The following is a 56,576-nucleotide window of genomic DNA, read 5'->3' as shown; positions in this document are numbered from 1 at the left end:
AGAGCTGGTTCAGCGCGTTCATCTGCATGGCCGCGTCCTCGGCCGCGCCAATGGCATCGGCTAGCAGTTGGGTGTAGCGCCGGGCCTTTTGGTCAGCTTTGGCCCGCAGGCGAATGACGCGTTTCATGCGCCGTTTAAATTGGGTTTGATAAGCCGTAAGTGCCATAATGATGAAAATTTAAATGATGAAAGGGAGGGAAAAGAAAACGGCCAGCCGTTGGTGGCCGGCCGCTTCGTGCTTGCTTGTCGCGGCTTAGGCCACGTACTCAATCGCCAGCGGGTTAGTGCTGTTGTTGTTGAGCGGATAGAACTTGCCGTTTACCTGCTGGTAGAAGTTGATGCCCACCACGCCCACCACCAGGTTGGCCGCGGGCGGTACCACCGGGAAGCTAGCCACCATTGTCTGGTTCACTAGGGCCGCGCCGTTAACCGGCAAAATGCCCAGTGGAGCCGCCACCACCCCGTTGGTGAAGGTCAGCGTTTCCATGTCCAGCGAGGAAGCAGCGAACACCACTTCAAAGTGGGTCGTGCCCTGTGGAGCCGCGATGTCCGAGACCGGGTTCAGCGCCGGAATGGTCATCGTCACGTCCGCGCCGGCACCCGTCACTTCGTAGGGGAAGTACATCGTCTGGCCGATGCCAGCCCCCGCGTTGAAGTTGAAGCCGAGCAGCGGGGCCGAGTTCGAAGAATCGAACACGCGCTGGCCCCGGTCGTTCGTGTCGTCGAGGCCAACGATGGCCCGCATCGTGGCCGTGAGGCGCGAGGCCACGCGGCTATCGCTGGCCGAGGCAATGGCCACGCGCAGCGAGTCGCGCAGCACCTTGCTGTAACTGGCCGCCATGCCAAATTCAGCGGCGTTTTCGCGGGTTCGCGCCCGGCTCGGGGCGCTGGCAAAAGCAGCCTTGTTGCTGGCTGGCTTCTGCGAAATATTGCCGTTTTTGCTGAACACCAGGCCACCCACGGTGCCCTGAATGCCCAAAATACCTGTCTGACGTGCCATAATAAAAGGTCGTTACTAGAAGTAAGAAATTTGTTTTCGTCGTGGCTGCTTGCATTCTGCGGCCTTGCTACCAGGTGCAGCCCACCCCGTAACGCCGCTTATTTTGATAATTGAATTTGCGCCACTGGCGTGGCGTGAGTACGCCCACCGCCCCGCACTTCCAGAGCCCGCGCCGCCCGGACACGGCCGCCGCTTGCTGCGCGCTGCGGCCCGCCACCCGGTGCTTCGGGTCCCAGGCCCACGCCCAGCCGCGCACCACCAGCAGCGAATCCAGCGCCAGCGCCGGCCCCTTGCTCACGGACAGCTGCATCGTGGCCAGCGTCCGCCCGTACAGGTCCACGCCGCGCCGCGTCAGCCGCACCAGCCGTTGAGGCCCCAGCAGCCGCGCTACTGAGTCGCCCGCCTGGTGCCCAAAGGGCTGGTCCGGCTCCGGCGCGTCCACGCCCAGCAGCCGTACCCGGTACACGGTGCCCCCGGCCAGCACGTCGTAGGTGTCGCCGTCCACCACGCGCACCACCCGGCCACTTTCAGTTGCCAGCGCAACCGGAGCCGCCACCTTCACCAGTCCGCTAACCGGCAACTCCCGCACCGGCCCCGCGCAGCTCCGCGGCGCAAACTGCAGCGCCCCGACCGCCGCCGCACCGGTGCCCGCCAAAAGCAGGAGCACCCGGGCAATTATCCGTACCAACTGTAAAAATTTCATGCTGCGAACCTACAGCCCCCTTTTAAGGGTTGTATATTCGCCTAGCCAACTATACCCCGCAGGTACCCAATATGTCCCAGGTTTGCATTTACCCCAAGGATGCAGCCGCCGTCACTGGCAACGGTTACCAGGCCGGCAAGCGCCTCTTGCAGCGCATCCGCGTGCAGCTCGGCAAACCCAGCCGCGCCTTGGTTTCCATCCAAGAATTTTGCGCCTACACCCACTTGCCCGAGCAAGAGGTGCGCGCCGCTCTGAACGCCCGCTAAGTCGACGCCGGAGCGTAGCGCTACCGTACTCGGAGCGTATCGGAAGCGTAGTGACCGTTATCGAAAACGCATAAAAAATGGCCAGTCCCCAAAGGGGCTGGCCATTCATTTTTTAAGGTAAGGTTAGGGAGTAGTTCCCACTGAGCCCGAAGCACAGAAACTCGGTGTTAGCCCCGGAAAGACTATTCAACCGACTGAGCGGGAAGCCTCACCAGCTGCTAAGCAGCGGCTTGTTCCGAACCCGGTACAGTTCCCATTGCTGAGCCGGATTCCGGTACCACGGCGCAAATCTCCTTGGCTTGAATCTCGGAGCCATCGGCTGGCCCCGCAGCACTTCCTTCCCAAATCCGCCGCATGGTCTGGTGCTGCAGGTCTTCCACCACCTTGGCGTAAATCATCGTCGTCTGAATCTTGGAGTGCCCCAGCACCTTCTGCAGCACTTCCACCGGCATCCCGCGCAGCAAACTTTGGGTCGCAAACGTGTGGCGGGCCGTGTGCATGCTCACCAGCTCCCATTTGGAAACCGGCCGCTTCATAATCTGCCCGCCAATCGTTTCCACCACTTCCACCAGGGATTCCACGCCCGCCAGCCGGCAAATGCGTTTCAGATAGCGGTTCATCACTTGGTTAGCCGTCGATGGCATCAGCCGGGTCCGTGTTCCCGCGTACTTGTCCAGCAGCGCCGCCGCCGGCGGCGTGAGGTAAATGCTTACCCCCGTGCGCGTCTTGGTTTGAGTCAGCCGCAGGATGCGCCCGCCGTCCCACTCTTTCACGTTGCCCTCGTGCAGGGCCGCCAGGTCCGAATACCGCAGTCCCGTGTAACAGCAGAACAAAAAGGCATCGCGCACCTGCACCAGGTTGGCCGGCAGCAGCGCCTTTTCCAGGCTGGCTAGCTCCGCCGCCGTCAGCCATACCTTTTCAATGTCCTCCCATTCCACTTTCAGCTTGGCCGGGTCCACCGCCAGGGTCTGCCCCCGGTCGTCCCGGGCCCACGCCAGAAACGGCTTAATTTGCTTCACCACGCCCGCCACGGTGTTCTGGGCTGACCCGCGCACGTCTCGCAGGTGCCCCAACAGACCGTCGTGCATCCCCGGGTCATAGTCCGCCGTCGTGAGCCGTCCCGGCAGCGTCTCCGCAAATTCAAGGAGCGTATTGTGCGCCGTTTTGTAGCCCTTCAGCGTGTGAAACCGGAAGCCCCGCGCCCGCAGCACCTCGATATACGCCCCGAATAAGTCGGTCAGCAGTGGCGCGGGCGGCAGGTCCGCCGCCGCCACCTTCGGGGCCAACGCCTCTTTCAAGACGGCAGCAGTCACAACGACGCCCGCCGCGCGCAGCTCCCGGTGCGCTTTCGTCACCTGCTCGCTCAACGCGTCGAGCACGCCGTTCGCCTCCTGCGACCCGTTCAAAGATTTGCGGAAGCGGCTTTTCTCCTCGTTCCACTCCGAGGCCAGGCACCGCTCTTTCGTGCTGAGCCGCAGCCGCTGCCCCTCAAAAGTGGCTACCAGATACACCTTGCAGCGCCCAGCAGCATCCGGCTGGTCCGTGCGACGTTCAAACTTGATTATCATGACGTGGGAAAAGTAGTGGCAAAAGTAGTGTCACGTACAGTGGCAAGATTCCCGTAGTATGTCGGTTTATACCGGGTAGCGTATCAAACGCAAAAACCCCCGAAAAGTGCCTGTACTACGTAGTAGGCGACTATTCGGGGGTTCCCGTAGCTAGTAAATGTACCCGGAGCCGGAGTCGAACCGGCACATCTTGCGATATTGGTGTTTGAGACCAACGCGTCTACCGGTTCCGCCATCCGGGCAGGATGAACTTGCATTAGAACTATTCCGCTCTGCCGGTATCAGGAGCGGGCTGCAAAGGTAGCAACTTGCTGCTGGATGCGCAACAGATACCGCTTTTTTAGGTAGTAGGTGCGGATTTGCTGGAGAGCGGCCGGTCGGTGGTCGCTCGGTAATCCTTCATAGCCAGCTAGTACGGGCTCGATGCCGGCGTCCAGCGTGTCGGCAATGGCCTGCACTTCGCCGCTCACCTGGGCTACTGCGGCGGTGTCCGGGGCAGTTTCCAGGTCCATGAGCTGCTCGTTGAGGTCCATCATGTCCATCAAGAAGTCGGGCGGCAACTGCTCCTGTTTGCCTTCATCCAGCAGGCCGTGCTGGCGCAGGATGTAGGCCATGCGCTTATCAGGGTGGGCCAGGGTGCGGTAGGCATCGGTGTTGAGGGTGGCCAGCCGGAGCATCTCGGCCTGGTTTTCGGCCGAGGTGGTGGCGTGGAAGTCGGGGTGCGTTTCGCGGCTTTTGGCGTAGTACTGGCGCTTGAGGGCGGCTTCGTCGGGGTGGAAGGACTCGGGAAGGCCGTAGAAGGCAAAATATTCAGAAGACATGGGCAGGGGAGAACGGCTGGTTTTACAAAGAGCAATACGACTACAACACCGGCGCAACCGAAAAGGCGAGGGGTGGGGCCGCAAAAAGCCGCTTTGTAGGCGGCCACACCTCCCCGAATAGCGGTGATTTGCGGTAGGCATCCAACGCTTGGGCACTGTCCCAATGGCTGTAGGTGCAGTACACGTTGGGCTGGTTGGCGTCTTGCCACAGCTCGAGATGGCGGCATCCCGGCTGCTGCCGGATGCGGTTTTCGGAACCGTGAAACAGGGCCAGAAACGCCGGCACTTGGTCGGGAGCGAAGGTCATGCGCACTACGCGAATTAGCATAAGCAAAGGGGTGAGGCTCAAATAAACGGACGGCAGCGCCAGCCAAACTCGGTTTAACTCAAAAGCTAAACCGGCCGTAAAGGTCAGGCAATAACTCTCCACATTTTTACCAATCATCTTATGAAAATGCCTTCAATTCGCCCCCTGGCTTTGGCCTGCGTTGTTGCATCAGCCTTGGCCGGCAGCCTGCTCCTGAGCGGCTGCAGCAGCGAGCCCACTGCCACTGAGGTAGACAAAACCGCCACCGTGGTATCCAGCGAAACCAACCAAGTGTCGGATAGTGCTGCCACGGTAGTTGATGCTGATACTGTTGTCAATCAATAGTTTAGTAATGCTGTGTAGTAGGCACACACGCGACATGCCGTATTGCTATTGGTTCAAGTAAGCAATGTCCCAGTCTGGTAGGTGACCTTACAAAGCGAAACATTCCAACTTCAAAAGCCAAGCTTCGCCATGCGGGGCTTGGCTTTTTTGGGTCTGATGCGAAGCCAATTTTTTGATATGCAGGAGCGGGTGAAAAGTGAAAAAGGGTGGTCAAAGATTCTGTTTTATTACGTCTGTAGATGCTGAGCAGGTAAAAGGAGGCACTGCCTGAGTGCAGGATGATGTTCGGGGCAGATTCGAATCACCATTTATTTCTTGAAATGATAAATGGCAAGTGCTACAAAAAACCACATTAATACCAACTTGAGGAGTCCTTGCTCGTACAGGGGCTACTGTCATGTATTTCACTGGTTTTCAGCCCGACATTTATGAACATTTCATCCTTTCGCCTGGCAGCGTTGTCCTGGCTCTTCGCGCCAGTCCTGTCCGGTGGCTTGCTGCTCAGCAGCTGCAATAGCCAGCCCGCCACCGAAACCGGCCAGTCGGCTACCGACGCCAATGCCCCTGCCAGCGCGGGTAGCGTAATGCCCACCGGTGCCAAGCCCGCCTGGGGTCCTAACCTGGGACCCGAAATGCAGGCTGTAATTGAGCAATTGATGAGCTTCGACAACAAGCCGCTGCCCGAGCTTACCGCTGTGCAGGCCCGCAAGCAGCCTTCTCCCGCCGATGCCGCGATGAAGCAGATGCGCGCCAGTAACATCACGCCCCCACCCATGCAGGTCGACACCGTGAACCGCACCCTTGTGCCCGGCGTTACGGGCCGCATTTACACGCCCAAAGCCGGCACGGCGCCGTATCCGGTTATCGTCTATTACCACGGCGGCGGCTGGGTTATTGCCACCATCGACACTTACCATTCCTCGGCTCAGGCCCTGGCCGAAAAGACCGGCGCAGTGGTGGTGTCGGTGGAATACCGCAAAGGCCCGGAGAATAAATTCCCTACCGCGCACGACGACGCGTTTGCCGCCTACCAGTGGGCGCTGAAGAACGCCGCCGGCATCAAAGGCGACCCCAACCGGGTGGCCGTAGCGGGCGAAAGCGCCGGCGGTGGGTTGGCTGCGGCCGTGAGCATGATGGCCCGCGACCGCAAAGTGGCCCTGCCCAAGTACCAGCTACTGGTGTATCCCATCGCCGGGTCGGACACCAACACGGCGTCCTACCAGTCCAATACGGAGACCGCGCCCCTGAACAAGGCCGGCATGGAGTGGTTCTTCAAGAACTACCTCCGCACCCCGGCCGATGGCAAAGACCCCCGCGTCAACCTCGTAGCAGCCAACCTGAAAGGCTTGCCGCCCACCACCATTATTGCGGCAGAATACGACCCGTTGTTGAGCGAGGGCAAAACCCTGGCCGACAACCTGCAGGCTGCCGGCGTAAAAGTTAACTACAAGCTGTACGAAGGCACCACGCACGAATTCTTCGGCATGGCGGGCGTAGTGCCCCAGGCCGATGCCGCCCAGGCCGTAGCCACTGATGATTTGAAAGGCGCGCTGAAATAGGTGGCTTCAAACAGTTGACGCAGCGAGACCGAGCGTCATGCTGGGCTTGCCAAAGCATCTCTAACACACAAGTAATCAGTTACTGTGCGGTGTAGATGCTTCGGCAAGCTCAGCATGACGTTCTTTTTTTTGCCTTGCCCAATCTCCTTTTATTCCACTGGAAACCGCACGTCTACCTGCGAATCAAAGTGCAAGCCCAGCAGCTCCGAGGCATTGCCCTGGCACACGCCCAGGCACAGGCAATCCTGGCTGTTGAACACGGCCACGGCCTCGCCGGGCGGCACGGCCGAGAAGTGGGGGTGCAAATCCTTGAGGATGTCGCGCCCAAAATGTACAGCAAAGCTGCGGCCGTGGCCCACGGCTTCCACGGCGGTGCGGGAAATGTTGGTAACCAGGTTACCGTAGTGGTCCACGTGGGCCACGTGGCCCGTAATGCGGTGGTCCTGCAGGCGCACCTGCCGGTTGTTGAGCTGATGGAATTCGGTCACGACGGGGCCCAGCGTGTCCAGCGCGGCACCCTGAGCCAGGGCCACGGCGGCGGGGAGCAGCACGTCGCGGGTGGGCGAGGCGGTGACGGCCGCGGGCAAGGCCACCAGCACCTCGGGCGCGCCGTTGGTGAGCAGGGCCAGAATGCCGTTGTCGCCGGCCACAAAATAGTGGCCCTGGTAGCTGGTGGCTTGCCAGGCCGGCTCGGGGCCCGCGCCGTGGTCGCCCACACCAATGACGTGCACCGTGCCCGCCGGAAAATCCCGAAATACCGATTGCAGAACGTGAACGGCGTGCGCGATGTTGAAGGGTTCGACGCCGTGGCTCATGTCCACCACCGGGGTGGCTGGCGCCAGCTGCAGGAGCCGGGCTTTCAGCGCCGCCACGTAGTGGTCGCGGTAGCCAAAATCAGTCAGCAGTGTTATTAACCCCATGCCTGCGTTCGGTAGTTTTTCGTAGTATTGTTCATTCGCCTGAACCGGGGCAAAAGTAGCCGGTTTAGGTGTAAAGCAGGCTGCTTTTTATCATCTTCCTTCTTTCCCCCTCTCTCCCCACTTGGTCGAAAAAATCATCATCCTCGAAAACATGTCCCTGGTCGATTTCCTGGGCCCGGACAATCAGAACATTCGGCAGCTAGCCGCGGCGTTTCCCGGGTCGAAAATAATCAGCCGGGGCAACGAAATAAAAATTCAGGGCCAGACGGAAGTCATTGCCCGCATCAACGACCTGCTGTCTTCGCTCATTGAGCACTACCACCAGTACGGCCAGATTACCGACAAGACTGTGAACCAGTACCTCTCCGCCACCAGCGAGGAGGCCGAGGGCCGCGTGCTGGCCGCCTCGCCCGATGTCATCCTGTTCGGGGCCAAGGGCGGCGTCATCAAAGCCAAAACGCCCAACCAGCAGAAGCTGGTGGACACCGTGATGTCGCACGACCTCACCTTTACGCTGGGCCCCGCAGGTACCGGCAAAACCTATATTTCGGTGGCCTTGGCGGTGCGGGCGCTCAAGAACAAGGAGGTGAAGAAAATCATCATCTCCCGCCCCGTGGTGGAGGCTGGTGAAAGCCTCGGTTTCCTGCCCGGCGACATGAAGGAGAAGGTAGACCCCTACCTGCGCCCTATTTACGATGCCCTGGAAGACATGATTCCGGCCGAGAAGCTGAAGTTCTACCAGGAAAATAAAATCATCGAAATAGCCCCGCTGGCCTACATGCGCGGCCGCACGCTCAACAATGCCTTCGTGCTGCTCGACGAGGCCCAGAACACCACGCCGAGCCAGATTAAGATGTTTCTGACCCGCATGGGCCCCACCGCCAAGGTGATGGTAAACGGCGACCGCAGCCAGATTGACCTGCCCACCCGCCAGAAGTCGGGCCTGATGCAGGCCATGGACATCCTGAAAAACGTGCAGGGCATCGGCTACGTCGAGATGACGTCGGAAGACGTGGTACGCCACCGCCTCGTAAAGGAAATTGTGGAGGCCTACGACAAGTTCGACACTGAGGAAATGACCCAGCAGGCCCAGCAAAGCGGCCAGCGCCGCGACGAGCGCCACGAGCGCCGCCTGCTCGAACTCCAGCAGCAGAGCGCCTCAAGCGGCTTACCAGTGAATCAGGAGCAGCCGTTGTAAGTATTCGTTAGTAAATTACCGTCATCCTGAGCTTGCGAAGGACCTTATCGCGCTTGAACTCGTCGTTCAGCCGAAACAAGGTGCTTCGCAAGCTCAGGATGACAACTTTATACCCCTGAACCCATGCCCGCCACCGCCTACCGCATCACCGACCTGCGCGACCTCGACGCGGCTTTTACTATCCGCGAAAGGGTGTTTCAGGAAGAACAAGGCGTACCCGCCACCAAGGAGCACGACGCGCACGACCGCACCGACGCCCGCCACTACCTGGCCCGCGCCACCGATGGCACGCCCGCCGGCGCCGCCCGCTGGCGCCAAACCGAGAACGGCGCGAAGCTGGAGCGCTTTGCCGTACTGGCCGATTTCCGGAACCAGGAAATTGGCGCCGCGCTGCTCCACGCCGTCCTCGTGGACGTGCAGGCCGAGCTACCCGACGCGGAAGTTTATCTCAATGCGCAACTGCGCGCCATCCCGTTTTACGAGCGGCACGGGTTTCTGAAAGAAGGCGACATGTTTGAGGAGGCTAATATTCAGCACTATAAAATGGTGCTGGGGTAGTTGCTGGCTTTGTCGCCCTCCGCGTGCACCTCACCCCCTGACCCCCTCTCCAAAAAAGAGGGGGCACCGGTTCGTGAGGAAGACTCCACTATCCGATTCATTACTTAAGAGCAAGTCCGGTGCCCCCTCTTTTTTGGAGAGGGGGTCAGGGGGTGAGGTGCACGCGGAGGGCAACTACCCCAGCAGCGCCGGCCGCTGCGTGATTTCGTGGTAGCAGATATGCGCCCGGCTGAAGTAATGAAACACCATGCTCAGGCGGGTTTGCGCGGGGTCGCGGTGGGGTTCGCCGCCGTGCATCAGGTTGGCGTGCCAGATGAAAACATCGCCTTTACGGGCGAGAAAAATCTGCTTTTCGATGCCGGCCTCATTGATTTTTTGGGCAATGGTGGCTTCGTATTCGGTGTATTCTTTGTCGCCGGTGAGCCAGGTGGTGCCTTCGTTGGCGTAGTCGGCGTTGAGGTAATAGGGCAGCTTGTGGCTACCGGGGTAGTAGTGCAATGGGCCGTTGTCGGGCGTAATGTCCTCCAGGGCCACCCAGGCGGCGGCCATGCCCCCCAGCGGAAAGGTGCTCATGTGAATGCTGTCGGAGTGGGTGCGCTGCTGGCTGCCGGTGAGGAAATTGATGCTTTGAAACAGCGTGGTCTCGTGGCCCAGCAGGGCGGCTACAACCGAGCGCAGCGCGCCCTCGCCGGCCTGCCGGATGCGTTCGGACTGCCGAAAGGCGAACATGAACTTGTTGCGGTAGCGCAAATCAACCTTTTTGGCAGCAATGAGGTGGGCCAGCTCGGTGTTGATGGCATCTACCGTGTCAGCAGCCAGAAAACCGGGCAAAATGGCAAATCCTTGGTCTTCAAATGCCAGCAAACTGACTTGGCTGGCGGCGGGCAATGCCCGAAACGCCGGACTGGCCGCGAGCCGCTCGGCCACCGGCGGCGCGAGAGGCAGGCCGGCATTGGGGGCCAGGTGCGCAAAATCGCGGCTGCTGATGGGGGAGAAGTACTGTTTGTTGAGGCCCAGCCGCTGGTAGAGCGGCAGGTTGTGTGCCAGCCGGCGGCGCTGAAAAGCATTGTAAACCGAATAGCTGAGCTTGAGGCGGCGCAGAAAGGAAAGCATAAGTAGATAGCAGGAATCCGGGCGGCAAGGTAAGGCTGCTTCCGGCTGGCAGCGGCCGGGTGCACTGGCATTGGGGCCGCGCCCCGTACATTGCCAGCCTACTCGCTCCCCTGCTGCTACCGCGCCGTGATATCCTGGGCCACTTTTCCTTTCGTACGGTACACGCCCGTTCTCATTGTTGGCATCGTGGCCTACATGTATTTGGGGGCTGGCTGGCCGGAGCTGTGGCCCTACGCGGCGGGGCTGGCTGCCGTGGCGGTGGCACTGGTGGCCTGGAGTGTGCGCCGCCGCACCCCCGGCGCGCCGATGTGGCCGGCGCAGTGGCGCTGCTGGCCATTGGCCTGCTGGGCGCCACGCTCACCCAGCGGGCCACCGAAAGCCGCCGCGCCGACCACCTGCACCGCTTTGCCGACGCCGTGGAAAGCTACCAAGCCGTGGTGGACGACTACATTGTGGTGCGGGCGGCCACCTATGCCACCACGCTGCGGGTGCAGGCGGTGCGCGTGGCGGGGCAGTGGCGGGTGGCCAGGGGCGGGGTGCGGGTGTCGTTGCCTAGAGTGGCCGGGGTGCCGCAGCCGCGCTACGGCGAGGTGTGGCTCATTCGGGGCCATCCGGATTTGAGCAAAGCTCCGCTCAACCCCGGCGAATTTGACTACCGCCGCTACCTGGAGTACCGGCAAGTGTATCATCAGCAATACATACACCCCGACCAGTACCGGCTGCTGCGCATGGAGCCACCATCGGTGCTGGTGGCCATCAGCATGCAGGCCGCCGAGCAGCTCGACGGCGTGTTTCGGCACTACATCAAGTCCACGCGGGAGTATGCCATTGCCTCGGCCTTGGTGCTGGGCATTAAAGACGATGTGGATTTGGCCACCAAGCAGGCCTATACCAATACCGGCACCACGCACATCATGGCCGTGAGCGGGTTGCAGGTAGGCCTGCTGTTCGCGGCCATGTCGCTGGTGATGAAGGCCCTGTTTGGGCGGGTGCGCGGGTTCCGGCTGTGGTCGGCGCTGGTGGGGCTGGCGGTTATCTGGAGCTACGCGTTTCTCACGGGGCTGTCGGCCTCGGTGCTGCGGGCCACGGTTATGTTCACGCTCATCATCATTGGGCGGGCCGCCGGGCGGCAGGATATGATATTTAACACGCTGGCCGTGGCCGCCTTTGGACTGCTGGTCTACAATCCTTTCATGGTGGCGGATGTCGGGTTTCAGCTCTCGTTTCTGGCGGTGCTCAGCATTGTGTACCTGCAGCCCCGCGTGGCCCGTGTGCTCGATGTGGAAGCCTATTTCTACGCCCGGCGCCGCCCCTGGCAGCCCAACGCGGTGCAGTGGTCCTGGCGCAGCAGCGGCTGGTTTCTGGACAAGGTGTGGCAGGCCACGGCGCTGTCGCTGGCGGCCCAGGTGGCCACGTTTGGACTGGGGTTGTTTTATTTCCACCAGTTTCCGCTCAGCTTTCTGTTTTCCAACCTGGTGGCGGTGCCCATTTCCAGTAGCGCCGTGTACGTGGGGCTCGCCCTGCTGGTGCTCAAGGGCCTGGCGGCCGCGCTGGGCGCGCTGTTGCCGGCCTGGGCCGACTGGTGGCTCGATTTGCTGCCGCGTTTCGTAGCCTGGGTTTTTGAGGGCATGGTGTGGCTATTCAACGAGTATATCTTTTTAATTAGCCGGGTGATGTCGGACTGGGTTATCCGCGAAATCCACGTGTCGGCCCTGCAAACCGTGCTGCTCTTTGGGCTGATTGGGGCCTTGCTGGCGTGGTTCAACACGCGCCGGCTGGGCTGGCTGCGTGGCGCTACGGGCCTGTTGCTGCTCTACGCCGGCACCCGGGTCACGGAGGCGCTGGCCGTGGCGCCCACCGAGGAGTTCATCGTGTACAGCATCCCCCGGCGCTCGGCCGTGGGCTTCTGGCAGGGAGCGGCGGCCGAATTCGTGACGCCCGATTCGGTGGCGCTCAACGAAACCGAGCGCACCTACCGCCTGCTGCCCGGCCTCATACAGCGGCAGGCAAGGCAGCCCAGGTATTCGGTGGGCTGGCGCAACAGCCATATCCCGGTCCGGCGCTTGCCCGACCCCGATAGTGCCAACGAGCAGCTGTTCCTAAAACCCGGCCCCGTGGTAGTGGCCCAGTGGCGGGGCCTGCGCATCGGCTTCGTCTCCAACCGCATTTCCACGGCCACGCAGGCCTCGCCAGTCGATGTGCTGGTGCTGCGCCGCAACGCCCGGGTGACGCCCGAAACCGTGGCGGCCGTCTTTGGCCCGCAAGTGCAGGTCGTGTTCGACTCTTCGTGCAAGACGTGGTACGTGGCCCGGCAGGACTCCAGCCTGCGTGCCCACGGCTTCCGCACCTGGGACGTAACCGCACGCGGCGCCTACCACCGCCAGCCGCCCCAGCCGCCAGCGCAGTAAGACGCCGAACGTGCCCACGTTCAGCTACTTTCGGCCGTGCAGAGCGGGCACTGGCCGAGCCGGGTAATCTCCTCGCACGTTTTTTGCGTTAATTGCCAGCCCGGCCTGCCACCATTTCCCACCGGTGGGCCTCTTTACCTCAACCATTCGCGCGCGCCGCTTTTGCACTTTATGGAAAACCTTCTCACTCCCGAACTCGAAGCCCTTCGCTACATCCGCTACGAAGCGCAGGACCGCATCGGCTACATCACGCTCAACCGCCCCGACAAGCGCAATGCCCTTAACGCCGACGTGGTTACCGAATTAAAGCAGGCCTTCGACTATGCCGAAGACGACGAATCCGTGAAGGTCATTGTGCTGCGGGCCGCTGGCGACGTGTTCTGCGCCGGCGCCGATTTGGCCTACATTCAGGACCTGCAGGGCTTCGGCTACACCGATAACCTGGAAGACAGCACGCACCTCATGCAGCTCTTCCACCAGATTTATACGCTTAAAAAAGTCGTGATTGGCCAGGTGCAGGGTCACGCGCTGGCTGGCGGCTGCGGCCTGGCGGCCATCTGCGACCTCACTTTTGCCGTGCCCGAAGCCAAGTTTGGCTACACTGAAGTAAAAATTGGCTTCATTCCGGCCATTGTGAGCGTGTTTTTACTGCGCAAGATTGGCGAAGCCCGCACCAAGCAGCTGCTACTCAGCGGCGATGTGGTAACGGCGCAGACAGCCCTGGATATGGGCCTGATTACCTTTCTCGCCTCTAAAGAGGAACTGGCTGCCACCGTGCACGCCTACGCCCAGCGCCTGTGCCGCGAAAACTCGGCCCAAAGCATGGAAGTGACTAAGGAAATGCTCGCCCGCTTGCCCGAACTGCCGCTGGAGGAGGGCCTGCGCTACGCCGCCCAGCGCAACGCCGAAGCCCGCGGCTCGGAAGACTGCCGCAAGGGCATCGCTGCGTTTCTCAACAAAGAAAAGATTGGCTGGTAGTAGCAAAATCTGTTTCTTAGTGGTTCAGTTACCGGAACGCCGTTCCGCTCCCGTAAATTTTAGGGGGCTGAGCGGCGTTTCCGCGTCGTTTCCAAACAACCTTTTCCCCGCTCCGGTTATTTCTACATGACAGCATTGGCCGCTTTTGGCATCACCCTTGCCACCTTCGGATTCATGGAATTCTGGGCCTGGTTTATGCACAAATTTGTGCAGCACGGCCCCTTGTGGTTTCTGCACCGCTCGCACCACGTCCGGCACCCGCATCCGGTGGAGCGCAACGACTTGTTTTTTTTGATTTATGGCGGTATTTCCGCTGCCTTGTTCATCACCGGGGACAATGGCGGACGCTGGTGGTTCTGGGTAGGCGTGGGCATTGCGGCCTACGGCACGGTGTATTTTTTCGTGCACGACGTGCTGATTCACGGCCGGTTGCGCTTCTGGAAAAAGTCGCAGAACACCTACCTCCGGGCCCTTAACATGGCCCACAAAACCCATCACAAAACCACTGGCCGCGACGGCTCGGCCGAATTTGGCCTGCTGTGGGTATCGCCCAAGTACCTGCAGCTGGCCCGGCAACAGGCGCAAAAAAAGAAGGCAGCCGCGCCCGACTTATCCCGGTAAGCCAGGTCCGCACCGCTTTCAACTTCTCAAGCGCACCGCCTGATTCGACCACTTTTACCTGTACAATGGGCCACTTTTCCATCAGCGACTTAGAGCAGCTTTCGGGCATCAAGGCGCATACTATCCGGATGTGGGAGCAGCGCTACAACTTGCTGCAGCCGGTGCGCACGGTTACCAACATCCGCACCTATTGCGAAGAGGACCTGCGCCGCTTGCTCAACGTGAGCACCTTATGCGCGCGGGGCTTGCGCATTTCGCAGGTAGCGCGCCTTTCCGATGCCGAAATCAGCGAAGCCGTGCTGGCGTGCTGCGACGACGCCCACGACTACCACCGCCAGGTAAACGGCCTGCTGGCCGCCATGCTCAGCCTCGACGAGGAGCGCATCAACCAGCTCCTGACCGAAGGTGCCGCCAAGCTCGGGTTTGAGAGCATGATGCTTTTTGTGGCCTACCCGCTGCTGCAACGCATTGGCCTGATGTGGCTGGCGGGCACCGTGAGCCCCGCGCAGGAACACATGCTGGCCAACCTGCTGCGTCAAAAGCTGCTGGCTGCTACCGATGCGCTGCCCCCTGTGCCGGCCACCGCCCGCCGGTGGGTGCTGTTCCTGCCCGCCGATGAGCTCCACGAGCTGGCGCTGCTGTTTATGAACTACGCCGTGCGCCTACGCGGGCAGCACACTCTGTACCTCGGCCAGAACCTGCCCACCGAACAGCTGGGCGCCGTGTGCCAGGCCTACCGCCCCGACGTGGTGGTGAGCGTGCTGACCCTGCAGCCTGACCGCAGCCGGGTGGGCGAATTTGCCGCCGAGGTATCGGCCCATTGCGAGGGGCGGCCGGTGGTGCTATATGGCCCCTTGGCGCGCCAGGAAGGGTTGGTCCTGCCCCACAACTGCGTTTCGCCCCCTCTGATGACCGACTTTCTGGCGATGATAACGCAGGAGGGCCTCGCAACCGCCACGGCTTAGTACCAATCCATCCACCGGCTGGCACCGTAGCTATGGGATGCGCCTGTTGGCATCTGGTAATTTGTAGCGAAGGATTAAAGGCCGTGCTGCCACCAGCCAGCCTGTTTTTTGCTGCCGTTGGCTTGGGGAATGGGCGTGTTCAGCAAGTATTTTCGATTAGAGCCGTCTGAATTTCCGACTTTCTCGTATATTTGTTTAACAATCGGCCACGAAAAGCTAAACAGCATGACTTCGATAGAATTCACTTCGCAAGTGCAGAAAATCTCGCTCACCCTCCGGCCCGCCGCCATGAACTTGACGCGAGACGCTGATGATGCTAAGGATTTGGTGCAGGAAACCCTCCTCAAAGCCCTCCTCAATAAAGACAAGTTTAAAGCCGGTACCAACCTGAAGGCGTGGTTGTATACCATCATGCGCAACACCTTCATCAACAACTACAACAAGATTACCAAGCGCAGCTCCAACATCGATTCGACGGAGTATTTCCAGTATTTCAACACCGACCAGAACTACATCACCTACAACGGCGCCACGTCCGACTTTGTGGTGCGCGATATCAACGAGGCCATTGCTGGTCTGGGCACCGACTATCGCACGCCGTTCATGATGTACTACATCGGCTACAAGTATATGGAGATTGCCGATAAGCTGCAAATCCCTATTGGCACTGTCAAAAACCGCATTCACATTGCCCGTAAGGAGTTGAAATCGGCGCTGCAGGTGTATGCGCCGGTGGGGGCTTCGGCCGGTGACGTGAGCGAGGCCGTGGAAGACTAACCCGCCTGCCTGAATACCTTTGGCCGCCGGCCTTGCAGCTGCAACTTGCGGCGCGGGGCCGGCGGCTCTTTTATTGGGCGTGCCGCGCCTTTCCACTCACTCTGATAATTTAGTTTCTGCCTTTGTCCGCATCCGCCGCTACCTCTGCCGCTACTGCTGTTACCACGGCTGCTAATGCCGCCATTCAGGCCGCTACCAATCCGCCGACGGGCTCGCCTAAGCACGCGGTTGTTATCGGGGCCGGCTTTGCGGGGCTGGCCGCCGCTACCACGCTGGCCCAGGCCGGCTGGCGCGTCACGCTGCTGGAGAAAAACGAAGGCCCCGGCGGCCGGGCCCGCGTGTTCCGCGCCCAGGGCTTCACCTTCGACATGGGCCCCAGCTGGTACTGGATGCCCGATGTGTTCGAGAAGTACTTTGCCCGCTTTGGCAAAAAAGTAGCCGACTACTACGACCTGCAGCGGCTTGACCCGTCTTATCAGGTAATATTCAAAGGGCCCGAAGCGGTGGATATTCCGGCCAAAATGAGCGAGCTGCGGGCCCTGTTTGAGCGCTACGAGCCCGGCAGCGCCGCGCGCCTCGACGAGTTTCTGAAGCAGGCGGCTTACAAGTACGAGGTAGGCATCAACCGCTTGGTGTACGCGCCCAGTCGCTCCATTTTTGAGTTTGCCGACCCCCGGCTGCTCGTGGATATGGTGCGCATGGACGTGCTGCAAAGCATGCACAAGCACGTGCGGCGCTTTTTTAAGGACCCACGCCTGCTGGAATTGGTCGAGTTTCCCATCCTGTTTCTGGGCGCTACGTCGCAAAACACCCCGGCCCTGTATTCCCTGATGAACTACGCCGACCTGGCGCTGGGCACGTGGTACCCCAAAGGTGGCATGCACAAGATTGTGGAAGGCATGGTGCGCCTCGCCGAAGAGCAGGGCGTGGAAGTGCGCTGCAACGAAGATGTGCTGGAAATAGTGGTGGAAAACGGGCGCAGCACCGGCGTGCGCACGGCTTCCGGCTTTTTTGCCGCCGATGCGGTAGTGGCCGGTGCCGACTACCACCACATTGAACAGCAGATACTGAAACCCGAGCATCGGCACTACGACGAGAAGTACTGGGACTCGCGCACCATGGCGCCGTCTTCGCTGCTGTTCTACCTGGGCGTAAACCGCAAGCTCGATAAGCTGCGCCACCACAACCTGTTTTTTGACGAGGACCTGAACCAGCACGCCCGCGAGATATACGAGCAGCCGCAGTGGCCCACCAAGCCGCTGTACTACGCCTCTGTGCCCAGCAAAACCGACTCCACGGTAGCACCCGAAGGCCAGGAGAACCTGTTCTTACTCATTCCCGTGGCCCCCGACCTGACCGACGACGAGGCCACCCGCGAGCGGTACTACAACCTGCTGATGGACCGCCTGGAAAAGCATTGCGGCCACTCCATACGCGACGCGGTGGTGTTCAAGCGCAGCTACGCCCACCGCGACTTCATGGCCGACTACCACAGCTACAAAGGCAACGCCTACGGCCTAGCCAATACCCTCCGGCAAACGGCCATTCTCAAGCCCACGCTGAAGAGCAAAAAAGTCAGTAATTTGTATTTTACCGGCCAACTCACCGTGCCCGGCCCCGGCGTGCCGCCCTCGCTCATTTCGGGCCAGGTAGTAGCAGGGGAAGTGTTGAAAGAGAATAAATAGAACGTCATGCTGAGCGCAGCCGAAGCATCTCGCGTGCAGTAGTAAATATGCCGTCCTGCGAAGTTGATTACTTCTACGAGCGAGATGCTTCGGCTGCGCTCAGCATGACGTTTTTGAATATTCATCGAATGGACCACGTCAAACTCTTCACCGATACCAGCCTGGCTTGCAGCAAGCTCATCACAGGGCGCTACAGCACTTCGTTCACGCTGGGCATTCGCACGCTCGACGAGAAGCTGCACCTGCCCGTGTACGCCGTGTATGGGTTTGTGCGCTGGGCTGATGAGATTGTGGACACGTTTCACGACCACGACAAAACCGCGCTACTCGCCGACTTCCGGCGCCAGACCCACGAGGCGCTGGAAACGGGCCTCAGCTTCAACCCGGTGCTGCACGCGTTTCAGCACGTGGTGCGCCAGTACGGCATCGACCACGAGTTCATTGAGGCCTTCCTACACAGCATGGCCCTGGATTTGGAGGACCAGAACTACCACCCCGGCCTGTATAAAGAGTACATCTACGGCTCGGCCGAAGTGGTGGGGCTCATGTGCCTGCGCATTTTCTGCAACGGCGACGCGGCCATGTTTGAGCGGCTGCGCGAGCCGGCCCGGCGGCTGGGCTCGGCGTTTCAAAAGGTGAATTTCCTGCGCGATATCCGGTCTGACTACGAAGACCGGGGCCGCGTGTACTTCCCCGGCGTGGTGTACCAGCATTTCAACGACACCACCAAGAGCGAGATTGAAGCCGACATCAAAGCCGACTTTGAGGCCGCTTACGAGGGAATTCAGCAGCTGCCGCGCTCAGCCAAGCTCGGTGTGTACCTGGCGTATGTCTATTACCTCAAGCTTTTTTATAAAATAAAGAAGCTGTCAGCGGCACGCATTCTGGGCGAGCGGGTGCGGGTACCGGACAATACAAAACTGCTGCTGCTGCTGGGCTCGTACTTCCGCTACCGGTTGTCGCGCATTTAGGCAGGCAAGGCCAATTTTGAGCACGGGTTTTGCCATAGGCAAGGCAAATTGTTGTTGTGCTCTGTAGTTTTGCCTATATGAAGATTCGTAGTGTCCTGGTCTTTGCTGCTATTATAAGTGCTGGTTCCGCGTCGTCGGGCGCGCATTTGCGTACTAACGCATGGCCGCCCAATGCCGCTGTTCGTTCCCGGCCCGGCAACGCAGCATTAGCTCCCAAGGCCATATTTTCCACCGCCAAACCTGCCCTTAAGAACGTGTCGTCTCCTTACCACCCCACCAACCTGCGCCGCCACTACGAACAGGCCGCCGCCGATAAAACGGCCGGTGAAAAATTCTACAAGCTGCTGGCTGACTACAAAGAGCACAACGCGCTGGTGCTGGGCTACAAAGCTGCCGCCGAGGCCATTCGGGCCCGCGATGCGTCTATGTTCAACAAGATGACCTACGTGCAGGACGCCGCCCGCACCTTTGAGCAAGCCGTGAGCCTCGACCCACAGAACCCGGAGATTCGCTTCCTGCGCTTTTCCGTGGAAAGCAACCTGCCCGCCTTCCTGGGCCTGAGCAAACACGTGGACGAGGACAAGGAACTGCTGCTCGACGCTGCCCTTAAGCACCCCAAATCCGGACTGGACCCCGAAGCTTTTCGCACCATGCGCGACTTCTTGGTGAACCGTGGCCACGTGAGCGACGAGCAAGCCCAGCGGCTAACCAAAGTAGGGGAGTAGCAATCGAACACGCCGAAAGATTGGTGCCGTCCCGAATGCTGGCGCAACAACCCCGTAAGCCGAATTAACTCCGTTGAGGATTTAGTAGTGGGAGATTTTAAGAGAAAATAGCATTTGGGAATCTGAGTTAAGGGCCATCTGCGTATTTTCGGCCGGCCAGTCTGCCTTTCGCAACCTTGCGGGCGGGTTGCTGGTTACCCTGGCCTATGCCTAATCTGTCGCTCAGCGTCCGTATCGACCCCAACTCCGGCTTTTGCTTTGGCGTGATTTACGCCATTCAAATGGCCGAAGACCTCCTCGACGAGCAGGGCTACCTCTATTGCCTGGGCGATATTGTGCACAACGACGAAGAAGTGCAGCGCCTCGAAGCCCGCGGCCTGCGCATCATCTGCCACGAAAAACTGGCCGAACTGCGCGACGAGGCGGTGCTCATCCGAGCCCACGGCGAGCCCCCAGCCACCTACCAGATGGCCATGGAAAACAACCTGACCCTGATTGATGCCAGTTGCCCGGTGGTGCTCAAGCTCCAGAACCGCATCAAAACCAGCTACGACAAGAAGGAGAAGATTTTTATCTACGGCAAGCACGGCCACGCCGAAGTGCTGGGCCTGCTGGGCCAGACCAGTGGCAACGCCGTGGTATTTGAAAGCCTCGAAGAACTGCTGCGCCACGAGCTGCCCGAAAATATTACCCTCTACAGCCAGACTACCAAAAGCACCAACAGCTTCTACAACATCAAAAACCAGTTGGAAGGGCGTGGCTACCAGGTGAATGCCAACGACACCATTTGCCGGCAGGTGAGCAACCGCGACAAAGACCTGCGCCGCTTCGCGGCTCAGTTCGACCAGATTGTGTTTGTGTCGGGCACCAAAAGCTCCAACGGCAAGGTTCTCTACCAAGTGTGTCTCGAAACCAATCCGCAAACCCACTTTATTTCCAACGTGGGCGAAATCCAGAGCGAGTGGTTCGCGCCCGGGCAGTCAGTGGGCATCTGCGGGGCCACCAGCACGCCCATGTGGCTGATGGAGCAGGTGCGCGAGCGGCTGCTGAATTTATAGAGCCTACCGAAGCGTGACTCCGCGCGCATTGCATTGTTGACTGATGACCATTGCCACCCATACTTCTGCTGCCACCCTGCCGCGCCGCGTGGCACCCGCGCCGCTGGGGTGCAAAGGAGTGGCCGTAGCCGCGGCCGTGTTTGCCGGATGGGCCGGCCTGCTCACCTTTTTGCTGGCTTTCTACGAGCCCAACTGGCGTAGTCCGGTGCCCTACCTGTTGGTGCTGGTGCAGGCCCACCTCTATACCGGCCTTTTCATCACGGCGCACGATGCCATGCACGGCCTGGTGAGCGCCAACAAGCGCCTCAACAACACAATTGGAACCATTGCCGCCGGCCTGTTTGCCTACAACTGGTTTCCGGGGCAGCTGCCCATGCACCACGCCCACCACCGCCACGTGGGTACCCATGACGACCCCGATTTTCACGATGGCAAGCACCCGGGGTTCCTGCCTTGGTTCCTGCGCTTCGCCTGGAACTACGTGACGTGGTGGCAGATTGCCCTGATGGCCATTACCTACAACGTGCTGAAAATCTGGTTTCCGCAGGCCAATGTTATCGCCTTTTGGATGGTACCGGCTTTGCTGGCAACTTTTCAGCTGTTCTTTTTCGGGACTTACCTTCCGCATCGCGGCGAGCACGCCCCCGACAACCTGCACCGGTCGCGCAGCCAGTTCCGGCACCACCTGTGGGCCTTTGTGAGCTGCTACTTTTTCGGCTACCACTACGAGCACCACGACCAGCCGTATCTGCCGTGGTGGCGGCTCTGGCAGGCCAAGTAGCTGTGGCTACGCGTCGGCCATGGGTGGGGGAGGAGTAAAGGGCAAGGTTTTCGAACTTTGCGGCCAGTTTAACTAACGTCATAAATTGGAGAAACAAAAGAGCTCCGACACATTGAAGTGTCGGAGCTCTTTTATTGAAGGTGGGGCAGGCGAGCAAGCAGGAAAAACTACCGTGTTTCGCTGTTCCTAACCCGTACTACATGCCGAGCGCTGCCGGCCAAGGCAAGCCGCATGCAGCGCGGCCGTCAGTGCAAACGCCTACGGTGTAGCCGGTCGACAGAACCAGCAACTGTCCAAAAGCTCTGCGAAAACATCCATACAATGCAAATAAAGGCATGTTCTGTTTTGTGGTAGGAAATGGTAAATTGTGGTTGCTTTCCGAACCGCTTCCCGTACATTTGCTAATACCGTCTCCTTTCCACTGGACGGTCACTGCCCATGAACCTGCTGTCCGGCGAATACGAATGCAAGCTTGACCCCAAGGGGCGGCTCGTGCTGCCGGCCAAGGTGAAAGGCAACCTGCCCGAGCAATCCGGCAACCAGCTTGTTCTGGTTCGCGGCTTTGAGCCGTGCCTGGTGCTTTACCCGCGGGCTGCCTGGCAAGTCATTCACGAGAAGGTGATGGCCTTGGATGAGTTCAACGAAGAATACCGCCAGTTCCAGCGGAACTTCTTCCGGGGTATGACTGAAGTAGAGCTTGATGCCATCAATCGTTTCATGCTGCCCCGTAGCATGTTGCGTTATGCTGGTATCGAGAAAGAAGCCATAATCGTGGGCCTTGGCAACCGCTGCGAAATATGGGACCCCAGCCGCTACGATGAGTTTCTCATTAAAGACCAGCAGAGTTTTAGTAAGTTGGCGCAGAAGTTTTTATCGGTTGAAACGCCACCGCTTGGTGGCCCCCTTGCGTGAGCGACTACACCAACGATACCGCCTACCACCGCCCGGTGATGCTGGCCCAGTGCCTGGCCGCCCTCGACCTCAAGCCCAATGGCCGCTACGTGGACGTCACCTTTGGTGGGGGAGGGCACTCTGCCCGCATCCTCGAAACGCTCACCACCGGCCACCTCTACAGCTTTGACCAGGACGCCGACGCGGAAGTTGAGGCAGAAAAGTTACGCAGGCCTCAATTCACATTTGTAAAGGCAAACTTTCGTGATTTAGTATCTGAGCTTCAAAGTATTAACGCCTTGCCCGTTGATGGTCTGCTGGCTGACTTAGGCGTTAGCTCCCACCAGTTTGATACGCCTGAGCGGGGCTTTTCCACCCGTTTCGACGGCCCCTTGGACATGCGCATGGACCCCGACGGCCCCCTGACCGCCGCCGACATTCTCAACGATTACAAGGAGGCTGACCTGCACCGCATCTTCGGCATGTACGGCGAAGTAACCAACGCCCGCACCCTGGCCCAGACCGTGGCCGCCGCCCGTCGGGGCCGCCGTCTCGAAACCATTGCCGAACTCAAGCAAGCCATTCAGCCCTGCACGCCCCGCGGCAAGGAAAACAAGTACCTGGCCCAGGTATTCCAGGCCCTGCGCATAGAGGTGAACCAGGAAATGCAGGCCCTGCAGGAAATGCTGCTGCAAACGGCCGACGTGCTGCGGCCCGGCGGCCGACTGGTGGTGCTCAGCTACCACTCCCTGGAAGACCGGTTGGTGAAGAATTTTATTGGAAAGGGCAAGTTTTTTGGAAACGTTGAAAAAGACTTCTTTGGCAATGAAAGCAAGCCTTTTGAGGCCGTGAACCGCAAGCCCGAAGAAGCCCACCCCGACGAAGTCGCCTTGAATAGCCGGGCCCGAAGTGCTAAATTGCGTGTTGCGATTCGAAACGAGTGAACATCTTCTGAAGGCGCTTGGGCTGGTTTACGCCCGTGCTTCAACCGTTGATTTTTTTGCGTCCAATTTCGCCAAACGCTTTCCTAAGTACGTGTAACAGCCTTTTCTGAGCAGCAGCCCGTGGCCACCAATACCATAAGACCTTCTGACAGCCCCCGCCGGGCCAACGTGCCCCGCGAGATGCCCGCGCCGGCACCCGAGGTGCTGCCCCAGGCCGTGGCAACAGAAGCGCCCGAGCCGGAGCCAGCGCCGGTGCCAGTTGCCGAAAAGCGCCCGCGTCGGCCCAAGGCCGAGCCCCGGGCCGACGCCCGGCCCAGGAGCTCCTGGAGCCTGTTCTCGCTGCTGGACCGGGTTACTAGCGTCGACGGCCTGTTCCGCGAAGGTTTGCCGGTGCGCTACCTGCCGCACCTGTTGTTCGTGATGCTGCTCACGCTGCTCTACATTGGCAATACCCACTACGGCAACCGGATGAACCGCAACATTCAGCGCCTGAAACAGGAAACCGAGGACCTGCGGGCCGACTACACCACGCTGAAATCGGACTACATGGAGGCCAGCAAGCAGAGCGAAGTGGCCCGCAAAGTGGCCGCATTTGGACTGGTAGAGAGCTCCTCGCCGCCTTTCCGTATTTCGGTTCCGGCCGGCCGGCTCGATGCCGCCGAGCTCGAGCTGATGCCCGTTCTCACCGCCGACACCCTGTCTGCCCGGGCCGCCCGCGACTCGGCCGCAGCCCAGCAAAAAGCCTCGCTCTCAGGACGCAAGCGGCCTGGTACAGCCGGCGCCGACGACAACGATACCGTGGAGCCGGAAATAATCGCGCCTCCCCAAGGCATCGATAGCGCCTCGGTTGGGGGCGTTGCTCCAGCGGTTCGGCAGTTGGATAAGCCCAACAATAGAATGAAGGTACAAAAAAGCACAAGCCAGTCTAAGGCAAAGTCCGCAAACAGGCAGGCAGTTAGAACCGATAATCGATGAAAGGCAGCGTTAAGAAGTCCATAGTGACGCGGGTTCGGCTGGCCTTTTTGGGGGTAGCCGTTTTCTCGTGCGCCATTTTTTGGAAGGCCACCAAGATTCAATACCAGGAGGGTAGCCGCTGGCGGGCTTTGGAGCAGGAGCGGCGCATCAGCTACCAGGCGGTGCCCGCCACGCGCGGCAATATTTATTCTGACAACGAAAGTATTATGGCTACGTCGCTGCCCTTTTACCGGGTAGCCTGGGACCCTGGGGTGGTGGAGGATGCTGTGTTTAAAGCGGGCGTGGATTCACTGGCGTGGCACTTGTCGCACTTTTTCCAGGACCGCAGCGTGCAGGAGTACCGCCGCCGCCTGGTGAATGCGCGCAGTGCACGGGAGCCTGTCCTGCGGTACATTCGCCTCAACTCCCGGCAAATCAACTTCCAGGAGAAAAAGCTGCTGGCCAGATGGCCCATTTTCCGGGCCAAGCGCAACCGCGGCGGCGCTATTTTTGAGAAAGTCGACAAACGGTTCCGGCCTTTTGGGGGCCTGGCGCAGCGCACCATCGGCTTCATAAATGAAGACAAGAACGGCGCCGGCCTGGAGTACACGTTTCAGCAAAGCCTGGCTGGCAAGGCCGGGGAAGCCCTTTTTGAGCGCGTGCCCGGTGGTGTGAAGCCCGTGTACGACGGCACTGAAATCAAGCCCCAGCCCGGCTACGACGTGAAAACCACCTTGGACATCAACCTCCAGGACGTGGCGGAAAACGCCCTTTACAAATCCCTGGTAGACAACAATGCCCAGTACGGCTGCGTGATTCTGATGGAAGTGGCAACCGGCGAAATAAAGGCCGTGGCCAACTTGGGAAAGGCCTCTGATGGCACCTACAAAGAGGACTACAACTACGCCTTTGCCGACCAGGGGCGGACGGAGCCGGGTTCTACCTTTAAGCTGGCGTCGATGATGGCCCTGTTTGAGGCGCGGCCCGACCTCACGCTCGATGACATGGTGGACACCGGCAACGGCCGGATGTACGTGGGCGGGGCCGTGAAGTCGGACTCGCACGGCTACGGCCGCATCACGGTGCAACAGGTATTCGAGAAGTCGAGCAACATCGGCGTAGCCAAGCTGGTGGACAAGTACTTTGCTGCCAACCCCAGCGAATACACCGACCAGCTCAAGAAGTTTGGCCTTGATAAGCCGCTGGGCTTCCAGATGACCGGCGAAGCCCGGCCCTATGTAAAGGACCCCAACGACCGCAGCTGGAGCCGGACTTCGCTCACTACCATGAGCATTGGCTACGAGTTGAAGCTGGCCCCGCTGCAAACCCTGGCGCTTTACAATGCCATTGCCAACAACGGCGTGAAAGTGCAGCCGCTCATCGTGAAGGAAATAAAGCAGGCCGATAAAGTGCTGCAGCGCAACGAAACCGTGGTCCTCAACCCGCAGATTTGCTCGGAGTCCACCCTGGCCAAGGTGAAGTCCATGATGGAGGGCGTGGTGTCGCAGGGCACGGCCCGCGGCATCAAGCCCAAGGACTACACCATTGCCGGCAAGACGGGCACGGCCTGGAAATTCAAAAACGGACAATACACCAAAACCTATTCCACCAGCTTCTGCGGGTATTTCCCCGCCGATAAGCCCAAGTACAGCTGCATTGTGGTGGTGGACTCGCCCCGCAACGGCCGCATCTACGGCGCCGACGTGGCCGCGCCCGTTTTCCGCGAAGTAGCCGACAAGTGCATGGCCCGGGACCTGCTCAGCCAGCGCCCGCTGCTGGCCAAGGCCCGCCTGAACAAGAGCCGTGTGCCGCTGGTGCGCGCCGGCATGCAGGACGAGCTGGCCCTGCTGTGCCAGAAGCTGGGCCTGCCCGGCCAGACCCAGGCCACCGGCGGCGAAGAGTGGGTGCGGGCTGCTTCCGACACCGCCTTCCACGCCCGCACCGTGGCGCTGGTGGTGAACCCCATGCGCCCCGGGCACGTGCCCCAGGTGCGCGGCCTAACCCTACGTGACGCCTTGTTTCTGCTGGAAAACCGCGGCCTGCACGTGCGCGCCGTGGGTACGGGCCGGGTGCGCGAGCAGTCGCTGCCCGTGGGCGCGCGCTACAAGCGCGGCGACATCATTAGCCTGAACCTGGTGGACTCCGGTCCGCGCCTGGCGACCCCGCAAGCCCTCCCCGAGCCCGAACACACCGACCTGGCCGAGAATAAGTTGCTCACCCCGGCCGACCCGGAGCCGTTGGCCCGGCCCCGCACCACCAGGCCCACAGCGACCAACCCCCGGAAACCAGCTGCGAAGACGGCTGCAGCCGCTAAAAAAGCGCCGGTTAAAAAAGGTGCTTCCAAAGACTCTAAAAAGCCGGAGACTACTGCCAAGCCCACCATTCGCCGCGCCTGATACTCTTAGAAGGCGACGCCCGTAGGCTGGCTCTTATTGCCCCGACTATTGCCCCATGATTTCCCTGCCGCTCTTTTCCTTACTTACTGATGTGACTGTGCTGGCCCAGCACGGCCCCACGGATGTGCCCATCACGGCCCTCACCCTCGACTCGCGGGAGGCGGGACCAGGGGTAGCTTTTTGCGCCCTGCGCGGCACCGCTACCGACGGCCACAAGTTTATTGCAGGCGCTGTGGAAAAAGGGCTGGCGGCGGTAATCTGCGAAGTATTGCCGGCCACGCGCAACCCCGCCACGGCCTATGTGGTGGTTAAGGACAGCGCCGAGGCCCTGGCGCACATGGCCGCGGCTTTTCACGGGCACCCCTCGCGGCAGCTGCAGCTTATCGGAATTACCGGTACCAACGGCAAAACCACCTGCGCCACGCTACTGCACAAGCTGTTGCGCGAGTTGGGCTACCACGCCGGCTTGCTGAGCACGGTGCAGAACCAGATTGACGAGGAAGTGATTCCCTCCACCCACACCACGCCCGACGCCATCCGGCTGAATGCGCTGCTGGCCCGCATGGTGGCGGCCGGCTGCACCCACGCCTGCATGGAAGTGAGCAGCCACGCCGTGGCGCAGCACCGCGTGACGGGGCTGCGCTTTGTGGGCGGCGTGTTCACCAACCTCACCCACGACCACCTTGACTACCACGGCACGTTCGATAACTACTTGAAAGCCAAGAAGGGCTTTTTCGACGCGCTGCCGAAAACGGCTTTTGCGCTGACCAACGCCGACGACAAGCGCGGCCCGGTGATGCTGCAGAACACGGCCGCCCGCCGCGAAACGTATTCCCTGCGCGCGGCCGGCACCTTCCGCGCCCGGCTCATTGCCAATGAGGTGCACGGCCTGCACCTGGAGATAGAGGGCCGCGAAATCCTGTTCCGCCTCATTGGTGTGTTCAACGCCTACAACCTGCTGGCCGTGTACGGCGCCGCGGTGCTGCTGGGGGAAGACCCCACGGAGGTGCTCACCATTCTCTCGGGGCTGACCACGGCGCCCGGCCGCTTCGAGCCGGTGGTATCGGCCAGGCAGCTCGTGACGGGCATCGTGGACTACGCTCACACGCCCGACGCGCTTGAAAACGTGCTGCAAACCCTGCACGAAATCCGGCAGCCGAGCCAGCAGATTATCACGGTGGTGGGCTGCGGCGGCAACCGCGACGCCGCCAAGCGGCCCATCATGGCCAACCTGGCCGCCCGCTTGTCCAACCGGGTCATTCTTACTTCCGACAACCCGCGCTTTGAAGACCCCAACGCCATTCTGGCGCAGATGCAGGCCGGCGTGACCGCACCCGATTCGGCCAAAGTCCTCACCGTAGCCGACCGTCGCGAAGCCATCAAGCAGGCGGTGCAGCTGGCCGGGGCCGACGACATTGTGCTGGTGGCGGGCAAAGGCCACGAGAATTACCAGGAAATTAACGGCGTGAAAGCGCCTTTTAACGACAAGCTGATATTAATCGAAATTTTTGCTGCTTTGGGCAAGTAATGGCCCGCTGCTAATTGTACCTGAATGCTTTATTACCTCTTTCGTTACCTCAACGAGCATTACCATATTCCCGGATTGGGGGTATTTCAATACACCACGTTCCGTGCGGGGCTGGCGGTAGTCATCTCTCTGCTCATTGCCCTCACCTTTGGCCACCGCCTCATCAAGTTGCTGCAAAAAAAGCAGGTGGGCGAGAGCATCCGCGACCTGGGCCTCCAAGGTCAAATCGAGAAAAAAGGCACTCCTACCATGGGCGGCCTTATCATCATTCTGGCCATTCTGGTGCCGGTGATTCTGCTCTGCCGGCTCCGCAATATCTACATCATCCTCATGATTCTGAGTACGGTGTGGCTGGGCCTGATTGGCTTTCTGGACGACTACATCAAGGTGTTTCGCAAGAACAAGGAGGGGCTGAGCGGCCGCTTTAAGGTGCTGGGCCAGGTTGGGCTGGGCATCACGGTGGGCTGGGTGCTGTTCTACAGCAACGAAATCACGGTGCGCGAATACTTGCAGCCCAACGGCCAGTATTCCGCCATCTCGGCCACCAAAGTGTTCAAAGACGTGCACCTGATGATAACCACGGTGCCCTTTATGAAGAATAACGAGCTGAACTACGGCGACTTATTCGCCACGGCCGGCACGTTTTTCAACGGCCTGTACGGCTTACTGTACATTCCCATTGTCATCTTTCTGATAACGGCCGTGAGCAACGGCGCCAACATCACCGACGGCCTCGACGGTTTGGCGGCGGGCACGTCGGCAATCATAGGCATCACGCTGGCCATTTTCGCCTTCGTGAGCGGCAACGCGCTGCTGGCTGATTACCTGGATGTTATGTTTATTCCGGATTCCGGGGAACTGGTCATTTTCTGTACGGCCTTTGTGGGGGCGTGCATCGGGTTTTTGTGGTACAATAGCTACCCGGCGCAGGTTTTCATGGGCGACACGGGCTCGCTGGCGCTGGGCGGCATCATTGCCGTGCTGGCCCTCATCGTGCGCAAAGAGCTGCTCATTCCCGTGCTGTGCGGCATTTTCCTTATCGAGAACCTCTCCGTGATTGTGCAGGTGAGCTACTTCAAGTACACGCGCCGCAAGTACGGGGAGGGCCGCCGCCTGCTGCGCATGTCGCCGCTGCACCACCACTACCAGAAGCTGGGCTACCACGAGTCTAAAATTGTGTCGCGCTTCTGGATTGTGGGTATTATGTTGGCGGTCATTACATTGGTTACCTTAAAATTGCGCTAAGCAATGCCTGTCATCCTGAGCGGCAACGAAGGACCTTATCACGGTCGCGCCGCTGGATTTTCTACTTTAAACGTGATAAGATGCTTCGTGCCTCAGCATGACAGATAAACCCATGAACATTGTCATCCTCGGAGCCGCCGAAAGTGGGGTAGGGGCCGCGCTGCTGGCGCAGGCCAAAGGCCACGCCGTGTTCGTCTCAGACCGCGGCACCATTCAGGACTCCTACAAAGCCAAGCTCACGCGGGCCAGTATTGAGTTCGAGGAAAACCAGCACACTGAGGTCCGCATACTGCAGGCCGATGAGGTAGTGAAGAGCCCCGGTATTCCGGAAAAGGCGCCCATCGTGCAGGCGCTGCACGAGAAGAACATTCCGATTATCTCGGAAATTGAGTTTGCCGGCCGCTACACCAAGGCCCGGTGCGTCTGCATCACGGGCACCAATGGCAAAACCACCACCACGCTGCTCACCTACCATCTGTTGAAGGAGGCCGGCCTGAACGTGGGCCTGGCCGGTAACGTGGGCTACAGCTTGGCTGAGCAAATAATTGCCGACGCCCACGACTACTACGTGGTGGAGCTGAGCAGCTTCCAGCTGGACGATACCATCGATTTCCAGCCGTGGATTGCCGTGCTGCTCAACATCACGCCCGACCACCTGGACCGCTACGGCTATTCCTTGGAGAGCTACGCCCGCGCCAAGCTGCGCATTGCCCGCAACCTCGACAGCGAAGGCACCTTCATCTACAATGCCGACGACGAAGTGACCGGCAGGTATTTTCAGTCGGCGTTTATGGAAACGAGCTTGCTGCCATTTGCCCTGCACCCGCGGCCCGACGTGTGGCTGGCGGGCTATTACACCGCCGATGACCGGCTCTGCACCAATTTGGCTCCGGGCCTCGCCGACGACGGCATGGAGGTGAGCACCGCCACCTCGCCGCTCATTGGCCAGCACAACCGGCAAAACACGCTGGCGGCCGCCCTGGTGGCCCGCGTAGCCGGCCTGAGCGCCGAGCAGATTGAAGCCGGCCTGGCCACCTTCCAAAACGCCGACCACCGCCTGCAGCCGGTAGGCGAAATCGACGGTGCCCGGTATGTCAACGACAGCAAGGCCACCAACGTGGAAGCCGCCTGGTACGCCCTGGACGGCATTAAGCAGCCCATTGTGTGGATTGCGGGCGGCACCGACAAAGGCAACGACTACAGCAGCCTGCTGGGCCCCGTGCAAAACCGGGTGAAGGCCCTAATTTGCCTGGGTGTGGACAACGCCAAGCTCCGGGCTGCCTTCGACGGCGTGGTGCCCCACGTGGAAGAAACCCAAAGCATGGCCGACGCCGTGGCCCGTGCCACGGCCCTGGCCGCCCCCGGCGACGTGGTGCTGCTCTCGCCCTGCTGCGCCAGCTTCGATTTATTTAAGAACTACGAGGACCGCGGCCGGCAATTCATGGCCGCCGTGCAATCCACGATATCCCGGCGCATCAGCTAATAATCCGCTCGTACAGGCCTTTTCATCCCCCGCCCATGGCTCTTACTTCTAACAACTGGCTGCAGCGCAACCTCAAAGGCGACCCTATTTTGTGGGCCATTGTGCTGCTGTTTTCCTTCATCAGCATCGCTGTGGTGTACTCGGCCACGGGTACACTGGCTTATAAGAAAATGGACGGCAACACCGAGCATTTTCTGTTCAAGCACACCGCCCTGATTCTGGTGGGGCTGGGCTTTATGTGGGCCGCGCACCGCATCGATTACCGCTACTATTCGCGCCTGGCGCTGTATGCGCTGCTCATCTCGGTGCCGCTGCTGCTGTTTACCTACCTCATGGGTTCCAACATCAACGAGGCCTCGCGCTGGCTCACCATCCCGGTGGTCAACCAAACCTTTCAGCCCTCCGACCTGGCCAAGCTGGCCCTGATTTCGCACCTGGCCAGCATGCTCAGCCGCCGGCAGCAGCACCTCGACGACTTCTGGACCACGCTGTTTCCCGTAATGCTGTGGGTGGGCATTATCTGCGGCCTCATCATTCTGAGTAATGCTTCCACGGCGCTGCTGCTATTTGCTACCTGCCTGCTGCTCATGTTTATAGGCCGCGTTCCGCTTCGGCAAATGGCGGTGATGATTGCCATTGGCGTGGTGGTGGGCGGCGCGGGCCTGGCCACCGGCCAGCGCGGCAAAACCGTAATGTCGCGCGTTACCAACCACTTTGCCAGCGCCCAGGACCCCACCAAAAAAGTGCCTTTTCAGCTCGAGCACAGCTACATAGCCATTGCCACGGGCGGCATAACTGGCAAGGGCCCTGGCAAAAGCACCGAGCGCAACATCCTGCCCCACCCATATTCCGACTTTATCTACGCCATCATTATTGAGGAATACGGCCTGCTGGGCGGCGGCGTGGTGCTGTTTCTCTACCTCGCCTTTCTCTACCGGGGCCTCAAAACGGTGATGAACAGCTACGGCGCTTTCGGGGGGCTGCTCTCGGCGGGCCTAAGCTTCAGCCTGGTGCTGCAGGCGCTGGTGAATATGGGTGTGGCCGTGGGCCTGGGGCCCATCACGGGCCTGCCGCTGCCCCTGCTGAGCATGGGCGGCACCTCGCTCATTTTCACGGGCATCAGCATCGGCATCATCCTGGCCGTGAGCCGGGGCGAGCGCGAAGTGCGCCCCATGACCGGCGAGCCCGACGACACCGCGCGCATTCCCAGCAAGCGCGCGGCGTATGCGTGAGGGCTGTTGTCAGTTATTGGTTGCCAGTTGTCAGGTTGTTCTGAAAATTGGTACCAGCATCTGACAACTGGCAACCAATAACTGACAACTAAGCCATGAGAATCATTATCAGCGGTGGTGGCACCGGCGGGCACATTTTCCCGGCCGTGGCCATTGCCAACGAGCTGCGCCGCCGCCTGCCCGACACCGAAATCCTCTTCGTGGGGGCCAACGGGCGCATGGAAATGACGCGCGTGCCCGAAGCCGGCTACAAAATAGTAGGCCTCGACATCAGCGGCCTGCAGCGCCGCCTAACGCCCCAGAACCTGCTGTTTCCGGTGCGGGTGTTGCGGGCGGTGCGCAAGGCCGGCAAGCTCCTGGAGCAGTTCCGACCTGATGCCGTGGTGGGGGTGGGGGGCTACGCATCAGCGCCGGTGCTGCTGGCGGCCACGTCGCGCGCCATCCCAGCGCTCATTCAGGAGCAGAATTCCTACGCGGGCCTGGTAAACAAGCTGCTGGGCCGCCGGGTGGGCCGCATTTGCGTGGCCTATGAGGGCATGGAGAAGTTCTTCCCCAAGGAGAGAATTGTGGTAACGGGCAACCCCGTGCGCACCGAAATAGCCAGCGGCAACCGCGCCGAAGCCCTGCGGTTTTTCGGCCTCGACCCCAATAAAAAAACGCTCCTCGTGATAGGCGGCAGCCTGGGGGCGCGCACCCTCAACCTGGCCACCGCGGCCGCTCTGGCTCGCCTGCGCGAAGCCGGTGTGCAGCTACTCTGGCAAACGGGCAAGCTTTACTTCCCCGAAGCGCAGAAGCAAGCCGAACCCTACAAGCAGGAAAATCTGCAGGCCCTGGAATTCATTCAGCGCATGGACCTGGCCTACGCTGCCGCCGATGTGGTGGTGAGCCGCGCCGGGGCGCTGTCGGTGTCGGAGCTCTGCCTCACGGGCAAGGCCAGCATTCTGGTGCCCTCGCCCAATGTAGCCGAAGACCACCAAACCAAAAACGCGCTGGCGCTGGTGAGCAAAGGCGCCGCCGTGCTCATCACCGACGAGCACGCTCAGGCCCGCCTCTACGACGAAGCCCTGCGCCTGCTGGCCGACCCCGAGCGCCAAAGCCAGCTCAGTGCCCGCGTGCGCGAACTGGCCCGGCCTGATGCGACCGCGACAATTGTAGACGAGCTACTTCGGTTAATTAAAAATTAATAATTATGAATTAAAAATGGTGTTTTCTAAATCGTTCGAACGCCGTTCTGCCAACATATTTTTAATTTCTAATTCATAATTTTCAATTCAAAGAATTTGACCCAGTTTCCCTACGTTTTCTTTTTAGGTATTGGTGGCATTGGCATGTCGGCCCTGGCCCGTTGGTTCCGGGCCAACGGACACCAGGTGAGCGGGTACGACAAAACCGAAACACCCCTTACGTTGGCCCTGGCGGCCGAAGGCATCGCCATTCACTACCAGGATGCGGTGGAGAACATTCCCGCTGTGGTGCGTAAAAACCGGGCGCAAACCCTGGTGGTGCTCACGCCCGCTATTCCGGCCGAGAGCCTAGAATGGGCCTGGCTGCGCGCCGAGGGCTACGACATTCGCAAGCGCAGCCAGGTGCTGGGCGTGCTCACCAAGGGCCGCTACACCATTGCGGTGGCCGGCACCCACGGCAAAACCACCACCAGCAGCATGGTGGCGCACCTGCTGCACCACGCCGGCCTGGATGCGGGCGCTTTCCTGGGCGGTATTGCCGTGAACTTGGGCAGCAACCTGCTGCTGCCCGGCAGCCCCGAAGCCCCCATTGTGGTGGAAGCCGACGAGTACGACCGCAGCTTCCTCACGCTGTTTCCCACCATTGCCATTGTCACGAGTACCGACGCCGACCACCTGGATATTTACGGCGACCAAAACGCGCTGATAGAATCTTTCCGGCAGTTCGTGGGCCAGATTCAGCCCGGCGGCACCCTGCTCATTAACCACACCGCCGACCCGAGCGTGGCCGCTGCTGCTCCCGCCGGCACCACGGTCATCCGCTACGGGCTTTCGGCGGAACAGGGGCCGCAACTATCTGCGTCCAATATCTCCGCCGAAGGGCACCAGTTTCACTTCGATTTGCACGGCCCCGCCGGAACGGTAGCTGGCCTGCAATTGGCTGTGCCGGGCTACCACAACGTGGAAAACATGCTGGCCGCTGCGGCAGTCGCACAAATTCATGGCATCGATGCAGAAAAACTGCGCGCCGGAGTGGCCACGTACAGCGGCGTAAAACGGCGTTTCGAGTTTGTCCTGACCACGCCCCAAAACGTCTATCTGGACGATTATGCCCACCATCCGCGCGAAATAGAGGCTTTTCTGCGTTCGGTGCGCACGCTGTATCCGGGCAAGCGCCTGCGCGTGATTTTCCAGCCGCACCTTTTCACCCGCACCCGCGACTTCGCGGCAGGGTTTTCTAAGAGCTTAAGTATTGCAGATGAGGTATTTTTGTTAGATATTTACCCTGCTCGCGAAAAGCCTTTGGCTGGCATCACGTCCGAGATACTTCTGGAAAAAATCACCGCGCCCACCAAAGCCATTCTGACCAAAGAACAAGTGCTGAATGCTGCCAAAACGGATACCTCGTTCGACGTTTTGGCCACCGTGGGAGCCGGAGACATCGACACACTGGTACCGCAATTGAAAATGATACTGTCCGAGCGATGGAAATAATTAAGAAATAGAAGTTCTTCTGTTTTTATTTGTTTTCATCCCTTGCTATTTGGTTACTACTTGGAACGCACACTTAGAAATTTACTGGTTGCCGCCGCCTGTCTCCTCGTGCTGGGCGGAATGGCCATATTTGCGGCTATGCGCCAGGCCGCCCGCCCCATCGGCGAAGTATCGGTAGACATCGCCAACGAGTTCGACAACTACTTCATCAGCGAGCGCGGCGTCACGGCCCTGCTTACCAAAGGCGGCGCCGAGCCCGTGCTGGGCACCCAGCCCGAGGGCCCGAAACTGCGCCAACTGGAAGCCCGGTTGCGGGCGCATCCGTTCGTGCGGGAAGCCCAGGTGTACCGCGACCTGGCCGGCAACCTGCACGCCGACGTGCGCCAGAACCGGCCCATTGCCCGCCTCACTCACTCCGACACCCGCCTCGATACCTACGTGGACGCCGAGGGCCACACGCTGCCCCTTTCGCCGCTGTTTACGGCCCGCGTGGCTACCGTGGCGCGGCCTACCGGCGCGAGCCTGCCAACTGCATTTTTCCAAGATAGCACCGGGCGGCGCTACCTGGAGTTTTTGCGGTATGTAGACGAGCATGAGTTCTGGAAAGCCCAGGTGGCCGAGGTGTTTATTGAACCCAGCGGCAAGCTCTCGTTCACCCAACAAGTGGGGGACCAGCGAATAGAATTCGGGCTGCCTGAAAATATTTCCGAAAAGTTTGCGAAGCTTATGGTATTTTACCGGCAAATTCCGTCAGTTTTGGGGTGGGATACTTACCACCGCGTAAATGTCGAATACCAAAACCAGATAATCTGCGAATAGTAATTCGCTGAAAAACAGGCCGTAAGGTCAAGAACACTTCAATTACCAATCCAAGCTTTCCTTACGCTCGCCAGCACCGCCTCTATGCAACAAGATAAAATCGTCGTCGGGCTCGACATTGGCACCACAAAAATCTGCGCCTTGGTAGGCCGCAAAAACGAATTCGGTAAACTGGAAATCCTGGGCATGGGCAAAGCTGTGTCGGAAGGCGTTTCGCGGGGCATCGTACTGAACATTGACAAGACTGTTGACGCGATAAAACGGGCCATTCGGCAAGCCGAAGAACAGTCCGGAATTAGCATTGGATTGGTAAACGTGGGCATCGCAGGCCAGCACATCAAGAGCCTGCAGCACAACGGCAGCATCACGCGCAACTCGGCCGACACCATCGGTCCGGACGACGTGAACCGCCTCACCCAGGACATGTACCGGCTGGTAACTCAGCCCGGCTCGCAAATCATTCACGTGATGCCGCAGGACTATAAAGTGGACTACGAGGAAGGCATTGCCGACCCCGTGGGCTACGAAGGCGTGCGCCTGGAAGGCAACTTCCACATCATCACGGCTCAGAGCACGGCCATCAACAACATCAACAAGTGCGTGACCAAGGCCGGCCTGGAAATTGCTGACCTAATTCTGGAGCCGCTGGCCAGCAGCATGTCCATCCTCTCCGAAGAGGAGAAGGAGGCCGGCGTGGCCCTGATTGACATTGGCGGCGGCACCACCGACCTGGCGGTGTTCAAGGACGGCATCATCCGCCACGCGGCAGTGCTGCCGTTTGGTGGCAACATCATCACGCAGGACATCAAAGCCGGCTGCAACGTGGCCCCCGGCCAGGCCGAGCAGCTGAAGGTGAAGTTTGGCAAAGCCATTGCCGAGGAAGCCAGCGACCACGAAATCGTGAGCATCCCCGGTCTGCCCAACCGCCCGCCCAAAGAAGTGTCGCTGAAAAACCTGGCGTACATCATTGAGGCCCGCATGTCGGAAATCATGGAACTGGTGTATGCGGAAATCTATCGCATGGGCCTGCACGACAAGCTGTCGGCGGGTATCGTGCTCACGGGTGGCGGCTCGCAGCTGCAGAACCTGGAGCAGCTCACCGAGTACATCACCGGTTTGGATACCCGCATTGGCTACCCCAACCAGCACCTGGGCAAGAGCCGCATCGAGGCCGTGAAGTCGCCGATGTACGCCACCACCGTGGGCCTCGTGCTGTCGGGCTACCACTCGCTTGACGAGCGCAACTCGCGTGCTCCCTATGAGCAGGAGGAGCAGGTGATGCCCGCGTATTATGCCCCTCAGGCAGTCGCTCCGGTTGCTGCCCCCGTTGCGGTTGCCGAAACGCGTGCTTCGGTGCCTGTGGCAGCCGCGCCGGCCCCCGCGGCGGCGCCGGCCAAGCCCAAGGAACCCGGTGCTGCCAGTCGCTTCTTCAAAGACATCATCACGCGCACAAAGGGCTTGCTGATTGACGATTACGACGATAAATCCTACTAGGAAATAATTATGAGTTATGAATTATAAATTATGAATTGGCCGGAGTCAACCAGGCTGGTTTGTAATTTATAATTCATAACTCATAATTCATAATTAAAAAATATGAATTACAAATTCGACATTCCCGCCCAGAACAAGTCAATCATCAAGGTGATTGGCGTGGGGGGCGGTGGCTCCAATGCCGTGAAGCACATGCACAAGCAGGGCATCAAGGACGTGGAGTTTATTATTTGCAACACCGACCACCAAGCGCTGCAAAGCTCCACGGTGCCCAATAAGCTCCAGATTGGCGTAGACCTTACCGAAGGCCTCGGCGCAGGTGCCAAGCCCGAGCGCGGCCGCCAGGCGGCGCTGGAAAGCAAGGAGCAAATCCGCGACCTGCTTAACCAGGGTACCAAAATGCTCTTCATCACGGCCGGCATGGGCGGTGGCACCGGCACCGGCGCCGCGCCCGTTATTGCCCAGGTGGCGCAGGAGCTGGGCATTCTCACGGTGGGCATCGTCACGGCGCCTTTCATGTTTGAGGGCAAGAAAAAGCGCCAGCAGGCCGAGGAAGGCATTAAGGCGCTGAGCGAGCACTGCGACACGGTGCTGGTGATTCTCAACGACAAGCTGCCGCAGATTTACGGCAACCTGACCATGGGCGCCGCCTTCGCCAAGGCCGACACCGTGCTGACCACGGCCGCCAAGTCCATTGCCGAAATCATTACGGTGACCGCCGATGTGAACGTGGACTTTGAAGACGTGAAAACGGTGATGAAGGACAGCGGGGCCGCCGTAATGGGCAGCAGCGTGACCGATGGCGAAAATCGCGCCCGCCGCGCCGCCGAGGAAGCCCTGAACTCGCCGCTGCTCAACAACACCGACATCCACGGGGCCCAGCGCATTCTGCTCTCCATCATGTCGGGCGCTGAACACGAGCTGGAAATGGACGAGCTAACGGAAATCACCGCATACATCCAGGAAAAAGCCGGTCAGGATGCGGAAATGATTTTCGGCCACGGCATCGACGAGTCGCTGGGCCAGAGCATTCGGGTGACGGTGATTGCCACGGGTTTTGCCCGCGATGCGCATTCCATCAGCACACCGAATGCCAGCAGCCACACGGAAGCTGCTCCGGTAGGTGCTGCGTCGGTAGAGGCGGCTCCCGCGCCAGCGGCTCCCGCTGCGCCGGTGGCTAGCGGAGCCTCAGCACCCTACGTGCCCAGCTTCGGTAGCAACGCTCCCGAGCCCGCCCGCGTCACATTCGACCTGAACGGCCCTTCGGCGCACAACGCGCCACCTTTGGCCGGCATTCCTGCCAGTGCGCCCACCGAGCCTGTGCTCACGTCGACGCCAGCACCGGCCCCCACTCCCGAGAACCGGACCCGTCCTGCCATGGATGCGCAGGCTCTGGAGCGCCGCCGCCGCCTGCAGGAGCTCAGCAATGGCCTGCCCCCTGAAGCGGTGAGCCAATATGAAACTCCTGCCTACCTGCGCCGCCAGGTGAAACTGGAAAATGTAGAGCCCAGCTCGGCCCAGAATATCTCGCGGTTTAATTTATCGGATGATAATGAATTGCTGGGTGATAACCGGTTTCTGCACGACAATGTGGATTAGGTAATTATTCGATTCCAGCAATAAAAAGCGCTCTTGAAATTTTAAGAGCGGCTTTTTATTGCTGTATAGCGTAAAATATGTGACTGAAATTCCAGCGGGTTTATTGAAAATTAATGGTGTTCACTAATTTAGACCTGAGCATATCAGGTACAGATAGCCTATCGGTTGAACTTAGTTTATCAAGGTCCTGCAATGCCTTAAAAGCCCAATAGCGAATTCGCCAATCAGGGTCTTGCAATCGACCTCTTAATTTATTGGTTGCTGAGGTGTCATCCTGTCGGATGAAGTCAGGAAGTAAGCTGATGGCATAGTATCGGAATGTTCTGTGCGGATTATCAAGCTCCGCGCTCAGAATAGCGACAAATGCGTCGCGATGCTTAAATATTTCTGCATCGATAAAGGATAATTCGTCAAGATGAGTCAATACTCTCTTGGGAGAATCACCGGCTTTTGCAGTAGCAATCAAGCGTTTTAACTCAGCTAAAAAGAAGTCGGCCCAATTATTCAAATCATTTGACAATGCTTCGTATATAATTGGAAGGTTATTTAAATAGTCGAATTTCTCGCTGTGAAATGATTCGATAAACTCTTTGGGAGCAAGATTTATCGTTTGCAGCAACTCTCCCAAAGTAGCCTGCTTTTCAGTGTTTGTCTGTTCGTAAAAGCCCTCTATTCGTTGCAACAGGGAAGTTTTCATTATATCTGCCATCAAGGGTTATGCAAGCTTAAAAATTTATGCCGTGAAGCAATTGAATTCATTTAAAATAGCTTCAACAACAATTAACGCTTCCTACAGCAGGCTATAATTTAATTGCCAGCTTGTGCTAACACAACCCGCTTCCTCGGTTTCAAAATATTGTGAACGGGGCGCTCCAAGGCAATATATAGTCCGTACGACGATGCTTGTACGGCAGCAAGTTGCAATAACCACAAACCCGGCAGCCAATCATATACCCAGAAAGCCAGCGGGCCGGCGTGCAATAGATAAAAAGCGTAGGAGCTGCGCCCCAGCTTCTGAAACAGGCTGCTGCTCAACAGCTGCCGGAACCAGGAGACCTCGCTCAGCAGGCCCGCGAAGAGTAGGCCACCTGCTGCGGGCAAGCCCACCAGGTTCAGGACCAGCGTGAGGGGGTGGTCCGGGTTGTGGAACTGAGCCTGCGCGAGCCCCAGCCCGGCCGTGACGGCCAACCAAAGCACCACTCCCCCAACGGTGCGCCACGGGCCCGCCGGACTGCCCAGGCGCCCCGACCGGTAGCGGACGGCCAGCCAGGTGCCGATGAAGAACTCCATGCTGTGGCCCAGGAACGTGTAGGTCAGCATAAACGGATAGGACCCGAACAGCCCGTGCCAGTTGAGGGGGGCCAGGAGGGCCACCAGGCCGGCGCCCAGGGCCAGCAGCAGCAGCGGCTGCAGCCACAGCGCCACGCCCCGCGCCCGCAGGGCCATGAGCAGCGGGGCAGCCAGGTAAAAGCATTCGAGCAGGGTGAGGGACCAGGCCTGGCCGATGCCGGTGAACTTGTACTCGTCGAAAAAGCCGCGCAGCAGCGACAGGTTGAGCAGCAGGTGCACGGGAGTGGCCTGCGGGGAGTGCCAATGCCAGAGCAAGCCAAACGTGGCCAGCGTGAGCAGGGCATAGAGGGGATACACCCGCGCCAGGCGGTTTTGCAGGTAACGCTTCCAGCCGCCACGGGGGCCGAAGCTGCCGGTGCTGGCGTTGTCGTACCGCAGCGCAATGAGAAAGCCGCTGAGCAGCAGCAGCAGCGGCAACCCGTGCGACTCGTCCACGAAGTACTGAAAGGCGCGGGCCGGGCCGGGCGGCGGCAAAGGGCCCAGGGGGTAATGATTGAAGAAAACCAGCCATGCCGCAATGGCCCGCAGCCCCGTGAGGGCCGGCAGGTAGCCCCCGGACTGCTGCCGGCCCGGCATTGCGCCCGGGGCTACTGAATCAGAAGGTTCGGCAGCGGGCATATCGGCTGGGGTGTGGGAGAAGTGTTAATCAGGAACGGAAAAAGAAGAACGTCATGCTCAACTGCGCGGACGCCAGTTGAGCATGACGTTCTCCACTATGGTGTCACGGGGCATTTCAGCCAGTGTTCCTTAGCCTACCGTGTGGTACACGGCCTGCACGTCTTCGTCGTCCTCAAACTTCTCGATGATGGTCATTACCTCCTCCAACTGCTCGTCGTTGAGCGAGACGGTGGTGTTGGGCACGCGCTGCAGGTTCACGCTCACCACGTGCCGGCCCTGGGCTTCGAGGGCTTTTTGCATCTGGCCGAAGTCGGTGAACGCGGTTTCGACCACGATGTACTTCGTCTCGGCGCCGTGCTCGTCCTCCTCGGCGGTTTCGTACACGTCCTCGGCTCCGAAGTCGATGAGCTCCAGCTCTAGCTCGTCGCGGTCGAGGCCTTCGGCGGCCAGCTTAAACACGCCTTTGCGGGTGAAGGTGTAGTCGGAAGAACCGGCCGTGCCCAGGGTGCCCTCGTTGCGGTTGAAAATGAGGCGCACGTTGGAAACGGTGCGGGTGGGGTTGTCGGTGGCGGTTTCGATGACCACAGCCACGCCGTGGGGCAGGTAGCCTTCGTACACCACTTCCTGGTAATCCTTTTCCTCTTTGCTGCTGGCGCGCTTAATGGCGGCTTCCACCCGGTCTTTGGGCATGTTCACGCCTTTGGCGTTTTGCATGGCGGCCCGCAGGCGGGCGTTGGTGTCGGGGTTGGGGCCGTTTTCCTTCACCGCCATCACAATTTCTTTGCCGATGCGGGTGAAGTCTTTCGACATTTTGTCCCACCGCTTCATTTTGCGGCCTTTGCGAAATTCGAATGCACGTCCCATTTGCTGTGACTTAGTAACTGAGTGACTGAGTAATGTAGCACAACACCAATGCGTTGCGGCCTTGCGGCAAACCCGTTCCGCTGAAACGGGCCGCAAGTTAGCCAGAAGGGGCGGGGGTAGCCAAATGCCGCCCCGCAGGACGCTAGCGGCGTGCCTTTTTCGCGGGCTTGCTGCGCGACGCTTTGGGCGCGGGCGTGGTGTTCACTTCGGTGGCCACCAGCTCATACACGCCCTTATTGCCGCTGGGATAGCCGATGATGCTCACGGTGAGGCGCTTGGTAACGGGGTCGAAGCGGAAGGTGCCGCGCTGCACGTCGGAGCCTTTCAGGTCGGTGAATGCGAAGCGGATGCTGTCGCCGGCCAGGGTGAAGCGGCCGGTCTGGTTGAAGTAGTGCGGGCCGCTGGGTGCTACAATGCTCAGGTGCTTCTCGTAGGTGCCATTGGGGCGCAGGATGAGGGTGCCGCCCACGCCGCGCACTGCTGTGGGCGGGGCGGCGCTGGTGTTGTCGTACACAGTGTAGCTGGTGTACTGGTAAGTGGCATAAAAGGAGGGCACCGGCGCTGGGAGCGGGCCTTGAGCCGCTACGGGCAGCAAGGCGGCCGTAAGCCAGCCAGCTGCGGTGAATAAAGTAGCATGCAACGCGTAATTAGCCATAGATTTTAAATAAACACAACCAAACCAGTCCCGAAGATAGGGGCGGGGGTGCTGCGCCGAGTACTTCGGCTACCTTGCAAAGACAGTGCCCGGCCTGCCGGGCGCGGGATTCTCATACCGTTTACAACGTCATGATGAGCTCAGCCAAAGCATGGCGTTCTTGTGTTTCAGGCAATTTTGCGTGGTTGCTTGAGTTTTCACCCCATTCTTTTGAAACTTCTTAACCCCGTACTCCATGCCTGCTTTCCTCCGTGAACTCATCCGTCCCGCTGCCGAACTGCCCGAGGCGGACGTGTGCATCGTGGGCCTGCCCCTGGACGTAGGGACCGTGCTGGAAGGGGGCCGGGGCGGGGCTGTGGGTGGCCCGGCAGCCATCCGGCGCGAGTTGCGGCGCTATCATAAAACCTACAATCTGGAGCACAACATCAGCCTCGACCACCTGCGCATTGCCGACGCCGGCAACCTGGAGTTGCGCCACGCCGACCACGCTGCCAACCACGACCGCATCCGTGAGCGGGTGGGCCAGCTGTTGCGCACCTACCCGCGCGTAGTGGTGATGGGGGGCTCGCACGACGGCTCTTACTCCTCGGTGCGTGGGTTGTTTGATGCCGGCGGCGGGCAGGCTGTGGGCGGCATCAACCTAGATGCCCACGCCGATGTGAAGGAACGGCCCGACATCAGCAGCGGCACGCCCTTTGGCAAGCTGCTGCGCGAAGGCTTTGTAACCGGCGCCCGCTTCACCGAAATGGGCCTGCATTCCAACCTCAACACCAAAGCCGATATCGACTTCCTGCACGAGCAGGCCGTCCACATTGTGCCCCTGGCTCATGTGCAAAAGGAAGGCATGGAACTGTACCTGACGCGCGCCCTCAGCCGCGCCATCAACGGCGGCCCGGCCTTCGTGAGCTTCGACGTAGACAGCTGCGCCGAGGCGTTTGCACCGGGCGTATCGGCCCCCAGCGCCGACGGTTTTACGCCACGCCAGGCCATGGAAGCGGCTTTCTTGGCGGGGGAAAACGAACAGGTCCGGCTGTTTGAGGTGATGGAGTTCAACCCCGTATACGACCGCGACCACCAGACGGCCCGGCTGGCGGCCACCGTGGTTACGGCCTTTTTGACCGGGGTGGCCGCGGCTGCTGGCGCCCGCGACGCCGACCGCCGGTGAAGAACCACGCCGCGCCCGCCAGCAGGATGCCGGCGCCGATGGCGGCAGCCTGCACGGGCAGCTTGTCGGCGGGCGCGGGGGGCAGGTGCTCCACGCCGCTGGCATCGGTGCGGGCGGCTTCTGATACGTAGCGACCGTGGTCGGGCACGGGGTAATTATCGGCCAGGGCGCGTAGGCCCGCCGCCGCCTCAGGACCGGTTATGACTGGCCCGTGGCCGCAGCCAATGGATTTGGGCTCCAAATCGGCCAGCAGCTGCACCGAGTGGCGGGAGGCTTCCCAATCGTAGTTGAACGGGGTGCCGGCCCGGCTGATTTTGGGTAGTCCCAGCAGCACAGCCGGCAACGAATCGTGGTGACAGGTGGCAAAAGCGTCGGCCCCCAGCAGGGTGCGGTCGGCTTCGCGGAAGAAGGCCAGCTGGCCGGGGGCGTGGCCCGGCACGTGCAGCCAGCGCCAGCTCATGAGGTGGGGCGTGCTGGGGTCGTCGGCGTTGAGGGCCTGCACCCGCTCGGCGAGGTTGGGGAGATGCTTGGGAAAAAACCGGCTCATAAAAGCCAGCGAGCCGCCCACGGTGGGGTCGCGCGGTGGGTACTGGGCCTTCCCGGTGAGGTAGGGCAACTCCAGGGGGTGGGCAATAACGGGCACGTTCCAGTGGTCGGCCAGCTCCTTGGCCGAGCCTAGGTGGTCGAGGTGGCCGTGGGTGAGCAGAATGGCCTCGGGGTGGCTGCCGGGGTAAAACAGCTTGTCGGCGGCGGCAATGATGGTTTTGGCGCTGCCAGGCAGTCCGGTATCAATGAGCACCCACTCGCCGGGGGTGCCGGTTTCGACGAAATAAACGTTGACAAAGCGCTGAATGCGCAGCTGGGTGACGCCGGCGGCTACAGTATCCATGGGAGTAGGGGCTAGGAAAGAAAAACAACTGAATACTGAAAGCATACGGGCTTCAGCCTCAAAAGGAGGCTTGAACGGGAATAACCTGATTCGTAAGTCCCTAGCCTGCCGTCCTGAGACCCGCTCACTGCCCTGCCGCGTCCGCTCTGTTGGCCTATGCTCCACTTAGCCCCGGTCTGAACAGGTGCTTCGCTGCGCTCAGGATGACAGGAAGTGGTGAAATTGGTGATTCTGCCGAAAATCAGCTTGTTTTGAAGTGCTTATGATGAGCGTGGAATTACTTGGTACTCCATTCGTCGCCCAAGCTGCTGCGGCCCTTGCCACAGGACTGAATTAGTAATTCAATTCCCTAACTTTCAACATTCTTTCACACGCCCCCCTATGAAAACCCTTCTTTCTGCACTTGCTTTTTCCTGCGTTGCGCTTTCTGCCACTGCCCAGACTGCCACGGAGCCCCAATTCAAGACTGGCTGTGACGATGGTAAATGGACGCGTGGCGGTTCGGAAAGCAAGCGGTTCTGTGAAATCCGCGACCTGACCATGGCCGTGCCGGCCGGACAGCCGCTCACCATCAGCGGGGGCGCCAATGGCGGCATCACCGTGCACGGGTGGTCGGGCGCGGAGGTGCGCGTTCGGGCCAAGGTGCAAAGCTGGGCCAGCTCCGAGGCCGAGGCCCGGAAGCGTGTTCAGGAAGTCAGCATTGAAGCGGCCAACAACCGCTTGCAGGCCAGCGCGGCCGGCTCGGAGGAGCGCCACAGCGTGAGCTACGAAGTTTTTGTGCCGCAGCAAACGGCCCTGGTGCTGAACACCGTAAACGGTGGCATCAGCCTCGATAACCTGCAGGCCGATGTGCAGTTCAGCGTGGTGAACGGCGGCGTGTCGCTGGCGAACCTGGGCGGCAGCGTGACCGGCAAAACCGTAAACGGGGGGCTGGACATTACCCTCTCGGGCAAGCAGTGGGACGGCAAAGGCCTGGACGTGGAAACCACCAACGGCGGCATCACCTGGAACCTGCCCAAGGGGTATTCGGCCCAGCTGGAAACCAGCACTAACATGGGCAGCATCCGGGCCAGCATGCCGGTTAACAAGTCGGGCATGATGCGCAAGGAGTTGGTAACCAGCCTCGGCAACGGCGGCGCCCCCGTAAAGGCGGTGACCGTGAATGGCGGCATCCGGGTGAATCAGGAGCGCGAATAAGACACCGTTTGCGTTAGGCAAGAGATATCAACAATCCTGCTGAGCGCGGCCGAGATGGCTCGGTGGCCGTTTATTTATACGCCCCCACGCTAGCAGCCGCAGCTGAAATCGGGGTAGTCGGCGTAGCCCGGGGCGGGCTTGTCGTCGAGCCGGATGAGGAGGTCGAGGCGAATTTCCTCACCGGATTTCAGGCGCATGAATTCCACTTTGTCGCGAATAAAAAGCGTGTCTATCACCCCGGAGCCCAGGCAGAGCTGGCGTAGGTCGTTGAAATACTGTAGGTTGATGTGGCGGCGCTGGGTGGCGGCTGCTTCGAGCAGGTCGTAGAAATGGCAGTCGATGGGGGTGTAGTCGGGGGACATGGCGGGGCGGCGGGATGTGCGGAAAAACCGCGTACTTGCAGGTAAAACCTACTGCTGATGCTACGTAAACTACTGGCCGGAGGGATGGGAATGGCCTCCCTACTTCTCCCACACATTGCCCGGAGCCAGGCGGCCCCAGCCACCCAATCTAAAACTGAAACCGTGTTGATGAGCGCGCCCCTGCACTTGCCGCTGCTGTATTCGCTGAACGTGCTGCCCCAGCACCTGTCGGCCGACGACTCGCTGGCCCGCCTGCACTACGCCCGCCGCCGGGTGAAGACCGTTGTGCTGACGCGGGCGGGCCAGCTCGATACCACGGAGTACACCGAGCTGGACCGGCGCGGTAACACAACGCTGCTGGCTAAGCCCTATTTTGGGCAGCCGGTCCGGCAGCGCTTCGATGGCAGTAGCCGGCTGGTGGAAGTAACCAGAGTACCCAAAGCCGGCGAATATCTTGGCTCACAAACTGTGTACGAGCCAGTCAGGCAGCTCTACACGTCCTACGCGCTGGGCATACTGGACCAGCCACTATTGTGGCAGCAAAGCCACCGCACGCGCCGCGGCGACACTCTGACTATGGATGCCAACTTCCAGCCACTACCGGGCATGGAAGACGAAAAATCCCGGCGCCTGCTGCTGCGCAGCTACCCACTGGGCCGCGACACGACCTGCTCGGTGGCCATTGCCTACGATGCGGCCGATACCCCCACCGAGTTCCTGGCCAGCTACACCGTGCGCCGGGCGGGCCGCGTAGTCGAGAACGGTACGATGGACTTCCAGCCCGTAGCGTTGGGGACGCCGCTGACCGCGCCCGAGCTGCTGCGCGCCTCCCGCACCCGGCGCGGCCGCCCTGTGCCCCGCACCCGCAATACCTACGACGCGAAGGGCGGGCTCATTGAAACAGCCACCTATTTCACCCCCGCACCCAGTACCGCGCCCGAGAAGGAGGTAAAGTCCCGCGCCGCCGACGGCAGCTGGACGCTGACCTCAAAGCCTGCAACTGGCGTGCTGGGCTATACCAGACGCTACGTGCGCAACCCCGCGGGCCTGGTGAAGCGGGAGGAACGCACCTACCAGCTGGGGCCCGGCACTACCGATGATACTACGTTACGAATGTTCCGCTCCTCGGCCACCGATTACGAATACGACGCCCACGGCTTGTTGCTGCGCAAAACGGAGAGCCCCAACCAACCCGGCGGCCAGCCCCTGGTGTCGGAGGTGCGATATACGTACTACTAGACCGGGCTGGGGCAGGTCAGGTGGACCAGCCGCCGCGGGCCCTGGGCGTACCCACGCCGCCGCCACGCTACATTTTCCTAACTTCGCCACCCACCCAACCCGCTGCCCATGACCCCCACCTCTACCCAAACCGCCGAGCTCAATCTTGAAGCCAACTCCCTCTCATCTGGCTCCCCCTCTCCGCAGGACTCTGCGCTTAAAGCAGATGCGGGGCCGGGGGGTGAGGTGACGAAGCGCCCGATGTTCTACGAGTTCAAGCCCGAAGAAACCGTGAAGGCCCAGCACGGTCCGGAACTGCGCTGCAAAACCTGGGAAGCCGAAGCCGCCCTGCGCATGCTGGAAAACAACCTCGACCCCGCCGTGAGCCTGGTGTATGACGAGCTGATTGTGTACGGCGGCGCCGGCCGCGCTGCTCGCAACTGGAAGGAATATCAGGTCATCGTGAAAACGCTGAAGGAGCTGGAGCCCGACGAAACCATGCTGGTGCAGAGCGGCAAAGCCGTGGGCGTGCTCAAAACCTGGGCCCACGCGCCCCGCGTGCTCATCGCCAACAGCAACCTAGTGCCCGCCTGGAGCACCCAGGAATACTTCGACGAGCTCGACCGTCTGGGCCTGATGATGTACGGCCAGATGACGGCCGGCTCCTGGATTTACATCGCCACCCAGGGCATTTTGCAGGGCACGTATGAGACGTTTGCCGCCATGGCCGACCAGCATTTTGGCGGTAGTCTGCGCGGCACCATCACCCTCACGGCGGGTCTGGGCGGCATGAGCGGCGCCCAGCCCCTGGCCGTGACCATGAACGACGGCGTGTGCCTTGTCATTGAGCCCATTGAGGAGCGGGTGCAGCAAAAGGTGCGCGAAGGCTACGTAGACGAGCAGGCCCGCGACCTCGCTCATGCCCTGGCGTTGTGCGAGCAGGCCAAAGCCGCCGGCAAAGGCTGGTCGGTGGGCCTCACCGGCAACGCCGCCACGGTGCTGCCGCAACTGCTGGAACTGGGCTTTAAACCCGAAATCGTGACCGACCAGACCTCCGCTCACGACCTGATGGATTACCTTCCCGAAGGCGACATTACCGAGGTGCTGGCCCTGCGCGCCGCCAACCCCGAGGCGTTTAAGAAGCAGGCCCTGGCGTCCATCGTGAAGCACGTAGAAGCCATACTGGAGATGCAGCGGCGCGGCGCCATCGCCGTGGACTACGGCAACAACCTGCGCGGCCAGGCCGAAAAAGGCGGGCTGCAAGTGCGCGACTCAAGCGGCCAGTTTCTTTACCCCGGCTTCGTGCCCGGCTACATCCGGCCGTTGTTTTGCGAGGGTAAAGGCCCGTTCCGGTGGGCCGCCCTCAGCGGCGACCCACAGGACATTCTGCGCATCGACCGCGCCCTGCTCGAAACGTTTCCTGAGAATAAGATGCTGGCTCGCTGGATAGCCAAGGCCCAGGCCAAAGTGCCCTTCATTGGCCTGCCGGCGCGGGTTTGCTGGCTGGGCTACGGCGAGCGGGAGAAGTTCGGTCTGGTGATAAACGAACTTGTGGCGCGGGGCGAAGTTTCGGCCCCCATCGTCATCGGCCGCGACCACCTCGACTGCGGCTCGGTGGCCTCGCCCAACCGCGAAACCGAAGGCATGAAAGACGGCTCCGACGCCGTGGCCGACTGGCCCCTGCTCAACGCCCTGGCCAACTGCGCCAGCGGCGCCGACTGGGTGAGCCTGCACAACGGCGGCGGCGTGGGCATTGGCAACAGCACCCACTCCGGCATGGTGATAGTAGCCACCGGAACCCCCGAAAAAGCCGAACGCCTCAAGCGCGTCCTCACCACCGACCCTGGCATGGGCATCTTCCGCCACGCCGACGCGGGGTATGAAATTGCACAGGACGTGGCTCGGGACCGTGGTGCGAAGATTCCGGGGCTGGAGTAGCAGGGCAGGAGGTCAAAAATAGAACGTCATCCCGAGCGCAGCCGAGGCATCTCGCGTGGGGTAGTAAACCAATCGTAAGGAATAGTGACTGCACGCGAGATGCCTCGGCTGCGCTCGGCATGACGTTCTGTTTTCGGTCTGAGTTCCGTTATTCTGCCGACAAATTCCCGCCGAAATAAAGCAATTCGCCGCCGCATCCGTTTACTATGCCTGCGGCAGCGCACAGCCGCCGCGCAAAACCTAAATCTTCGCAATATGAACATTGGAATCATCGGGGCTGGCCACATCGGCAGTGCCCTGGCCGTGCGGCTCGTCAGCCTCGGCCACTCGGTACAAATTGCCAACTCCCGGGGCCCCGAGACGCTGAAGGACGTGGCCCAGAAAACCGGTGCCACCCCCGTCACGGCCCGGGAAGCGGCCCAATACGGCGACATCATCGTGGTGACCATTCCGCTGAAAAACATCCCCGACCTGCCCAAAGACCTGTTCGAGGGCGTGGCGGCCGATGTGCCCGTTATTGACACGAGCAACTACTACCCGCTGCTGCGCGACGGCAAAATGCCGGAGCTGGAAACCGGCGACCTCACCGAAAGCGAATGGGTGCAGCAGCACCTGGGCCGCCCGGTGGTGAAGGTGTTCAACAACATCTACGCCGACCACCTCGAAAACAAAGGCCAGCCTGCTGGCACGCCCGGCCGCATTTCCCTGCCCGTGGGCGGCGACGATGCCGCCGCCAAGCAAAAAGTAATGGCCCTGGTGGATGAGCTGGGTTTCGATGCCGTGGACAATGGCAGCCTGCACGAATCGTGGCGGCAGCAGCCCGGCACCCCGTCCTACGGCGCCGACCTGCCCGCCGAGAAGCTGCGCGAGCACCTCGCCAGCCTCGGCACCGAGCGCACAACTGCCCAGCACGCCGAGTATCTGGCCAACCACGCCAAGGCGGAAAAGGAAATGGCGGCGCAAGGCATCAAACTGGAGTAGCCGGATAACAAATAAGCGGTTAATTAAAACGTCGTGCCGAGCGCAGTTGAAGCCTACGAGGGGCTTTAACTACGCTGGGCACGACATTTTTGGGCTCAATGAGGTAGCACCAGAATTTTCCGGGCAGGTACGAGCGGAGTATTGCTTACCCATGTAAGGTTCACGGCCGACCGGGTAGCTGTGTCTTTGGTGCCAGCGGCAACTTTTTGGTAATATTGATGCGCGCTTCCAGTAATTAATTCGCCTTGTTGGCGCGCAAAACCTGCTCTACCAATTTACGATGAAACACCTCTGCCAAACTGCTCCTCTGTTGTTTTGCTTAGTTGCCTGCCAAAACAACTCCACTACCCCCGCCCTGCCGGGGGGCTCAGCCCAGAAGGCAGCCACATCGGCGCCCGCCAACACAGAGTTTATTGAGCTGAATACGCTTACCGTCAACGGCAATCACAAGGAGCTGCTGACCGTTCAGCAGCTGGAAAGCCAGCTAGGGCGGCCCGATAGCATTTCCAAAACCACATTTGAGTGCGGTGGCGAACTAGGGACAGTAAACGGCCCCGACAGCCGCCTGTGGTTCTATGGCCGTACCACGTACGAAGTGAACGAAAACCAGGCAACAATGTCCGGCTTCGACGTTACTTCGGGTAAGTTCCAGGGCAAGGTGGGCAAGCTGAATCTCAATAAGAACACTACCCTTGGAGACGTTCGCCGCTTCTACCCGATGTCGGCCAAGCCCGATACCGTGCTTTACGAAGGCCGTTCGGCGGAAATAATGAGCGTGCCCCTTCACGACAAAGGCATAGAACTGGACGCTTCGTTAAACCTGCTCTTTCGAAACGGCCGCTTGCTGGAGGTCCTGTTTGGCTCTCCCTGCTAGCCCGCCAGTAGCAGCTGCGCCAGGTGGTGGCCTACGAGCGCCACAATAAGCTGCGGCTGCTACGTATGATTTTGCGGGCTGAATGCGAAGCCATGAACTTCTATTTCCTGTTGATGCCACCCCTCGGGTTGGCTTTTTTGTTGAGCTGTGGTACCTCATTATGAAGGGGCTGGCCCTGGCCGGCTGGCAGCGGCTGGCCACGCACTGTCCTCCCTGCGGTGCCCCTTTTGGGGCTGGGGCAGGCCAGCGTGGACGGCGTTTGCTACCGGGGCGCCAGCAAGAGCGAGGCCTCACCCAAGGGGCTGGTTCTGGCCACGGGGTTTACGTTTGGGGTCGGGTACGCGCCATTGCTGGTTACGTGAGCGGCCATTGGCGCGTTTCGGCCTGAAACATCCCTGTGGATGACGTTACACTCCACCAAAATCCAAACTGGCAACAGCGACAGCCTCACCTTAAGCTTCCTGAGCAACGACTTGCTATCCGCTGTCCGACCCTGTTTCGCCTGGCCTGAATACGTCTTGGGCCATTAAGCAAAATGGATGCTGGCGGTGAAACCCCCGTAAGATTTTGCAGTACGTATGGAAAAGTCCGCTAAGCCATACGAAAATGCTGTCCCCTCTCGCCGCCTCTTTGTTCCGTTCTGCAGTTCCGAGCGCGGCCCGTTCCCAGAGGCCGATGCCTAGGTGTGGGGGAGTGGTGCGGCGATGGGTGGTGGTGGGCGGTGGGCTCCTGGCCGTGCTGGGGGCCTGTTCCGACGACAAAACCCGTCGCCGCAACTCGGAGCTGGTGGTAGACCGGCATTCCGCTACGTTGCCCAAATCCTCAGCTACTGCCCCTGATAATCCCGAATCTTCTTCCTCAATTGAGCCAACGGGGCCCCTCACCGCCGTGGGCCGACGCTACCGCGTGGCGGTGGGCACGGCCTATTTCTTCGACAATCCCGAGCAGTCTACTCCCAACGGTCGATACCTGCGGCGCGGCGATGTTTTCTACGGCGAAGGCGAATGGAACGGCTTTGTGAAAACCGGTTCCGTGGACCCCGCCGGCAACCGCAGCACCGGCTGGCTTAAGCGGCAGGAGCTCAGCACCGCTACCGAGCGCCCGGCCGCAGCTTCGGCACCTGCAGCCACGGCCCCCGCCGAGCCGCCCGCTCCCGACGCGGCCCCGCGCGCCGGCAGTTTCCCGCCACCAGCGGCCACCAGCGGTGCCCGCCGCGCCGTGGTTCAGACCGCCCGTGCGTACTTCCACAACTCCCCGGACCTTGCCACTCCCCGCAAAGCACATTGCGTGCGCGGCGACAAAGTGCGCCTGGGCGAAGAGCGCGGCGCGGCCGTCTACGTCACCTTCACCAACTGGGAGAACGTCACCACCACCGGCTGGATGCGCAAGGACGCGCTGGTAGTGGTACGCTAGTCAGGCAAAGGCAGCTTTTTATAAATAAGTGCTGCATCGGGCTGAAGACTTTCTTTCCTGTTCTCAGCTTTGCTTTTTAAACGCATTTGAAAATCAAAATCAGCTTATAATTTTGATTTTCAATTAGATAAAATTAATTGAGTAACATTGTTTTTACTGATAAAAAGTTGGTGCGGCTAGGCCAGACCCAAAAAAATCATTGACCAGCACACAAGTTCGAACAACGCAAATAACCCCATAAAGGTGGCTCGGCTAACTCAAAAGCGGCTTTTTGCGTTCAGCTTAATTCCACTCTAAATATTACCCATTTGATGAAGTTTTTCTTCTCAATTGCCCTATCGGGGGCGCTGCTCACGGGCCAGGCCGCGCAGGCACAAAAATCCCCTTCGCCCTACAAAACCGACTTCCTCGTAGACGGTGGCATTACCGTCGGTCTGGGGGCTATCAGCGCCGCGGGTTTGTACCTGGTACAGCAGAAAAACGGCCTCTCCAATGCCGAGCTGGCGGCCCTCGACCGCAACGACATTCCCAAAATTGACCGTTTCGCGGCCGGCAAATTCAGCGAACGTGCCCAAACCATCAGCGACATCTTCGCCTATCCCACGCTGCTGATTGCGCCCGGCCTGCTGGCCCTCAACCCCGAAGTGCGCGGCCGCTACGGCCAGGTGCTGGGCCTCTACCTCCAAACCATGATGGCGAATAATGCCATTTTCACCATGACCGTGGGCAACGTGTATCGCTACCGTCCCTACCTCTATGGCACTGAAGGCGGCGGGGGGCGCAACGGCAAAATCGCGACTAACTCCTTTTTTGGCGGACACACCGCGAATACGGCCGCGGCCACGTTTTTTGCCGCCAAGGTCTTTCACGACTTCAACCCCGGCTCGTCGGCCGAGCCCTTTGTATGGGGTGCCGCGGCCCTTGTGCCCGTCGCTGTGGGCTACTACCGCATAGAGGCCGGCAAGCACTTTCTCACCGATAACATGGTCGGCTACGCCGTGGGCGCTACCCTGGGCATTGTAGTGCCGCAGCTGCATAAGGTAGGCCGGAGCCGGGGCGTGAGCATGGTGCCCATGCAGGGGCTGAATATCAACGGCCACTCTTACAGCGGCTTGCGGCTCACCAAGCAGCTGTAGTACCGCGCGGCGCTTGCCCAAGCCATTGCTCCCCGGCAGGGCGCGCTACAGCGGCTGGCCGCAGCGCCAGCAAAACGCGGCATCGGGCCGGTGGTTGGTGGCCTGGCACCCCTGGCAGGCCGCCATTTTGTAAGTCGGAATTGCAGCGGCTGCGGCGGCAGCCGCTGCTCTTGTCGGCATGGCCATTTGGGCCGATACGATGCCCGTGGGCACCGCAATGATGCCGTAGCCCATCACCATCAGCAGGGAAGCCAGGGTTTGGCCGAGTATGGTAACCGGTGAAATGTCGCCGTAGCCCACGGTAGTTACTGTGACTATGGCCCAGTACACGCTTTTGGGGATGCTGGTGAAGCCGTGCTCGCCACCCTCTATGGCGTACATCAGCGTGCCCATTACAATGGTGAGCGTGAGCACGGCCGTGAGGAAAACCATGATTTTGAATCGGCTGGCCTTGAGCGCGTCTACAATAAATTCGCCCTCGCCCACAAACTTGCCCAGCTTGAAAATGCGGAACATGCGCAACAAGCGCAGCGTGCGAATGGCCAGCAGGTAGTGCCCGCCCGAGAACACCAGGGCCGCCAGCGCCGGCCCCGTGGACAGGAAGTCGATAATGCCCAGCCAGCTGAAGGCGTAGGCCAGCTTGCGGCGCGTCACCACCAGCCTGGCCAAGTATTCCAGCGTGAAAAGGAGGGTGAAAAACCATTCCAGCACGCGCAAAAAAGCGCCGTATGCTGCGTTGATGGTGCTAACGCTGTCCAGCATCACCGTGGCCACGCTCAGCACAATCACCGTAAGCAACACGATGTCGTAGAGCCGGCCCGCGTGGGTGTCCGACTCAAAAATGATGATGTAAGCCCTTTCTTTCCAGCCAGGGGTAGTGTCGCGGAGACGAGAATCCATAGGGTAGCAGTACGGGGTAGCCGGGGGGGGCGTTGGTCGCGGCTGGGGCTTAGTTCAGTAGCGCACCGGGGTCAGCCACCAAGTCGCTGCTTAGTACCAGGTGGGCTCCCTTTGTTTCCATATCGGCCAGGGCCGCGCGAAAACCATCGTCGCTGATGGCGCGGGTTGCATCGGTGACGACGTGGGTGGTGAAGCCAGCGGCCAGGGCATCGAGCGCCGAAAAGTACACGCAAAAGTCGCCGGCCAGGCCGGCCAGGTACACATCTGTCACGCCGCGGCCGCGCAGGTAGGCGGTGAGGCCGGTGGCTTTGCGGTGGCCGTTGTCGAAGAACGCGCTGTAGGAGTCGATGTCCGGCGCCATGCCTTTGCGGAAAATGGCTTCCACGCGGCGGGTATCCAGGGCGGGGTGGAGGGCGGCACCGGGGGTTTCCTGCACGCAGTGGTCGGGCCAGAGCGTTTGGGGCAGGCCGTGCAGGTCAATTTGCTCAAACGGTGCCCGGCCCGGGTGGCTGCTGGCAAAGCTCAGGTGCCCGGCCGGGTGCCAGTCCTGCGAAGCCACCACCAGGTCGAATTTCGTCTGCAAGCTGTTGACAAGCGGAATGATAGCATCGCCGCCGGGCACGGCCAGCCGGCCGCCGGGCACAAAGTCGTTTTGAATGTCGATGAGCAGAAGGGCTTTCATGGGGCCAAAGTCGGGCGCGAAATCAATTAAACCAAGCATTGCGCCCGGAGTTACGTCTACGCAGGTACTCATTCTTTATTTGCATTTTCGTTTATGTCCGACCTTCAGCATCAAATTATCCTCGTGACCGGCGCCACTTCCGGCATTGGCAAAGTAACCGCCACCGAGCTGGCCAAAAAGGGCGCCCACCTAGTGCTCCTGGCTCGCAACGCCGACAAAGCCACCGCCACGCAGCACGAAATTCAAGCCGCCGCCGGGCACCAGCGCGTGGATGTGCTGCTGGCCGACCTGGCCGACCTGGCGTCGGTGCGCCGGGCGGCGGCCGAATTCAATGCCCGCTACCCCCGCCTCGACGTGTTGGTGAACAACGCCGGCCTGCTGTTTGGGGCGCAGCGGCAGGTGTCGGTCGACGGCCACGAGCTGGGCGTGGCCACCAACCACCTGGGGCCGTTTCTGCTCACGTCCCTGCTGCTGGACAAGCTGCGCGCCAGCCCGGCCGCCCGGGTCGTCAACCTCTCCTCAACGGCCCACAATTTTGCCCGGCCCGATTTGGCCGATTTTCAGTCCGAGCGGAGCTACAGCGCCATGCGGGTGTATGGCAATACCAAGCTCTACAACATCCTTTTCACGCAGGAGCTGGCCCGGCGCCTGCGCGCCCACGGCCTCCACAGCGTTACCACCAATGCCGTGCACCCCGGCGTGGTGGCCAGCAACTTTGGCGCCGGTGCGGGCGGGCTATTCAGCCAGCTGCTGCTGCTGGCGCGGCCTTTTATGATTTCGGTGGAAAAGGGTGCCGAAACCAGCATCTTCCTAGCCACCGCGCCCGAGGTGGCCACGGTCAGCGGCGGGTACTTCGCCAAGAAAAAGCCTCGTGCCGTGAAGCACCCCTTCAACACGCTGGCGCACGCCCGGGAGTTGTGGCTGCTCAGTGAGCAGTTGACTGGCACGTCTTTTCTGGCGTAATTCAGCTGGAATCCCCCGCCTTTCGCGTTGCCGCCCATGTCTCACTCTCCCCTCGACCTTGCCGCCTACACCGCGCGCATCGGCTACCAGGGCCCGCTCACGCACTCCCTGGCCACGCTGGTGGGCCTGCATCGGGCGCAGGCGTTCAGCATTCCCTTCGAAAACCTCGACATTCACCTCAACCGGCCCATTGGCCTCGACCCCGCCAGCCTGGCCCAGAAACTGATTCAGGAGCGGCGGGGCGGCTACTGCTATGAGCTCAACGGCCTGTTTCGGCTGGTGCTGCAGCAGCTGGGGTTCACGGTCACGCCCCTGGTGGGGCGCAACCTGCTGGCGGGCTACCCGCTACGGCCCCGCGCCCACCAGGTGCTGCTGGTGGAAGTGGCGGGCAAGCCGTGGCTGGCCGACCTGGGCTTTGGCGCCAACGGGCTCATCGAGCCCATTCCGCTGGTGACGGGGCCCGAGCACCAGCAGTTTTTCGACCGGTACCGGCTGCAGGCGGCCCCGCAGCACAACATTCACCTGCAGCTGCACCTGCTGGGCGAGTGGCAAAGCCTCTACACCTTCACCCTGGATGAAGCACAGCCCAGCGACTACCAGATGATGAATTTTTACTACTCGCAATCACCCGATTCGCCCTTTCGCAAGCAGCGCATCACTACCCTGGCAGCTCCCGACTGCCGCCTCAGCCTGGTTGACAGGGAGCTGAAAATTCGCCGGGCCGATGGCACCGTCAGTACGACGGCCCTGGCCAATGCGGCAGCATACGAGCAGGCGCTGG

General features: G+C 60.5%; 54 protein-coding genes and 1 tRNA gene (2 of these 55 cut by a window edge). 38 read left to right on the top strand and 17 right to left on the bottom strand.

All coding sequences use genetic code 11. The features are described from left to right. From BEN48_RS01745 to BEN48_RS01735, 3 genes are all read right to left on the bottom strand, one after another. On the bottom strand, window positions 1-127 hold the start of the coding sequence (locus BEN48_RS01745) for a hypothetical protein (RefSeq protein WP_070732312.1). It extends 299 nt beyond the left edge of the window; only the first 127 of its 426 coding nucleotides appear in the window; the start codon lies at window positions 125-127; the stop codon falls past the left edge of the window. A 126-nt stretch (window positions 128-253) separates the two neighbouring features. Continuing rightward, window positions 254-1,000 carry a hypothetical protein gene (locus BEN48_RS01740; RefSeq protein ID WP_070732310.1) on the bottom strand — a complete coding sequence of 249 codons (747 nt, stop codon included), beginning with the start codon at window positions 998-1,000 and terminating at the stop codon, window positions 254-256. 67 nt (window positions 1,001-1,067) lie between these two features. After that, window positions 1,068-1,667 carry a thermonuclease family protein gene (locus BEN48_RS01735; protein WP_241502135.1) on the bottom strand — a complete coding sequence of 200 codons (600 nt, stop codon included), beginning with the start codon at window positions 1,665-1,667 and terminating at the stop codon, window positions 1,068-1,070. A gap of 107 nt (window positions 1,668-1,774) precedes the next feature. Here BEN48_RS01735 and BEN48_RS01730 point away from each other — a divergent pair, with 107 nt between their 5' ends. Further along, window positions 1,775-1,969 carry a hypothetical protein gene (locus BEN48_RS01730; protein WP_070732390.1) on the top strand — a complete coding sequence of 65 codons (195 nt, stop codon included), beginning with the start codon at window positions 1,775-1,777 and terminating at the stop codon, window positions 1,967-1,969. A gap of 218 nt (window positions 1,970-2,187) precedes the next feature. On the opposite strand, the gene BEN48_RS01725 is transcribed toward BEN48_RS01730, so the two are convergent. The 4 genes from BEN48_RS01725 to BEN48_RS01710 form a co-directional block, all read right to left on the bottom strand. After that, window positions 2,188-3,537: a site-specific integrase gene (locus BEN48_RS01725; RefSeq protein WP_070732306.1), complete on the bottom strand. Its 1,350-nt coding sequence runs from the start codon at window positions 3,535-3,537 to the stop codon at window positions 2,188-2,190. Window positions 3,538-3,697: 160 nt separating this feature from the next. Beyond that, window positions 3,698-3,779: transfer RNA gene (locus BEN48_RS01720), tRNA-Leu, on the bottom strand. A 39-nt stretch (window positions 3,780-3,818) separates the two neighbouring features. Continuing rightward, window positions 3,819-4,358: an iron-sulfur cluster co-chaperone HscB C-terminal domain-containing protein gene (locus tag BEN48_RS01715; protein ID WP_070732304.1), complete on the bottom strand. Its 540-nt coding sequence runs from the start codon at window positions 4,356-4,358 to the stop codon at window positions 3,819-3,821. Between the two features lie 40 nt (window positions 4,359-4,398). Then, window positions 4,399-4,686 (bottom strand): putative quinol monooxygenase, encoded by a 288-nt coding sequence (locus tag BEN48_RS01710; protein ID WP_070732389.1) that lies wholly within the window; start codon window positions 4,684-4,686, stop codon window positions 4,399-4,401. Window positions 4,687-4,812: 126 nt separating this feature from the next. Here BEN48_RS01710 and BEN48_RS01705 point away from each other — a divergent pair, with 126 nt between their 5' ends. Together BEN48_RS01705 and BEN48_RS01700 are read left to right on the top strand one after the other, a co-directional pair. Further along, entirely contained in the window at window positions 4,813-5,010 is a 198-nt protein-coding gene (locus BEN48_RS01705; protein ID WP_141764571.1) for a hypothetical protein, read from the top strand. Between the two features lie 428 nt (window positions 5,011-5,438). Then, complete coding sequence (locus BEN48_RS01700; RefSeq protein ID WP_070732300.1) at window positions 5,439-6,569, top strand: alpha/beta hydrolase; 1,131 nt, start codon at window positions 5,439-5,441, stop codon at window positions 6,567-6,569. Between the two features lie 149 nt (window positions 6,570-6,718). Here BEN48_RS01700 and BEN48_RS01695 read toward each other — a convergent pair whose 3' ends face one another. Next, a complete protein-coding gene (locus BEN48_RS01695; RefSeq protein WP_070732298.1) occupies window positions 6,719-7,489 on the bottom strand; it encodes an SAM hydrolase/SAM-dependent halogenase family protein in 771 nt (256 codons plus the stop codon). Between the two features lie 121 nt (window positions 7,490-7,610). Here BEN48_RS01695 and BEN48_RS01690 point away from each other — a divergent pair, with 121 nt between their 5' ends. Together BEN48_RS01690 and BEN48_RS01685 are read left to right on the top strand one after the other, a co-directional pair. Continuing rightward, entirely contained in the window at window positions 7,611-8,687 is a 1,077-nt protein-coding gene (locus BEN48_RS01690) for a PhoH family protein (RefSeq protein WP_083320663.1), read from the top strand. A 123-nt stretch (window positions 8,688-8,810) separates the two neighbouring features. Further along, complete coding sequence (locus BEN48_RS01685) at window positions 8,811-9,245, top strand: GNAT family N-acetyltransferase (protein WP_070732296.1); 435 nt, start codon at window positions 8,811-8,813, stop codon at window positions 9,243-9,245. A 174-nt stretch (window positions 9,246-9,419) separates the two neighbouring features. Here BEN48_RS01685 and BEN48_RS01680 read toward each other — a convergent pair whose 3' ends face one another. Then, entirely contained in the window at window positions 9,420-10,358 is a 939-nt protein-coding gene (locus BEN48_RS01680; protein ID WP_070732295.1) for a phytanoyl-CoA dioxygenase family protein, read from the bottom strand. Window positions 10,359-10,582: 224 nt separating this feature from the next. Here BEN48_RS01680 and BEN48_RS01675 point away from each other — a divergent pair, with 224 nt between their 5' ends. From BEN48_RS01675 to ftsZ, 23 genes are all read left to right on the top strand, one after another. Beyond that, window positions 10,583-12,766, top strand: coding sequence for a ComEC/Rec2 family competence protein (locus BEN48_RS01675; RefSeq protein WP_070732293.1), 2,184 nt, complete (start codon window positions 10,583-10,585; stop codon window positions 12,764-12,766). Window positions 12,767-12,937: 171 nt separating this feature from the next. Then, window positions 12,938-13,744, top strand: a complete 807-nt coding sequence (locus BEN48_RS01670; protein WP_070732291.1) for an enoyl-CoA hydratase/isomerase family protein — start codon at window positions 12,938-12,940, stop codon at window positions 13,742-13,744. A 126-nt stretch (window positions 13,745-13,870) separates the two neighbouring features. Continuing rightward, on the top strand, window positions 13,871-14,365 hold the full coding sequence (locus BEN48_RS01665) for a sterol desaturase family protein (RefSeq protein ID WP_070732289.1): 495 nt from the start codon (window positions 13,871-13,873) through the stop codon (window positions 14,363-14,365). Window positions 14,366-14,430: 65 nt separating this feature from the next. Continuing rightward, window positions 14,431-15,330 carry a MerR family transcriptional regulator gene (locus BEN48_RS01660; RefSeq protein ID WP_070732287.1) on the top strand — a complete coding sequence of 300 codons (900 nt, stop codon included), beginning with the start codon at window positions 14,431-14,433 and terminating at the stop codon, window positions 15,328-15,330. A gap of 225 nt (window positions 15,331-15,555) precedes the next feature. Next, window positions 15,556-16,107 carry a sigma-70 family RNA polymerase sigma factor gene (locus BEN48_RS01655; RefSeq protein WP_070732285.1) on the top strand — a complete coding sequence of 184 codons (552 nt, stop codon included), beginning with the start codon at window positions 15,556-15,558 and terminating at the stop codon, window positions 16,105-16,107. A 182-nt stretch (window positions 16,108-16,289) separates the two neighbouring features. Further along, window positions 16,290-17,792, top strand: a complete 1,503-nt coding sequence (locus BEN48_RS01650; protein WP_070732386.1) for a phytoene desaturase family protein — start codon at window positions 16,290-16,292, stop codon at window positions 17,790-17,792. Between the two features lie 128 nt (window positions 17,793-17,920). Further along, window positions 17,921-18,763, top strand: coding sequence for a phytoene/squalene synthase family protein (locus BEN48_RS01645; protein WP_070732283.1), 843 nt, complete (start codon window positions 17,921-17,923; stop codon window positions 18,761-18,763). Between the two features lie 254 nt (window positions 18,764-19,017). After that, window positions 19,018-19,488: a hypothetical protein gene (locus BEN48_RS01640; protein WP_083320661.1), complete on the top strand. Its 471-nt coding sequence runs from the start codon at window positions 19,018-19,020 to the stop codon at window positions 19,486-19,488. A 206-nt stretch (window positions 19,489-19,694) separates the two neighbouring features. Next, window positions 19,695-20,546, top strand: a complete 852-nt coding sequence (locus BEN48_RS01635) for a 4-hydroxy-3-methylbut-2-enyl diphosphate reductase (protein WP_193408646.1) — start codon at window positions 19,695-19,697, stop codon at window positions 20,544-20,546. 43 nt (window positions 20,547-20,589) lie between these two features. Beyond that, on the top strand, window positions 20,590-21,327 hold the full coding sequence (locus BEN48_RS01630) for a fatty acid desaturase (protein WP_083320660.1): 738 nt from the start codon (window positions 20,590-20,592) through the stop codon (window positions 21,325-21,327). A 438-nt stretch (window positions 21,328-21,765) separates the two neighbouring features. Next, complete coding sequence (gene mraZ / locus BEN48_RS01625) at window positions 21,766-22,239, top strand: division/cell wall cluster transcriptional repressor MraZ (RefSeq protein ID WP_070732281.1); 474 nt, start codon at window positions 21,766-21,768, stop codon at window positions 22,237-22,239. After that, on the top strand, window positions 22,236-23,162 hold the full coding sequence (gene rsmH, locus BEN48_RS01620; protein WP_083320659.1) for a 16S rRNA (cytosine(1402)-N(4))-methyltransferase RsmH: 927 nt from the start codon (window positions 22,236-22,238) through the stop codon (window positions 23,160-23,162). The genes mraZ and rsmH overlap by 4 nt, the downstream gene beginning before the upstream one ends. A 120-nt stretch (window positions 23,163-23,282) precedes the next feature. Beyond that, window positions 23,283-24,137: an FtsL-like putative cell division protein gene (locus tag BEN48_RS19265; protein WP_193408645.1), complete on the top strand. Its 855-nt coding sequence runs from the start codon at window positions 23,283-23,285 to the stop codon at window positions 24,135-24,137. After that, window positions 24,134-26,512, top strand: coding sequence for a penicillin-binding protein (locus tag BEN48_RS01610; protein ID WP_083320658.1), 2,379 nt, complete (start codon window positions 24,134-24,136; stop codon window positions 26,510-26,512). The genes BEN48_RS19265 and BEN48_RS01610 overlap by 4 nt, the downstream gene beginning before the upstream one ends. A 55-nt stretch (window positions 26,513-26,567) precedes the next feature. Beyond that, the gene (locus tag BEN48_RS01605) at window positions 26,568-28,040 is read left to right on the top strand and encodes a UDP-N-acetylmuramoyl-L-alanyl-D-glutamate--2,6-diaminopimelate ligase (RefSeq protein ID WP_070732277.1); all 1,473 of its coding nucleotides are present in this window, start codon (window positions 26,568-26,570) and stop codon (window positions 28,038-28,040) included. A 24-nt stretch (window positions 28,041-28,064) separates the two neighbouring features. Next, window positions 28,065-29,285 (top strand): phospho-N-acetylmuramoyl-pentapeptide-transferase, encoded by a 1,221-nt coding sequence (mraY, locus tag BEN48_RS01600; RefSeq protein ID WP_070732275.1) that lies wholly within the window; start codon window positions 28,065-28,067, stop codon window positions 29,283-29,285. 112 nt (window positions 29,286-29,397) lie between these two features. Further along, the gene (gene murD, locus BEN48_RS01595; protein WP_070732273.1) at window positions 29,398-30,768 is read left to right on the top strand and encodes a UDP-N-acetylmuramoyl-L-alanine--D-glutamate ligase; all 1,371 of its coding nucleotides are present in this window, start codon (window positions 29,398-29,400) and stop codon (window positions 30,766-30,768) included. A gap of 35 nt (window positions 30,769-30,803) precedes the next feature. After that, window positions 30,804-32,000 carry an FtsW/RodA/SpoVE family cell cycle protein gene (locus BEN48_RS01590; RefSeq protein ID WP_070732271.1) on the top strand — a complete coding sequence of 399 codons (1,197 nt, stop codon included), beginning with the start codon at window positions 30,804-30,806 and terminating at the stop codon, window positions 31,998-32,000. A 95-nt stretch (window positions 32,001-32,095) separates the two neighbouring features. After that, window positions 32,096-33,184, top strand: coding sequence for an undecaprenyldiphospho-muramoylpentapeptide beta-N-acetylglucosaminyltransferase (gene murG, locus BEN48_RS01585; protein WP_070732268.1), 1,089 nt, complete (start codon window positions 32,096-32,098; stop codon window positions 33,182-33,184). 96 nt (window positions 33,185-33,280) lie between these two features. After that, a complete protein-coding gene (gene murC / locus BEN48_RS01580; RefSeq protein ID WP_083320657.1) occupies window positions 33,281-34,678 on the top strand; it encodes a UDP-N-acetylmuramate--L-alanine ligase in 1,398 nt (465 codons plus the stop codon). Window positions 34,679-34,816: 138 nt separating this feature from the next. After that, on the top strand, window positions 34,817-35,497 hold the full coding sequence (locus tag BEN48_RS01575; protein WP_241502134.1) for a cell division protein FtsQ/DivIB: 681 nt from the start codon (window positions 34,817-34,819) through the stop codon (window positions 35,495-35,497). 84 nt (window positions 35,498-35,581) lie between these two features. Further along, window positions 35,582-36,991 (top strand): cell division protein FtsA, encoded by a 1,410-nt coding sequence (gene ftsA / locus BEN48_RS01570; RefSeq protein ID WP_070732266.1) that lies wholly within the window; start codon window positions 35,582-35,584, stop codon window positions 36,989-36,991. A gap of 102 nt (window positions 36,992-37,093) precedes the next feature. After that, on the top strand, window positions 37,094-38,590 hold the full coding sequence (gene ftsZ / locus BEN48_RS01565) for a cell division protein FtsZ (RefSeq protein ID WP_070732263.1): 1,497 nt from the start codon (window positions 37,094-37,096) through the stop codon (window positions 38,588-38,590). Window positions 38,591-38,690: 100 nt separating this feature from the next. Here ftsZ and BEN48_RS01560 read toward each other — a convergent pair whose 3' ends face one another. The 4 genes from BEN48_RS01560 to BEN48_RS01545 form a co-directional block, all read right to left on the bottom strand. Continuing rightward, window positions 38,691-39,287, bottom strand: coding sequence for a HEAT repeat domain-containing protein (locus BEN48_RS01560; RefSeq protein WP_125932426.1), 597 nt, complete (start codon window positions 39,285-39,287; stop codon window positions 38,691-38,693). Window positions 39,288-39,397: 110 nt separating this feature from the next. Continuing rightward, window positions 39,398-40,558: an acyltransferase family protein gene (locus BEN48_RS01555; protein ID WP_070732259.1), complete on the bottom strand. Its 1,161-nt coding sequence runs from the start codon at window positions 40,556-40,558 to the stop codon at window positions 39,398-39,400. A gap of 129 nt (window positions 40,559-40,687) precedes the next feature. Beyond that, window positions 40,688-41,422 (bottom strand): YebC/PmpR family DNA-binding transcriptional regulator, encoded by a 735-nt coding sequence (locus BEN48_RS01550; protein WP_070732256.1) that lies wholly within the window; start codon window positions 41,420-41,422, stop codon window positions 40,688-40,690. Between the two features lie 142 nt (window positions 41,423-41,564). After that, window positions 41,565-42,077, bottom strand: coding sequence for a hypothetical protein (locus BEN48_RS01545; RefSeq protein WP_158010071.1), 513 nt, complete (start codon window positions 42,075-42,077; stop codon window positions 41,565-41,567). 235 nt (window positions 42,078-42,312) lie between these two features. On the opposite strand from BEN48_RS01545, the gene BEN48_RS01540 reads away from it, so the two are divergent. Beyond that, entirely contained in the window at window positions 42,313-43,242 is a 930-nt protein-coding gene (locus tag BEN48_RS01540) for an arginase family protein (protein WP_070732252.1), read from the top strand. On the opposite strand, the gene BEN48_RS01535 is transcribed toward BEN48_RS01540, so the two are convergent. Beyond that, entirely contained in the window at window positions 43,181-44,131 is a 951-nt protein-coding gene (locus tag BEN48_RS01535) for an MBL fold metallo-hydrolase (RefSeq protein WP_158010070.1), read from the bottom strand. The genes BEN48_RS01540 and BEN48_RS01535 overlap by 62 nt on opposite strands. A 381-nt stretch (window positions 44,132-44,512) precedes the next feature. On the opposite strand from BEN48_RS01535, the gene BEN48_RS01530 reads away from it, so the two are divergent. Further along, a complete protein-coding gene (locus BEN48_RS01530) occupies window positions 44,513-45,328 on the top strand; it encodes a DUF4097 family beta strand repeat-containing protein (protein ID WP_070732249.1) in 816 nt (271 codons plus the stop codon). Between the two features lie 89 nt (window positions 45,329-45,417). Here BEN48_RS01530 and BEN48_RS01525 read toward each other — a convergent pair whose 3' ends face one another. Then, a complete protein-coding gene (locus BEN48_RS01525; RefSeq protein WP_070732247.1) occupies window positions 45,418-45,690 on the bottom strand; it encodes a hypothetical protein in 273 nt (90 codons plus the stop codon). 57 nt (window positions 45,691-45,747) lie between these two features. Between BEN48_RS01525 and BEN48_RS01520 the strand changes: the two genes are divergently transcribed. The 6 genes from BEN48_RS01520 (at window position 45,748) to BEN48_RS01495 (ending at window position 53,250) form a co-directional block, all read left to right on the top strand. Then, window positions 45,748-46,929, top strand: coding sequence for a thioredoxin domain-containing protein (locus BEN48_RS01520; protein WP_125932424.1), 1,182 nt, complete (start codon window positions 45,748-45,750; stop codon window positions 46,927-46,929). A gap of 108 nt (window positions 46,930-47,037) precedes the next feature. Further along, on the top strand, window positions 47,038-48,846 hold the full coding sequence (gene hutU / locus BEN48_RS01515; RefSeq protein WP_083320656.1) for a urocanate hydratase: 1,809 nt from the start codon (window positions 47,038-47,040) through the stop codon (window positions 48,844-48,846). Window positions 48,847-48,984: 138 nt separating this feature from the next. Then, window positions 48,985-49,827 (top strand): NADPH-dependent F420 reductase, encoded by an 843-nt coding sequence (locus BEN48_RS01510; RefSeq protein ID WP_317043661.1) that lies wholly within the window; start codon window positions 48,985-48,987, stop codon window positions 49,825-49,827. Window positions 49,828-50,107: 280 nt separating this feature from the next. After that, window positions 50,108-50,701 carry a hypothetical protein gene (locus BEN48_RS01505; RefSeq protein ID WP_125932423.1) on the top strand — a complete coding sequence of 198 codons (594 nt, stop codon included), beginning with the start codon at window positions 50,108-50,110 and terminating at the stop codon, window positions 50,699-50,701. 675 nt (window positions 50,702-51,376) lie between these two features. Further along, complete coding sequence (locus tag BEN48_RS01500) at window positions 51,377-52,114, top strand: hypothetical protein (protein WP_125932422.1); 738 nt, start codon at window positions 51,377-51,379, stop codon at window positions 52,112-52,114. Window positions 52,115-52,425: 311 nt separating this feature from the next. After that, entirely contained in the window at window positions 52,426-53,250 is an 825-nt protein-coding gene (locus BEN48_RS01495) for a phosphatase PAP2 family protein (protein WP_070732235.1), read from the top strand. A 45-nt stretch (window positions 53,251-53,295) separates the two neighbouring features. Here BEN48_RS01495 and BEN48_RS01490 read toward each other — a convergent pair whose 3' ends face one another. Both BEN48_RS01490 and pncA read right to left on the bottom strand, forming a co-directional pair. Continuing rightward, complete coding sequence (locus BEN48_RS01490; protein WP_070732233.1) at window positions 53,296-54,150, bottom strand: ion transporter; 855 nt, start codon at window positions 54,148-54,150, stop codon at window positions 53,296-53,298. Window positions 54,151-54,199: 49 nt separating this feature from the next. After that, window positions 54,200-54,871, bottom strand: a complete 672-nt coding sequence (gene pncA, locus BEN48_RS01485) for a bifunctional nicotinamidase/pyrazinamidase (RefSeq protein ID WP_317043660.1) — start codon at window positions 54,869-54,871, stop codon at window positions 54,200-54,202. Between the two features lie 54 nt (window positions 54,872-54,925). Between pncA and BEN48_RS01480 the strand changes: the two genes are divergently transcribed. Both BEN48_RS01480 and BEN48_RS01475 read left to right on the top strand, forming a co-directional pair. After that, on the top strand, window positions 54,926-55,795 hold the full coding sequence (locus BEN48_RS01480) for an SDR family NAD(P)-dependent oxidoreductase (RefSeq protein ID WP_070732230.1): 870 nt from the start codon (window positions 54,926-54,928) through the stop codon (window positions 55,793-55,795). A 36-nt stretch (window positions 55,796-55,831) separates the two neighbouring features. Next, a protein-coding gene (locus BEN48_RS01475; protein ID WP_070732228.1) for an arylamine N-acetyltransferase family protein crosses the window boundary here: on the top strand, window positions 55,832-56,576 show its 5' portion. It continues 44 nt past the right edge of the window; only the first 745 of its 789 coding nucleotides appear in the window; the start codon lies at window positions 55,832-55,834; its stop codon lies off the right edge, out of view.

Origin of the sequence: Hymenobacter glacialis, assembly GCF_001816165.1 — a bacterium.
Lineage (GTDB): Bacteria > Bacteroidota > Bacteroidia > Cytophagales > Hymenobacteraceae > Hymenobacter > Hymenobacter glacialis.
The sequence above is the reverse complement of the archived record's forward strand: the minus strand, read 5'-3'. Positions and strand labels throughout refer to the sequence as shown.

Coding starts and splice junctions, on each gene's coding strand:
- BEN48_RS01560 (WP_125932426.1), bottom strand. CDS start 39,287: ATGAAAACTTCCCTGTTGCAACGAATAGAGGGCTTTTACGAACAGACA.
- murG (WP_070732268.1), top strand. CDS start 32,096: ATGAGAATCATTATCAGCGGTGGTGGCACCGGCGGGCACATTTTCCCG.
- BEN48_RS01530 (WP_070732249.1), top strand. CDS start 44,513: ATGAAAACCCTTCTTTCTGCACTTGCTTTTTCCTGCGTTGCGCTTTCT.
- BEN48_RS01700 (WP_070732300.1), top strand. CDS start 5,439: ATGAACATTTCATCCTTTCGCCTGGCAGCGTTGTCCTGGCTCTTCGCG.
- BEN48_RS01695 (WP_070732298.1), bottom strand. CDS start 7,489: ATGGGGTTAATAACACTGCTGACTGATTTTGGCTACCGCGACCACTAC.
- BEN48_RS01635 (WP_193408646.1), top strand. CDS start 19,695: ATGCCTAATCTGTCGCTCAGCGTCCGTATCGACCCCAACTCCGGCTTT.
- BEN48_RS01550 (WP_070732256.1), bottom strand. CDS start 41,422: ATGGGACGTGCATTCGAATTTCGCAAAGGCCGCAAAATGAAGCGGTGG.
- BEN48_RS01680 (WP_070732295.1), bottom strand. CDS start 10,358: ATGCTTTCCTTTCTGCGCCGCCTCAAGCTCAGCTATTCGGTTTACAAT.
- BEN48_RS01630 (WP_083320660.1), top strand. CDS start 20,590: ATGACCATTGCCACCCATACTTCTGCTGCCACCCTGCCGCGCCGCGTG.
- BEN48_RS01545 (WP_158010071.1), bottom strand. CDS start 42,077: ATGGCTAATTACGCGTTGCATGCTACTTTATTCACCGCAGCTGGCTGG.
- mraZ (WP_070732281.1), top strand. CDS start 21,766: ATGAACCTGCTGTCCGGCGAATACGAATGCAAGCTTGACCCCAAGGGG.
- BEN48_RS01645 (WP_070732283.1), top strand. CDS start 17,921: ATGGACCACGTCAAACTCTTCACCGATACCAGCCTGGCTTGCAGCAAG.
- BEN48_RS01730 (WP_070732390.1), top strand. CDS start 1,775: ATGTCCCAGGTTTGCATTTACCCCAAGGATGCAGCCGCCGTCACTGGC.
- BEN48_RS01665 (WP_070732289.1), top strand. CDS start 13,871: ATGACAGCATTGGCCGCTTTTGGCATCACCCTTGCCACCTTCGGATTC.
- BEN48_RS01710 (WP_070732389.1), bottom strand. CDS start 4,686: ATGCTAATTCGCGTAGTGCGCATGACCTTCGCTCCCGACCAAGTGCCG.
- BEN48_RS01610 (WP_083320658.1), top strand. CDS start 24,134: ATGAAAGGCAGCGTTAAGAAGTCCATAGTGACGCGGGTTCGGCTGGCC.
- BEN48_RS01715 (WP_070732304.1), bottom strand. CDS start 4,358: ATGTCTTCTGAATATTTTGCCTTCTACGGCCTTCCCGAGTCCTTCCAC.
- BEN48_RS01505 (WP_125932423.1), top strand. CDS start 50,108: ATGAAACACCTCTGCCAAACTGCTCCTCTGTTGTTTTGCTTAGTTGCC.
- BEN48_RS01660 (WP_070732287.1), top strand. CDS start 14,431: ATGGGCCACTTTTCCATCAGCGACTTAGAGCAGCTTTCGGGCATCAAG.
- BEN48_RS01525 (WP_070732247.1), bottom strand. CDS start 45,690: ATGTCCCCCGACTACACCCCCATCGACTGCCATTTCTACGACCTGCTC.
- pncA (WP_317043660.1), bottom strand. CDS start 54,871: ATGCTTGGTTTAATTGATTTCGCGCCCGACTTTGGCCCCATGAAAGCC.
- BEN48_RS01605 (WP_070732277.1), top strand. CDS start 26,568: ATGATTTCCCTGCCGCTCTTTTCCTTACTTACTGATGTGACTGTGCTG.
- BEN48_RS01480 (WP_070732230.1), top strand. CDS start 54,926: ATGTCCGACCTTCAGCATCAAATTATCCTCGTGACCGGCGCCACTTCC.
- hutU (WP_083320656.1), top strand. CDS start 47,038: ATGACCCCCACCTCTACCCAAACCGCCGAGCTCAATCTTGAAGCCAAC.
- BEN48_RS01725 (WP_070732306.1), bottom strand. CDS start 3,537: ATGATAATCAAGTTTGAACGTCGCACGGACCAGCCGGATGCTGCTGGG.
- mraY (WP_070732275.1), top strand. CDS start 28,065: ATGCTTTATTACCTCTTTCGTTACCTCAACGAGCATTACCATATTCCC.
- BEN48_RS01740 (WP_070732310.1), bottom strand. CDS start 1,000: ATGGCACGTCAGACAGGTATTTTGGGCATTCAGGGCACCGTGGGTGGC.
- BEN48_RS01495 (WP_070732235.1), top strand. CDS start 52,426: ATGAAGTTTTTCTTCTCAATTGCCCTATCGGGGGCGCTGCTCACGGGC.
- BEN48_RS01670 (WP_070732291.1), top strand. CDS start 12,938: ATGGAAAACCTTCTCACTCCCGAACTCGAAGCCCTTCGCTACATCCGC.
- BEN48_RS01655 (WP_070732285.1), top strand. CDS start 15,556: ATGACTTCGATAGAATTCACTTCGCAAGTGCAGAAAATCTCGCTCACC.
- BEN48_RS01555 (WP_070732259.1), bottom strand. CDS start 40,558: ATGCCCGCTGCCGAACCTTCTGATTCAGTAGCCCCGGGCGCAATGCCG.
- BEN48_RS01500 (WP_125932422.1), top strand. CDS start 51,377: ATGCCTAGGTGTGGGGGAGTGGTGCGGCGATGGGTGGTGGTGGGCGGT.
- BEN48_RS01575 (WP_241502134.1), top strand. CDS start 34,817: ATGCGCCAGGCCGCCCGCCCCATCGGCGAAGTATCGGTAGACATCGCC.
- BEN48_RS01490 (WP_070732233.1), bottom strand. CDS start 54,150: ATGGATTCTCGTCTCCGCGACACTACCCCTGGCTGGAAAGAAAGGGCT.
- BEN48_RS01535 (WP_158010070.1), bottom strand. CDS start 44,131: ATGGATACTGTAGCCGCCGGCGTCACCCAGCTGCGCATTCAGCGCTTT.
- BEN48_RS01590 (WP_070732271.1), top strand. CDS start 30,804: ATGGCTCTTACTTCTAACAACTGGCTGCAGCGCAACCTCAAAGGCGAC.
- BEN48_RS01685 (WP_070732296.1), top strand. CDS start 8,811: ATGCCCGCCACCGCCTACCGCATCACCGACCTGCGCGACCTCGACGCG.
- ftsA (WP_070732266.1), top strand. CDS start 35,582: ATGCAACAAGATAAAATCGTCGTCGGGCTCGACATTGGCACCACAAAA.
- BEN48_RS01705 (WP_141764571.1), top strand. CDS start 4,813: ATGCCTTCAATTCGCCCCCTGGCTTTGGCCTGCGTTGTTGCATCAGCC.
- BEN48_RS01520 (WP_125932424.1), top strand. CDS start 45,748: ATGCTACGTAAACTACTGGCCGGAGGGATGGGAATGGCCTCCCTACTT.
- BEN48_RS01540 (WP_070732252.1), top strand. CDS start 42,313: ATGCCTGCTTTCCTCCGTGAACTCATCCGTCCCGCTGCCGAACTGCCC.
- ftsZ (WP_070732263.1), top strand. CDS start 37,094: ATGAATTACAAATTCGACATTCCCGCCCAGAACAAGTCAATCATCAAG.
- murD (WP_070732273.1), top strand. CDS start 29,398: ATGAACATTGTCATCCTCGGAGCCGCCGAAAGTGGGGTAGGGGCCGCG.